Here is a 56,246-nt window from a genome sequence, read left to right as displayed (position 1 = left end):
CTGGAGCTCGGCGACGAGTCCTTTGTGGACGAACCGACCGGTACCCGGAGGGCGGCACTGGAAAAGCTGACGGGCCTGAACATCACCCCCGCCACCACCGACCCGGAAACCGCGCGGCACTGGTTCACCCTGTTCGAGGGCGCCGGACTGGACGGCGTGATCGGCAAACCGCTGGCCGAGCCGTACACGCCGGGCAAACGGATCATGGCCAAGTACAAGCACGCCCGCACCGCCGACTGCGTCGTGGCCGGTTTGCGCTGGCACAAGGACTCCACGCCCGGCGAGGCCGTCGGCTCGCTCCTGCTCGGGCTGTACGACGACGCTGGCGTGCTGCACCACGTCGGCGTGGTCGGCTCCTTCCCGGTCGCGCGGCGCCGCGAGCTCGCCGGGGAACTGGCCGAGTTGATCACGGACGGGGAGGGGCATCCATGGCTGGGCGACGCCGTCGTCGAGGGCCAGCGGCTCCCCGGCGGGATCACGCGCTGGCGCAGCACCGAGCACGAATGGGTGCCGTTGAAGCTGGAGCGGGTGGTCGAAGTCGCCTACGAGCACACCGAAGGCGGCCATCCCGGCCGGTTCCGGCACACCGCGCAGTTCGTGCGCTGGCGCCCGGATCGCGAACCCTCCTCCTGCGGATACGCCCAGCTGGACGAACCCGCCCGCTACGACCTCGACGCGGTGTTCAAAGGTGAGGTACGGACTGCCTGACCCGCTTACCCGCCGCTCACTCCGGCCATGCGAAGGTCAAGGCCGAACGCGTATCGAAGTGAGGGGAACCGTCTTGCGCCGCCGGCCTACTCTGTTGCTGCTCGCCGCGCTGGTGCCCGCGCTGCTCGCCGGCTGCACGGCCGGGCCGTCGCAGCGGCCCGCGGTCGTGGAGAACGACGAGCCCGCGGCGTCCACGCAGGCGAGCGCGAACCAGGCCGTGCCGCTGCCGGAGCTGACCGAACCGAAGTCCTCGTCGGTGCAGTGGAGCGACTGCGACCAGCAGACCCGCGCCCGGCTCGATCCGCCCGAAGTTCCCGGCACGCTGAAGTTCAGCTGCGCCGACGTCCTCTCCGTGCTCGACGCGCCGGATCTGCCCGGCCGCGCCCAGACGCACATCGCGCTGCTGAAGGCGGGCGACGGCCCGATCCCGCTGGTGGTGCTCAACGACGTGGACGGCGAGCCCGGCACGCTGTACGCCGCGCACCTCGCCGCCACCCTGCCCGCTTCCGTGCTGCAGCGGTTCTCCCTGATCGGGATGGACCGGCGCGGCACCGGCGATTCCGACGCGGTGGCCTGCGTGCCCAGCGACGTCCGCGGCCAGTTGTTCAGCCAGGATCCGGCCACCACCGACGTCGACACCGTGCTCGACGCCGGGCGCAAGGCCGGGCAGCAGTGCGCCATCGAGCTGGGCTCCACCCAGCAGGCCATCGACGCCTGGCGCACGGCGGGCGATCTCGACGAGGTGCGGGACCAGCTCGGTGTGCCGAAGCTGAACGCGATCGCGCGCGGCGAAGCCTCCACGGTCCTGACCGCTTACACCAACCGGTTCTCCAGCCGGGTCGGCCGCTTCGTGCTGGACGGCATCCCGGACCCGTCGCCGGACCCGGCCACGGTGCTCGGCGATCTCGCGTCCGCCCAGCAGACGGCGCTCGACGCGTTCGGCAAGGCCACCGGGATCGACGCGACGGCCGAGGTCACCGCGCTGCTCAGCCAGGTGCGCGCGGCGCCGCCGCAGCTGTCCGACGACGTGCCGTTCGGGCCCGGCGTCGCGCTGAACGCCGTGCTCACCGGGCTCGCGACCAAGGCTCGCTGGCCGGAGCTGGCGCAGGCGATCCAGGCCGCCCGCGGCGGGAACCCGACACAGCTGGCGAAGTTCGTCGCCCCGATGCTGAACGGCTCGCCGCTGGCGCCGTCCCGGCTCGACGGGGCGCTGGCCACACTGTGCAACGACACGAGCACGCGGATGCCGGCGGACCAGATCGGCACGCTGACCGACAAGCTGCGCGGGCAGTCCCCGTTGTTCGGCGGCCTGGCCACGCAGCGGCTTTCGTGGTGCGCGCCCTGGCCGGGCCCGATGGACGCGATGCCGTCGCTGGCCGCGTCCGGGCTGCCGCCGATACTGGTGGCGAGCACGGCGGTGGACCCGGTGACGCCGGGAACGGGCACGAGCCGCGCCGTCGGGCAGATGTCCAGCGCCGTCGAGGTGTCGTGGCAGGGAGCGGGGCACGGGGCGATGAGCTCCCCCTGCGTCGGCGAGGCCGTCCGGGCGTTCCTCGTGGACGGGAAGGTGCCCACCAACGGCACCCTCTGCCCGGCTTAGCAGGCCCGGTACTCTTGGCGTTCACCATCAGTCGCTGAAGTCAAGTCCCACCTGGGGGTAATCGTGCCGTCACCCGCCATCGAGGCTCCGGCTGCCGAGCCGACGCCCGCGGCGCCGGCGAGACGCACCCTCGACACGGCCGTGTTCTGGACGGTGCTGGTGATCGGCGCGTTCGCCGGCGCCTGGTACGTCAAGGAAGTGCTCGCGAACATGGGCACCCTGATGCACCTGAAGGACCTCGGCGTCTACCAGATCGCGGGCCAGCGCGTCCTCGACGGCCACTCGGTCTACGACACCCCGCTGCTCGGCAACACGCGCGGCGTGTGGGAGTTCGTGTACGCGCCCTTCGCGGCGCTGCTGTTCGTGCCGCTGGCGAAGCTGCACGGCGACGTGTTCACCGTCGTCGGCTCGTTCGGGGACTTCGTGATCCTCGCGGTGGGCGTGTGGGCCGCGCTGGCGATGTTGAACTACCGGCGCGACGTGAAGCTGGTGATCTTCAGCCTGCCGGTCGCCGCGCTGCTGCTGTGGGTCGAGCCGGTCCGCGAGACGATGGCGTTCGGCCAGATCAACATCCTGCTGATGACGCTGGTGCTGGTCGACATGGCGCTGCCGGACTCCTTCCGCGGCAAGGGGATCCTCACCGGGATCGCGGCCGGGATCAAGCTGACGCCCGCGTTCTTCGTGCTGTACTTCCTGTTCAGCAAGCGCTACCGGGCCGCGCTCGTTTCGGCGCTGTCGTTCGTGGCCACGGTCGTCATCGGGTTCCTCGTGATGCCGCACGATTCGAAGACGTTCTGGTCCGGTGCCTTCGCCGACCCGACCCGTGTCGGCGTGCCGGAGAACCCGCAGAACGAGTCGCTGCGCGGGATGTTCGCCCGCAGCATCGGCCTCACCGGTGGCTATCAGCTGCTGTGGCTGGTGCTGGTCGCCGTGCTCGCGGTGGCGTGCCTGCTGCTCGCGCGGCGGCTGTCGTTCGGCAACCAGGAGCTGCTCGCCGTGACGTTGTGCGGGCTGGCCACCACCGCGGTCTCCCCGTACTCCTGGGTGCACCACTGGGTGTGGCTGGGGGCGCTGATGATCTACCTGCTGGACGCGTCGTTGCGCCGCTGGGCCTGGGGTTGGTGGATCGCGCTGGTGCTCGCGGGCGTGGTCGCGTCGGGCGGCGTGCTGATGCTGCTGGGCTCGGACCAGAGCACGGTGATCACCATCCCGTCGTGGGGGCACCTCGGCGTCGTCTACCACAACGCCTACATCTGGCTGACCGTCATCGCGTTCGCCGTGGTGGCGCTGCGGCTCAAGAAGCTGACGGCGGACCGAACCACCGAGTGAGGACGTCGGTCACCGGCCCTTCTCCGGCCCACACGACGTAACCGTCGGGGCGCACCAGCATCGGCTCGTCGCCGGGCGCTGTGTCGACGCGGTCTTGCCAGCCCTCGGCGTTCGCGCCCGTCAGCACCGGGCGCCCGTTGCGAAGCAGCGAGCGCAGCGGCGCGGGCACGAAGGCGCCGACGCGGGGGTTGTCCGGGCCGAAGTCGTAGCGCAGGTTGACGCCGGTGATCATCTCGCCGAGGTGGCGGTTCACCTGCTCCAGGTCCATCAGCTCGGCGAACACGTCGTGCAGCGCGTCGGCCCCGAAGGCGAGCGCTGTCTGTGCCCGGGTGTTGTGCAGGACGCGCGCGGCGACGGGCCTGCGCTCGGTGCCGTAGGTGTCCAGCAGGCCGGGCGGCGCCCAGCCCGCGACGGCCGCGGCGAGTTTCCAGCCGAGGTTCATCGCGTCCTGCAGGCCGAGGTTGAGCCCCTGCCCGCCCGAGGGCGCGTGCACGTGCGCGGCGTCGCCCGCCAGCAGCACGCGGCCGAGGCGGTAGGGCTCGGCGAGCCGGGTGACGTCGGTGAAGCGGGAGATCCACTTCGGCTCCGCACGGAACCGGATCTCCTGCCCGGCGACCCGGCTGACGGCGGCCTCGACCTCCGCCACAGTGACCGGATCCTGGTGCGGCGCAACGCCTTTCTCGGTGACGAGGATGCGGAACGGCGTGACGAGCATGGTGCCGCCCGGGGTGCGCCGGTGCCCCTTGGCCGGCTGGCCCAGCAACTCCGGCACGGCGATGTCGGCGAGCCAGGACGTGGTGGTCGGTTCGTGGCCGGGGAAGGAAAACCCGGCGAGCTTGCGCACCACGCTTCGTCCGCCATCGCAGCCGACGAGGTATTCGGCGCGCAACGAGCTGTCGCCGGTGTGCACGGTGACGCCGTCGTCGTCCTGCTCGACGCCGAGAACTTCCTTACCCCGCTGGATTTTCGCGCCGAGGTGCGCGGCGTGCCCGGCGAGCGCGTCTTCCAGCGCGGACTGCGGGATGCCGAGCAGGCCGGGGTGGTTCGTGTCGAGCAGGTCGTGGCGGAGTTTCTGGATTCCGGCGAAATGCCCTGGCACCGGCAGATTGCCGCTTTCCCTCAGTTTCGCGAGCAACTCCGGTCGATCGGCGAACCCGTCTTCGAACCATTGGCGGCCGCGTTCGGTGAGCAGGTCGACGAGGCCTCTCAGCTCCATACTTTCGGTGCTGCGCGCGTGCAGTCCGGCGGCCTTCGAAAACCCCGTCGGCCGCGGCAGTTTCTCCAGCACCACCACGTCGACGTCGTGCAGCGCCAGCTCCGCGGCGAGCAGCAGGCCGACCGGGCCGGCGCCCGCGATGATCACGTCCATGACGTCTCCTTAACTAGTTAAGCCGCAGTCGCCAGCATGTCCTTAACTTGTTAAGGTGTCAAGGTGGGTGTCGATCGGGAACTGGCAGTGTCGGTGGCTTTGCGCCTGTTGGACGAGCATGGGCTGGAGAAGCTGACGTTGCGTCGGATCGCGGCGGAGCTGAATGTCCAGGCCCCCGCGTTGTACTGGCATTTCGCGAACAAACGCGCCCTGCTGGACTATCTGACGGATGCCATGCTCGCCGGCGAACTGGCCCGCCTCGGCGAGCCGCGGGGCGTGTGGTGGGAGTGGCTCGAATCCGCGGCGCACGCGCTGCGGCGGGCGCTGTTGGCACATCAGGACGGCGCCCGGGTCGCTTCGGGCGCGGACCTCAACCGCGCCGCGTCGCTGGGTCTGCTGCTGAACTCGTGCATCGAGGTCCTGCACGGCGCGGGTTTCGACTACCCGTCAGCGGGGCGCGGGGCGTCGGCGTTGCTGTGGTTCGTGATCGGGCGCACGGTCGAGGAGCAAAGCCCGCCGTCGGACGAGGATGTGCGGGAACTCGTTGAGGCGCAACGACTTCCGGCCTTGGTCCAAGCGATCCGCGAGGGATACGGCAAGGCGGGCTCAGCCGAGGAGACGTTCGCCTACAGCCTCGGCATCATGCTCACCGGTCTGCGCACCTTGCAGGACGGCTAACCGCCGGTGGGAATCGAGCAGCTCGGCGCGGTCGAAAGTGCTTGTGGTGACCAGGATTTCGTCCGCACCCGTGCGCGCGACGAGTCCGTCGAGTTCACGAGCCACCTCCTCCTCCGTGCCGCGAATCTGGCCGCGCAGCGCGTCGGTGAACACGCGCCGTTCGCGGGCCGTCATGTCGCGGGGGATCTCGTCCGCCGGGATGAGCGGAGGGAACTCACCGTGGGTGCGGGAATACGCCGCCGCCCACGCTTCCGGCAGCAGCAGGCGCTCGGCCTGTTCGGCGGTTTCGGCCACCGCGATGGTGGCGGAGACGACGACGTACGGGTAAGGCGACCAGGTCGACGGCCGGAAGTTCTCGCGGTAGCGCTCGATCGCCGCCATCATGCGCTCCTCGCCGCGGACGTTGGCGATCACGAGCGGCAGCCCCAGCTCGGCGGCGAGGCCCGCGCCGGCGCCCGTGGCCAGGATGAACGGCGGGATCCGCAGCCCCTCGGCCGGGAACGCATGCACGCCGGGGTGGTCCTGCTGCGTGCCGTCGAGGTAGCCGAGCAGCAGCCGGACCTGCTCGCCGAAGCGGTCCGCGTCGTCCTTGTCGTGGCCGAGCGCGCGCCGGATGCCGCCGGTGAACCCGACCGACCGGCCCAGCCCCATGTCGATCCGCCCCGGGTACAGCGACGCCAGCACCCCGAACTGCTCCGCGACGACCAGCGGCCGGTGGTTGGGCAGCATCACGCCGCCGGTGCCGACGCGGATCTTGTCCGTCGACGCCGCCACCGCCGCGGCTAGCACGGTGGGCGCCGAGCCGGCGACACCGGGCACGCTGTGGTGCTCGGACACCCAAAACCGGTGGTAGCCGAGCTTTTCCGCCTGCACGGCGAACTCGACCGTGTCCCGCAGCGCCGCGGCGTGGTCCGCCCCGCGCCTGGTCCGCGACCTGTCGAGCACCGAAAGCCTCATACCGTGGTCAACATCGCTGCCGCGGCGCTCGATTCCCTCTAGGGTCGTGACATGCGTTTCGCGATCTCGATCCCGCAGTTCGTGGCCGACGGTGAGTTCGACCCGGCGGCCTTCCGCGCGTACGTCCAGCGCGCCGAAGCACTCGGCTTCCACAGCGGCTGGACGCAGGAGCAGATCCTCGGCACGATGCCGCACCTGAGCCCGCTCGTGACCATGACGTACGCCGCCGCGTGCACCGACACGCTGCGGCTCGGCTGCTCGGTTTTCGTGACCCCGCTGCACAATCCCGTGCACCTCGCCAAGCACCTGAGCTCGCTCGACCAGGTCACCCGCGGCAGGCTGGAGGTCGGCATCGGCACCGGCGGGAAGCGCCGCCCGTTCGCCGCGTTCGGCGTCAGCGCGGAGGGTCTCGTGTCCCGGTTCACCGAGGGCCTGCAGGTGATGCGGGAGCTGTGGACGCAGCCGAGCGTCACGTTCGACGGCCGCTTCTGGCAGCTGGAAGACGCCGGGATGGAGCCGAAACCGTTCCAGAAACCCGGCCCGCCGGTGTGGTTCGGCGGCAGCCACCCCAACGCGCTCGCCCGCGCCGTCCGCCTCGGCGACGGGTTCTTCGGCGCCGGTTCGAGCACCACCGCGAAGTTCGCCGAACAGGTGCAGATCGTGCGGAAGGCGAACCCGGACTTCCCGATCGCCAAACGGGTCTACATCGACGTCGACGACAATGGCGACGCCGCGCGCCGGCACGTGGCTGAGGGTCTGTTCAGCATCTACGGCACCAACGCCCTGCAGGACGTCGCCGTGGCGGGCACGCCGGAGGAATGCGTGCGCGGCGTGCAGGAAGTGGCCGACGCCGGTGCGGAGATGATCCTCTTCACCCCGGTGCGGGACCAGGCCGGGCAGATGGAGCGCCTCGCCGCGGAGGTCATGCCCCGGGTGTCCTGAATGCCCGGCTGGCCCGCAGCCGGGCCACGCGTCACTGTGGCGTGGTCTCCGACAAGGGCGAGGTTCCCGCGTCGGCGCTGACGGTTTCCAGCGACCGGCGGGTGGTCCGTTCACCCCAGCCGAGGAACGCGACCGCGCTGATCGCGAGCGCGGCGGCGACATACACGAACACGGCGGTGTAGCCGAAGCTCGTGAAGATGACCGGCAACAGGTTGCTGCCGCCGAAAGTCGCCAGCCTGCCGAGCCCGTTGCCGAGTCCACCGCCCAGCCCGCGCAGCTCGGTCGGGAAGATCTCCGGCCCGTAGGTGAACGCCAGCACGGTGGAGGTCTGCAGCAGCATCGCGATGAGGAACCCGGACACGAGGATCACCGGTGCCTGGTCGGCGAAACCGTAGACCAGCGCCAGCGCGGTGATGAGCAGGTAGCAGACGCCGAGGCTGTACTTGCGTTCCCAGCGGTCGGTGAACAGCCAGGCGATGAAGGCGCCGGGCAGCGCGCCCAGCTGCACGATGCTGGTGTAGGTCAGGCTTTGCACCACATCGAAGCCGCGCTCGACGAGCAGCGTGGGCACGAAGCTGTTGTACCCGTAGAAGCCGACCACGGCGAAGATGCTGGCGATGAAGAACACGATGGTGCGGCGCCGGTACTGCTCGCTGAACAGTTCGCGGAGACCGCCCTTCGCGGGCGCCGCCTCGGTGAGGACGACCGGCTCGGGCAGGTCCCGGCCGAGCTTGGCCACGGCCTGTCCTTCGAGGCGGGCGACGAGCGCCTCGGCGCGGTCCCCGGTCCCGTTCGCCACCTGCCAGCGGACGGATTCGGGCAGGAACCGCACCATCAGCACGGCGATCACCAGGCCCAGCCCGCCGATCAGGAACACCCAGCGCCAGCCGTTGGTGCCACTGGGCACGACGGCGCGGGCGAACCACGAGATCAACGGGATCCCGGCCAGCCCCATCCCGAAGATCAGCGCCAGGTACCGGCCGCGCAGCTCGCGCGGGTACATCTCGGAGACGTAGGTCAGCGCGACGGCGGTCATCGCGGTCAGCCCGACGCCGGTGAGCACGCGGAAAACGCCCAGCAGAGCCAGGTTCGCGGTGAACGCCGACAGCACGGAGCACACCGAGAACCACACCGAAGACCAGATGAGCGGCTTCTTCCGGCCGTAGCGGTCGGAAAGCCAGCCGCCGATCCACGAGCCGAAGAACATGCCGACGAACCCGAGCCCGGTCACGAGCCCGACGCTCGCGACGCTGAGATGCCACTGCTTGCGCAGTTCGGGGGCGACGAGCGCGAACGTGTTGAGATCGGCCAGTTCGAACAGGAACACGCCGGCGAGCAGGAACGCCCAGCCGAGATGGGAACGGGTGGCGACCGGGATGCGGCCGAATCTGGCCAGCAGCCGCGGGCCGGTACCGGGAGCAGTCATGGATGCCTCACACGTCGTTGTGCCGGACAGGGTTCACAGGCCGAGCGCGTCGGCCTGGTCGAGCGTCACGCGGAGGATCCGGACGGAGGCGATGTCGACCATGGTGCCGTCGACGGCGACCGCGCCGAGCCCCTTGGCCTGCGCCTCGTCGAAGGCTTCGACGAGCTTGCGGGCCTGGGCGATCTCCTCCGGCCTGGGGGCGAATTCCTCGTTGCCGAGCGCGATCTGGCTGGGGTGGATGGCCCATTTCCCGCTGAACCCGAGCGTGTGCGCGAGTTTCGCCTGCCGCTGGTAGCCCTCGGGGTCGGAGAAGGCGGCGAAGGGGCCGTCGATGGCGTCGATCCTGGCCGCCCGCGCGGCGATGGCGATCTTGTTGCGGGCGTAGTGCCACAGGTCGCCGGGATAGCTGCCGTCGCCGTCGCCGAGGTCCTTGACCCGCACGCCCTGCGAGGCGGAGTAGTCGCCGGGGCCGAAGATCAGCGCTTCGAGGCGGGGTGAGGCCCGCGCGATCCGCTCGACGTCGATCATCGCCTCGACCTCTTCGATCAGCACCTCGATCCCGATCCGCTTGCCCAGCCCCAGATCCGTTTCCAGCTGGGTCAGCAGTTTGTCCACCCACCACACGTCGCGAGCGGACTTGATCTTGGGGACGATGATCACGTCGAGCGCCTCGCGGGCACCGGAGACGACGTCGATGATGTCGCGGTAGGCGTAGTGGGTTTCCAGGTCGTTGATCCGTACCGCGCGCGTGGCCGGTTTCCAGTCGTGGGTGCGCAACGCGTGCACGACCTTTTCCCGGGCGGCGACTTTTTCCGCCGGGGCAACGGAATCCTCGAGATCGCAGAAGACGAGATCGGCGTCGCTGGCGGCGGCCTTGGCGAGCATCTTGTCGCTGCTGCCAGGGGTGGACAGTTCGCTGCGTCGCAGTCGCATGGAGTTCCTTCCGGGGGGTTATCGCCGGACGCCGAGCACGTCGGCGTCGTGTTCGCCGAGCAGTGGCGCGCGGCGGAAATCCGGTGCAGGGGCACCGGAGAACTTGATGGGCTGCCCGGCCACGGTCACCGTGCGGGCGCTGCCCGGCTGTTCGAGTTCGACCAGCATCCGGCGGACCCGCGCGTGCGGGTCGGCGTAGATGGTTTCGGCGGTGTTGACCGGCCCGCAGGGCACGTCACCGGCGATCGCTTCGACCACTTCGGACATCGTGCGGCGGGTGGTCCAGTCCTCGATCACCGCGCGGACCTCGTCGCGGACCCGGACCCTGGCGTTGTTGGTGGCGAAGCGTTCCTCGGTGCCGAGCTCGGGTTTTCCCAGTGCCGCGCACAGTTTCTGCCATTGGTGGTCGCGCGGGGCGGCAATGGTGACCCAGCCGTCGGCGGTGCGGTAGAGCCCGAACGGGCACAGCAGCGGATGGTCGTTGCCCTCGCCCACGGCGACCTTGCCGGTGTAGGAGTACTGGTAGATCATCCGCTCGCACAACGAGACGATCGCGTCGTACATCGCCACGTCGACGAACCGGCCGCGCCCGGTGCGCTGCCGTTCGGTGACGGCGGCGAGGATGCCCACCGACAGCAGGGTGGCGGGGAAGATGTCGCCGACCCCGGGGCCGATCTTGGTGGGCGTGCCGGGTGGCCCGGTGATCCCCATGATCCCGCCCATCGCCTGCGCGACCACGTCGAACGCGGGCCTTGCGGCGTAAGGACTTTCCCCGGTCCGGGGGTCGCCGAAACCGCGCAGCGCGCCGTAGACCAGACGCGGGTTGTCCGCGCTGAGGGTTTCGTAGGACAGGCCCATCCGGTCCATCACCCCGGCCCGGAAGTTCTCCACGAGCACGTCCGCGGTGCGCGCCAGCTCGCGGACGGCGGCGATTCCTTCCGGGGACCGGAAATCGGCTACGACGCTGCGCTTGTTGCGGTTGACGCTCTGGAAGTAGCCGCCGTACGGGTGCTCCGCGGCATCCTCGGGGAAGGGGCCGTTGACCCGGGACGGATCACCGGCGGGCGGTTCGACCTTGATCACGTCCGCGCCGAGGTCCGCGAGCAGCATCGTGCAGTAGGGGCCCGCCAGCGCGCGGGTCAGGTCGACGACGACCAGCCCGGCCAGTGGCCCGGTCATCGCGCACCGGCCAGGCGCCGCATCAGCACCCGGCGTTCGCCCTCGAAGACGACCACGTCGTCCTGGTTCACACCCCAGTGCTTGAACGTGACCACACCATCCTCTTTGGACAGTACTTCGGTGTAGGCGTAGAGGGTGTCGCCGTGGGTGACCGGTGCCTTGAGCCGGATCTTGTCCAGGCCCAGCTCGGCGAGGGCGTGCTCCGCGGTGTCCTGTGTGGTCAGTCCGATGACCATCGAAATGGTGACGCCGCCGAACACGAGCACGTGCGGGAAGGCACTGCCCTGGCGGGCGTGGGCGTTGAAATGGGCCTGCGCGGTGTTCATCACCATGTTCGCGATCCCGACGCCGTCCATTTCGGTGACGGTCTTGCCGCGGGCGTGGCGGTAGACGTCGCCCACGGTGAATTCCTCGTAGTGCATGGGGTTTTCCCTTTCAGAGCACGCTGGGCGCGTCGGCGGTGCGGACGAAGTTGGTCCGGATGAAGTCGATGACGACCTCGCCGCCGGCCAGCCCTTCGGTGTGCCAGCTGACGATTCCCATCCCGGGGCGGCTGCTCGACGTGCGCGTGTCGCGCACGCGGCTGCGGGCGCTGAGGGTCTCGCCGACCAGGACGGGCCGGTGGAATGTCAGCTCCTCGACGCCGAGGAAGGGGCCGCCGTTCTCGCTCAGATCCTCTACGCTGAGCCCGAAAACGGTCAGGAACACCAGGTTCGGATGCGCCACGAGCCGGTCGTGCCCCTGTGCCCTGGCGGTCTCGACGTTGAAGTAGACGGGGTTGTAGCTCAACGTCAGCGTCGAGAACCGGACGCTGTCGGACTCGGTCACGGTCCGACCCCAGTGGTGGTCGAACGTCTGGCCGGGTGCGAAGTCCTCGAACGACCGGCCTTTGGGCAGCAGCCGGGCTCGTTCCCTGATCGCGGCGAAACTCTCGGGCACGGGGTGGTTCCTTTCGTTCACGGGCGGAAAAGCCGGCACAGCGGCCGCACGTCGGGCAGTTCTTCGGCGGCGGCGAGCGTGTCGGCGAGGCGGGTGGCCTTGGCGACGCCGAGGACCGGGTCGGCGAGACCGTGGAACTTGGCCAGCAGCCCCGGTTGTTGTTCGGCCGGGTCCTCGTGCCAGGCCGGGGCGTCCATGTCGCGGAACGCCTCGAACTCACGGCCGTCACGGAGTTCGATGTGGACTGTCGCGACAGGACCGTCGAGGCTCGGGTCCGGAACCACGGTGACCTTGTCGCGCAAGGCCACCGTGCCGGCCGCGGTGACGGTGCCGTCGGTGAACAGGTCCGGAGTCGCCCGGTGATGCAGGAGCACCAGCGCCGCGGTGACCCGCAGGCTGAACTTTCCCTCCAGGCCGGTCGCCGGTTCGGGGATCGCGCAGACGTTCAGATGCCCCGGCGGCACGGACACGGTGATGCGCTCGACCGCTCGGGCCGCGAAATCGTGTTCGGTGGACAGCGCGATGATCGCGTTGATGGCCGCGTGGGTCAGGAAACAGGCGGCGTGGACCTTGAACCGCACGTCACGCAGCCGCCACGGGGAACCGAGCCCGGCAGTCAACACCTCGTGGTCGAAGGCACCGGATTCCGCGACGGCGAAGCCCTGTGCGTCGCCGAGGATGTCATCGGCGCTGGTGAAACCCCGAGCGGCGAGTTCCGCGGCCACCACGCCGTTGGCCGCGGCCCGGCCCGCGTGCAGCGGTTTGCTCATGGTGCCGAACACGGCCTTCAACCCCGCGGCCTGCGTCCCGGCGATGGCCAGCGCCGCGTTGGTCCGCTCGGCGTCCAGGCCGAGCAGGTTCGCGGCCGCCGCGGCGGCGCCGAACGACCCGAGCGTCGCGGTGGTGTGGAAACCACGCGCGTAGTGCGCGGGACCGACCACCTCGGCCAGCCGCGCCTGGGTTTCGACTCCGGCGGCGAAGGCCGTCAGCAAGGCGGCCCCGGAAGCGCCGATCCGCTCGGCGACAGCCAGCGCGGCGGGCGCCACCGCGACCGAAGGGTGGCCGACGGTGCTGATCACGTCGTCGAAGTCGAGCGCGTGCCCGGCGGTGCCGTTGGCCAGCGCAGCGGCCGAAGCGGGCAGCGACATCCCGGTGCCGACGACCGTGCACGGGCCGGAAGTCGTTTCGCTGACCAGGAAATCCCGCGCCAGCACGGCGGCGGGCTCACCGGCTCCGGCGAGTGTCGTGCCCAGGACGTCGAGCAGGCACTGCTTCGCCAGCGTGCGCACCGGCGCTGGCAGATCCTCGGCGCGCAACGCGCTGAGCGTCGCGGCGAAGGACGCGGTGGGCGAGAGCTCCAGGGTGGACTCGGTCATGACTCGGCACCCTCCGTTGGGTGGGGACTCCGGGCGTATGCCACTATGTGGCATGGCATCCCGAATTGATGCGGCCAGCATGAGCTCGGGGCCACGCGTCTGTCAATGGCCGGTCGGCCGATACTGGGAATCCGGCGGAAGGAGCGAGCGGATGCAGAGCGTGCTGCGCAGCCTGCGAGTGCTGGAGGCGGTGTCCGAGCACCAGCCCATCGGGGTCGCGGCGCTGTCGCGGATGCTCGACCTGCCCACGTCCACGGTGCAGCGGATCCTCGTCACCCTCGCCGAAGCCGGCTGGACCCGGCCGACCGAGGAGGACCACAACCGCTGGACGCTGACCGGGCAGGCGCTGATCGTCGGCCGCCGCGCGATGGGCGAGATCGGCATCCGCGAAGCCGCGGCCGAGCCGATGACCGCGCTGCGCGACGCGACGCAGGAGACGATCCACCTGTCGGTGCTCGACGGCAGGGAGCGCATCGTGCTGATCGACCGCGTCGACTGCGACCAGCCCGTGCGCACCTACAACCGGCTCGGCAGCGCCGGCCCGCTGCACATCACGGCGATCGGCCGCAGCCTGCTGGCCGCGATGCGTGACCAGGACGTCGAGCGCGTGATCGCCCGCGGCCTGGAGAAGATCACCGAGAACACGATCACCGACCCGGACCGCCTGCGCGCCAGCATCCGCGAGATCCGGGAGGTCGGCTACGCGGTGAACATCGGCGAGAACCGGGCCAACGTCTGCGCGATCGGCGCCGCGGTGCTCGGCCCCGGCCGCAGGCCGGTCGCCGGGATCGCGATCTCCATGCCCGACATCCGGTTCGACCACCGGCAGGTCCCGCACTGGGGCGCGCTGGTGACGAAGGCGGCGGCCGAGGCGAGCGCCAACCTCCGCGACTGACCGGGCTTGACGGCACCGTGCACCCGGGGCGATAGTCGGCGGACCGATGTGGGACGCCATCCCGCAATACGGCATAAACGAAGGAGTTGCCGATGCCGTCGCCCGAGGTCCTGTCCGCGCCCGTCCCCGTGCTGACCCCGCCGTACGACACCGGCGCCAGGGCCGAACTCCAGGCCGAGGCGCGCCGGTTCACCGACGAGGAGGTCGTCCCGGTCGCGGACGAGCTCGACAAGCACAAGGCGGAGATTCCCCGCTCGCTGCTGGAGAAAATGGGAAAGCAGGGCTATTTCGGGATCATGGTGCCCGCGGAGTGCGGCGGCATGGGGCTCGGCGTCTTCGAATACTGCATGATCGCGGAGGAGCTGGCGCGCGGCTGGATGAGCGTCGCGAGCATCATCGCCCGCGCCCAGGGCATGGGCACCGGTTTCGACGATGACGAGAAACGGGTGCGGCTGCTGGAAAAGAGCGCCCGCGGCGAGTGGATCGGCGCGGCCGCGCTGTCCGAGCCGGACGCCGGTTCGGACCTGGCAGGCGTGAGCACCCGCGCGGTCCCCGACGGGGACGACTACGTGATCACCGGCCGGAAACGCTGGTGTGGCAACGCGAAAGCAGCCGACTTCATCCAGCTGCTGTGCCGGGTCCGCGATCCCGAACCCGGCGAGCGCCGGTCGGCGGGCATGGCCACCTTCGTCATCGAGAAGGAGCGCGGCGGTTTCCCCGAAGGTCTTTCCGGCACCCCGATCGACAAGATCGGCTACCACGGGTTCCTGACGTGGAACCTCGAGTTCAGCGGGCTGCGGGTGCCCGCGGCCAACCGCGTGCACGACCTCGGCAGGCCCCGCGCGGGCGGAAAAGGCAAGGAGGCCAACGCTTTCCGCGCGATCGAGCAGGGCCTCAACGTCGCGCGCGTGCACACCGCGGCCCGCGCCGTCGGCCTCGCCCGCGCCGCTGTCGAGGAGTGCGTCCAGTACCTGCAGGAGCGCCACCAGTTCGACCGCCCCATCGGCGATTTCCAGGCGCTGCGGTTCATGCTGGCCGAGATGATCGCCCGCGTCGAGCAGGCGAGGGCGTTCTACCGGCAGGTCGCCTACCTCGTCGACCTGGGGCAGCCGTGTGAGCGGGAAGCCGCGATGGTCAAGCTCCTCGCCACCGAGATGGCCGTGGAGGTGACCGGCCAGGCGATGCAACTGCACGGCGGCAACGGCTACACCACCGAACGCCGCGTCGAGCGCTACTGGCGTGACGCCCGCCTGACCACCGTTTTCGAGGGCACCAGCCAGATCCAGCAGAAGATCATCGCGGACCGCGTGCTGCCAAGGAGCCCGCTGGGCTGAGCGCACCCGGTTCGCCCTGTTCTGGTGTTCCGTGCACTCGTTTTTCCGTTCTGCAGTAAATTTCTGCCGTGCTCACCCTGCGGCGGTTCGGCGGTCCGGTCCTGCTCCCCCTCCTTGGTGTGCTGCTCTTCGCCGGGTCACTCGTGCCGTCGTTGCACGGTCACGGCACCCAGGTCGGCGGCATGCCCGCGCGCCCGTACGACGCGTTGGCCATCGTGGCGATCGCGCTGCAATGCGCGCCGCTGCTCGTGTGCCGGCGTTGGCCGGTCGCCTGTTTCGCCCTGGTGGCGCTGGGTTTCGCCCTCGACCAGCTGCGCGGCTACCACTCGTTCGCCGGCACGGCGCTGCCCATCGCGCTGCTGAACGTGAGCCTGCTCCTGGAACGGCGACGGCGCGTCACCGCGGGGTTGTGTTCCCTCGCGCTCGTGTCGTTGGTGATCGCGTTCTCTCTGCTCGGCCCGGGCGAGCCGATGGTCGAGTTCGTGATGTTCTACCTCGCGCTGGTCCTCGTCTGGGGTATCGGCGTCGGGCTGCGCGCCACCCGGCTTGCGGAGGCCGAACGCCGTCGCCGCGTCGCCGAGGAAACCCGGACAGCCGAACGCACCCGCATCGCCCGTGAACTCCACGACGTCGTCACCCACCACGTGACGGCCATGGTCATGCAGGCCGAGGCGGCCCGCTATCTGACCGCCGCGCCGGAGCGGCTGGAGCAGAACCTCACCGCGGTCGCCGACACCGGCCGCCGCGCCATCACCGATCTGCGGCACCTGCTGGACGTGCTCAGCCCGGACCACGGGATGCCGGCCGCCGACGGGTTCTCGACGCTTGTCGAGCAGACGCGCAGGGCCGGGCAACCGGTGGAGTACACGGAAAAGGGCACTCCCGCGGATCCGGCGGGCAACGCGGGCCCGGTCGCTTACCGGGTGGTGCAGGAGGCGCTGACCAACGCGCTCAAATACGCCCACGGCAGCCGCACGTCGGTGCAGGTGCACCACGGCGAAAAGGAGATCACCGTGGAGATCGACACCGAAGACTCCGGTTCCGTCGTCATGGCGTCTGGCGGGAGCGGGCGGGGCCTCGACGGTCTTCACGAGCGGGTCGAAGTGCTGGGCGGTGACTTCAGCGCGGGCAAACGGGAGGACGGCGGTTTCTCCGTGCGGGCGCGGATTCCGGCCGGGAGCGCGTCATGACGACCGTCCTGGTCTGCGACGATCAGGCGCTGATCCGCGCCGGGCTCGTGACCATCATCGACGCGCAGCCCGATCTCGAGGTGACGGGCGAATGCGGCGACGGGCGGACGGCTGTGGAGCTCGCGCGGAGCCTGCGGCCGGACGTCGTCGTGATGGACGTGCGGATGCCGGTGCTCGACGGGATCGAGGCCACCCGGCTGCTCGCGGGTGCCGACGTGCCCGAGCCCGTCACGGTGCTGGTGGTGACCACGTTCAACCTCGACGAGTACGTCTACCGCGCGCTGCGCGCCGGTGCGAGCGGATTCCTGTTGAAGGACGCGCCTTCCGCGCAGCTGCTGCACGGGATCCGGGCCGTGGCGACAGGCGGGGCCCTGCTCGACCCCGACGTCACGCGGGAGCTGGTCGGCAAGTTCGCCACCCGCATCCGGCCCGCCGAAACCACTCCCGAGGTCCCCCTGACCTCGCGCGAGCTGGAGGTGCTCCGGCTGATCGCGAACGGGCTGTCCAACCGCGAGATCGCCGAGGAACTGGTGCTCAGCACGGAGACCGTGAAGACGTTCGTGTCCCGGATGCTCACCAAACTCCGGCTGCGGGACCGGGTGCAAGCGGTGATCTACGCCTATCGCCACGGCCTGGTCAGCTGACAGCTTCTTCGGCGACGCGCTCGATCGCCTGGACCGCGATGTCCGGCTGGTCGAGGTAGATGTAATGCTCGCTGTTCTGGGCGACGCTCAACCGGCTGCGGCTCGACAGCGCCAGCCACTTGTGCTGCCCCGCGGTCCAGGCCTGCTCCAGGCCCTCGCCGTACTGCGGGACGGCCGCGAGGTACTGCTTGCCGTGCTCGATGACCTCGACCGGAATGGTCCCGGCGGACGCGACGTCCCCGTCGGTGATCACGAGCTTCTCGGGGCTCTCCCCGCGGAAAATCGCGAGCGTCTGGTCGCGGAGCTCGGCCGCGTCGCCCGTCGCGGAGGCCGGGATTTCCCGTTGGAGATCGGCGGTTTGCGTCGGCGAGGTGGCGTCCATCAGGACCAGGCCCTTGACCCTGTCCTGATGCTCCGGCGCGTACCTCGCGGCGATCAGCCCGCCGAGGGAATGCCCGGCGAGTACGACGGGAGCGTTCCCGGCGAGCTGGTCGAGGACGCCGGTGAGGATTTTTCCGGTGCTGTCCATGGTCTGGGGCCCGTCGGGCTGATCGCTGGCGCCCGCGCCGAGGCGGTCGTAGGAGCAGACGCGGTTCTTCCCGCTCAGGGTCTGCTGGATGCCGGCGAACTTGTCGAGCGCGTCGCCGCCGCCGTGCAGCAGGACGACCACGGGTTGGCCCGCCGCCGGCGTCCCCGAACAGGACACGTTCACGGCGCGCCCGTCGACGGTGATCTTCTTGGTTCCGATGAACGCGCTCTCGGCGGTGGCCGCGGATGTGGTGGCCGCGGTGGCGCTCGTGGACGGCGCCGGGTCCGCCTCGGAGGCCTCGTCGCAGCCGGCCAAGGCCACCCCCACCACGGTGCAGCACAGCGCGATCGCCACGGATGCCTTGCGGGACATGATGAACTCCTGGTCTGTGAAGTGAAAACCCCTTACGGCCGCGAGAAACACTAGGGACCCGGGAGTGCCGGAGTCGTCACCATGGAGCGGACACTTGGAGTAGCTCCCGTGGGGGACAAAGGGGGCGCCCGGCCCGTCGAGCAGGAGCCCGCCGGGCACCGAGGCCGGGCCCGGGGGATCATGGGGGGATGCGCGAGGTTGCGATCAGTACCACCCCCATCCGGCTCGGCCAGTTCCTGAAGCTCGCCGGCGTGGTCGACGTCGGCTCCGATGTGCGGTCGCTCCTGGAGAGCGGAGACGTCCGGGTCAATGGAGAAGCCGAGGACCGTCGCGGGCGGCAGTTGGAGCGCGGCGACGTCGTCACCGTCGGCGATACGGAGCTGCGCGTGGCGTGAGGCCGACCTGGACGAGGTGGACTTCGTCGGCTCCTCGGGGCTCTCGGTGGCCACCCTCGGGTATGTCCACAAGGGACTTATCGCGGCGGGTGTTCGCGATTTCACCTTCTTCCCAGTTCGGTTTTCCGGCCCGGTCCGGTTGGGCACCGCCATAGCGGGTAAGCGGAAACTGCCGACTGTGAAAGGAGAACTCGATGACCAAGGCACGCGACATCATGACCAAGGACCCGCAGTGCGTGCGGTCCAGCGAAGCGGTGCTCGACGCCGCGCGCCGGATGGCCGACCTGAAGGTGGGTGCGCTGCCCATCTGCGGCGAGGACAACCGGCTCAAGGGAATGCTCACCGACCGCGACATCGTGGTGCAAGTCCTGGCCGCGGGCAAGGACCCGCGCGCCATCCAGGCCGGTGACCTGGCGCAGGGCGAGGCCGTGACCATCGGCGCCGACGACGACGCCGAGGAGATCCTGCACACGATGAGCAGGCACAAGGTGCGGCGGCTGCCGGTGATCGACGGCCACGACCTCGTCGGCATCGTCGCGCAGGCCGACGTCGCGCGCGCACTCAAGGACCCGAAGGTCGGGGACCTCGTGGAAGCGCTTTCCACCGACTGACGGTTCCTGGCCGGAAAAGCACCCGGTCCACTGTGGACTCAACCACCGTCGAGCCGGTGCAGCAGACGCCGGGCGGGCAGGGCGATCGCGCCCAGCCCGAGCGGCGAACTCGCCGCGCAGGGCGCCGTGCTGACGGCGTACGACCCCGAAGTACCCGAGGGCCCGGAGTGGCTGCCCACCGCCGGAAACCCTTACCAGGCAACCGATCGCGCCGATGCCGTGGTGATCCTCACCGAATGGCCACAGTTCCGCGAACTGGACTGGCCCCGCATCGCCGCCCTCACGCGCCGGCCCGTCGTGGTCGACACCAGGAACCTCCTCGACGACGCCCTGCTGGCCGGCACCGGAGTGCGCCGTGCCGGCGTGGGCGAACCAGCCACGACCGGGAGGTGACCCGCTTGGTTTCCCCCGAGTCGAGGGCCAGCGGGCACGGATTCGGCTACGGACCGGAACTCGTCGCGGAGCTGGTGCCCGGAAGCCAGCCGGGCCCCGCCGCCAGGAACTGGACTCGCTGGCGCACAAGGGAAATATGGGCCGTCCCGTCGAATTTCGACCGTTCGACGGAGTTCGACCATTGGCGTGGGTGCTTGCGGTAACGCAGGGTGGGCGCGTCGACGAGAACGCCCTCGGACACGGCGGAGACCGCCATGAGCAGGCCGGTGTCCTCCATGCCCAGTAGCGCCGTCCAGCCGCCCAACTCGACCACGAGTGCACGGCGCCACATGACGCCCGCCGGGTGCAGGGGAAGCCGGTACCGGCCGGGATCGTCGAGCCACGCCTCGGACAGGCTCCCGCGTGGCAGCACGCCGGGCACCAGCGGCAGCGGATGGTCACGCAGAGTCCCGTCGGGAAGCAGATCACGCGCGTGCCCCGCCGCGAATCCCGCTCGCGGATGCGCCCGCATCGCCGACGCCAGCAGCCGCAGCGCGTCCGGTTCGAGGACATCGTCGGCGTCGAGGTTCTGCAGCAGCGGCGCGGACGACCGCGCCAGCGCGATGTTGCGGGTGACCCCGGGGCCGGCGATGGCCCGGTTGCTCCGCACCACGACCCTGTCGTCGTCCAGGGCACCCGTCATCGCCAGTGCGGCGCGCACCGCGGAGTCGTTGACGCCATCGATCTGCACCAGCCAGCGCCACCGCCGGCAGGTCTGAGCCCGCAACGACGAGTACGCCGCGGGCAGGAACGTCGCATGGGCCGCATGCACCGCGGTCACGACGTCCACCCTCACCTGTTCGTATCTACCACTTACGGTCGTCCGGATGTGATAAGTAGTGGATCAATCACAACCAGTGGAGGGTGCATGGACGAAAAAGCCCTGCTCGAGGGCCTGCGGCAGGCGGCAACCACCGGTTCGCGCGAGCTGGACCGGATCGCCGAGGCCGCCGCGGTGGAGCTGATCGCCGGTGGGGCCGAACCGCCCTTCCGGGTGCGATCCGTCGATTTCGCCACCGATCCCTTCCTCATCTGCGCCGACCGCTACTGGCGGCTGCGGTTCCTCGAACTGCCCACTGTGGACACTGCCGCCCGGTGCGCGCACTGGGTGGCGCACGCGGTCGACGCCGAGCACCGCCGTGACATCGTGGAGAAATGGGCGCTGGGATACGCGTTCATCACGCGCGACACCGTGGAATCGGCCAGGGAACTCACCGAGGCCAGCGGCGTGATCCTGGAAGAGCATCACGGCTCGGCCGCCATCGCCTACTTCGCCACCCTGTACCACGCCGGCAAACTTCGCGCGAACTTCGACTTCGACGATTTACGGCTGTTCCTCGACTCTTCGCTGCTGGCCATGGCCTGCGACGAGCACCGGGCCCAACCGGTTTTCGTCGCGCTGGAGGCATTCGCCGCCTTCGGGAGCCGGACCATCACCAGTGAGCACGCGGTCACCCTGCTGGAGCGGGCCTGGAACTCCCCCGAACGAAGCCCGCACACGATCGACGTGTGCCTCAACGCGCTCTCCGCCGCCGCACCGTTCGACGAGCAAGGGCACCTACTGCGCGCCCGGGCGCAGGAAGCCGTCACCGTCGTCCCGGACAACCACATCTTCCACTTCCGCCTGGCCACCGGGCAGCGCATGTGCCGGGACTACGACAACGCGCTGGACACCATCGACGTCGCCCTACGGCTGCTACCCGCGATCGGAAACCGTGGCAGCCACAAACTGCTTCAGGAGCAGTATCTGCACGAACGCGACATCATCCAGCAGGGCCGCCAGCTCGCCGAATGGTCGGCCGAACAACAGCGACGCTGGGCCGAACAGGACGCCAGCAACGCCGAACTGCGCCGCACCATGCAGAACTCCACCGTCCGCGCGATCGAACTGGTCACCGTGTTCACCGCCGCGATCGCCTTCGCGGTCGGCTCGCTGCAGGTCACCCTCGCCGGCACCCTCTCGGTCAGCGACCGGATCTGGATGATTGCCACCTTCGGCATCGGACTGCTCGTCTTCGCACTCCTCATCATCACCGGAACCTGGTGGATCACCCGGCACCGGCGCAACCCCTGAAGACGTCCGCCGACGGGCGGGGAATTCGCAGCCTGGACTCGATCTCCGCCGCGGCATCGTTGCCGTAGACCTTCGCGACTCGGTTCGCCGCGACCGCTACGGCTCGGTGAGTACGCGATAGCCGGCGTCGACGGGGATTCGGGTGGCGGACAGGGCTGCCAGGTCGGTGTCGACGACCGCGGCGACGACGGCTGCCACGTCATCGGGCTCCAGGATCCGGCCCAGCACCGACCGGGCAGCGCGTGCCGCGACCTGCTCGCCGGTCAATGTGGCCGCCGTGGCATCGGTGCGGACAGCGGCCGGCGCGATGACGTTGACCCCGATGCCGTGCCGGCCGGCCTCGGCGGCGACGTGCCGCGCGAACGCGTCGAGCGCGGCCTTGGCGCTCGCATGGGCGATCGCCCCGGGCCGGGTGCTTTCGGAGCTCTGACTCGACACGTACACGATGCGGCCGGCGTGCTGCCCCCGCATCACCGGCAGCACCCGCTGGGTGAGATGAAACGCGGCAGCCAACTCGCCCTCGATCTTGTCCCGGAAGTCGGGCCAGGGCATCGTCTCTACGGACCCGAACGGCGGCGGCACGTTCGCGTTGCACACCAGGGCATCGATCCGCCCGTGACGTGCCACCACATCGCCGACCAAGGCCGCCACGTCGTCGGCTTCCCGGACATCCGCGCGCGCGAGGTCGGCCGTCCCGCCGAACGCCTCGATGTCGGCGACGACCTGGCGTGCCGAGCGCTGGTCCGAGTGGTAGTTGACCACGACGTGGTACCGGCGGCGGGCCAGCGCGCGTGCGACGGAAGCGCCGATCCCACGCCCGGCCCCGCTGATCAGCGCTGTACGCGTCATCTTCATCCCTTCTGCCACGAACAAATCCGATGCTAGGCAGCAAGCTAACCAGCAGAAAGCCCCTACCTTTGGGTAAGCTCCTTACCCATGGGACGGAAACCAGGTGGCGCCACCGGGCGCCGGGCGGCGGGTGATGTGTTCCACAGCGACTGCCCGGCGCGGATGGTGCTCGACCATGTGACGAGCCGTTGGGGTGTGCTGATCCTGACCGCGCTCCGCGACAACGATCTGCGCTTCCATCAGCTCAGGACCTGCATCGAAGGCATCAGCGAAAAAATGCTGTCCCAGACGCTGCGTCTGCTGCTGCGCGACGGGCTTGTCCGCCGTACCGTCGTGCCGGCCAGCCCACCACAGGTCAGCTACGGCCTGACGTCACTGGGGACGGCCATCGCCGAACCGCTTGACGCCCTCATCGTCCGGATCGGCACCCACGCCCGGCACATCATGGCCGCCCAAACGGCCTACGACTCGATCTGATCGACGGCAGGCTCCGGTGTCCAGCGAGATCTCGGCGCCCACCGTTGCCCGAGGCGCCCGGCCCGCCACACCACGGCCGCCACGAGCCAGGTCACCGCGAACAGCCCGGCCAGCAGGTACCCGACGGTGCTCAGGTCCAGCTCCGCGACCCACGCGAGCGGGCCGTGCCGCACGTCGAGGCGTTCGGCCAGGAGCCCGGTCAGTTCGACGCCGCCGATGACCAGTGCCACGGCCACCGACAGGGCGGTGACGGTCAGGTTGTAGAACACCTTCCGCACGGGGGTGAGCAATGCCCAGCCGTACGCGTAGTTCATGAACGCCCCGTCGAGGCTGTCCATCAGGCTCATCCCGGCGGCGAACAGCACCGGCAGCGTCAGGATCGCGTACCAGGGCAGGGCGGACGCCGAAGCGCCGCCGGCCAGCACCAGCAGGGAGACCTCGGTCGCGGTGTCGAACCCGAGCCCGAACAGCAGGCCCAGCGGGTACATGTGCCACGGCTCTCGCACCGACCGCGCGACCCGGCCGAGGACGCGGTTGAGGAATCCCCGTTCGTGCAGCCGCCGCTCCAGCTCCGCCTCGTCGAACTCGCCACCGCGCAGGCGGCGGAAAACACCGGCGATGTGGCGCAGGGACACCAGGTTCAGCACCCCGATGAGCAGGAGGAACCCGCCGGAGACGAGGGTGCCGATCAGCCCGGTGACGGCGTGCAAGGTGGAATCCTCGGCGGTGATCTCGCCGGTCAGCGCGCGGACCCCGAGGCCGAGCAGGAGGCACAGCCCGAACACGACGCTGGAATGCCCCAGTGAGAACCAGAACCCGGCCGTGATCGGCCGTTTTCCTTCGCCCATCAGCTTTCGGGTCGTGTTGTCGATGGCGGCGATGTGGTCGGCGTCGAAACCGTGCCGCATACCGAGGGTGTACGCGGTGACGCCAAGGCCCACTCCGAAAGCACCCGTTGTGCCCAGCCCGTAGTGCCCGGGAACCACCCCCGCGAACAGCGTTCCCCAGCCGGTCAGGTGCAGCAGCGCGACGGCAACCGCCATCCCGGTGATGCCGCGCCGGTCGCGCGTCTCGAATGCCATCCGCCGCTCCTCCCGCACCAGGCCGGCCTCGTCGCCGACATCAGCACGGTCGCAGCCGCCACGGCCGCCGGGCACTGACCGGACGGAGAGTCGGGGGCCCTCTCATCGGGCCGGACCTGTCCGATCGGGTAGGTACCCGTGGCCGCCGGGAGGGTGTGTCCGCCGTCCTTCCGGAACTACTGTTATGGGGTCGAAGACGACGAGGAGCGCGGCATGCCACGACTGTCCGACCTGCCGAAGGTGCCCGGCACCGTGGTCGGCGGTGTTCTCCGGGACCGCCTGGCTGACGTACCGTGGCATCGGCCGCCGCAGCGCAGCGGGGGCGGTGAACCGCGGGAGGGTGCCGTGCCCGGCGAAGTCCTCGATGAACGTGAAGCGTTGTCCGGCCCCTGTGTCTCCGGCACGCCGGCCTTCTCGCCCGACCTGGCGAAGTTCCACGTCCCGGAGGTCGTGTTCGGCCCCGGTTCCCTCGCCGAACTCGGCCACGCGGCGTGCCGCGTCGGAGCGCGGCGGCCGTTCGTGGTCACCGACCCCGGGCTCATCGAAGCAGGCTGGGTCGCCGAGGCCGAACAGCATTTGCGCGGCGCCGGGCTGCGGCCGCTGGTGTTCTCCGGCGTCACGCCGAATCCCAAGGACCACGAGATCGAGGCCGCCTATCAGCAGTACGCGGCGGCGGGCGCGGACGTGATCATCGCGGTCGGCGGCGGGTCCTGCATCGACGCGGCGAAAGGCGTCGCGATCCTGTCCGGCAACGGCGGCACCATCCTCGGTTTCGCCGGCGTGGACAAGGTCGTGCAGCCGATCCCGCCGCTGGTGATGGCTCCGTCCACCTCGGGCACGGGTGCGGACGTCTCGCAGTTCGCCGTCGTCACCGACACCACCCAGCACACCAAGATCACGATCATCAGCCGGACCCTGGTCCCGGACATCTCGATCATCGACCCGCGGCTGCTCACCACGATGCCTGACGAGCTCAACGCCGCGACCGGGCTCGACGCCCTCACGCACGCGGTCGAATCGTTCGTCTCCCGCGCGCACAATCCGCTGACCGACCAGCACGCCCTGCACGCGGCCACGCTGATCACGCGGCACCTGCTGCACACACTGGTCCACCCGAAGGCCGCGGCACCCCGCATCGCGATGGCGCACGGCTCGCTCGAGGCCGGCATGGCCTTCACCAATGCCATCCTCGGTATCACGCATGCGATGAGCCATCAGGTCGGCGGCCTGCTCGACGCGCCGCACGGCGTGCTCAACGGAGTCCTGCTGCCGCACGCGATCCGCTTCAACGCCGTGACCGACCCGGAGCGCTTCGTGCCACTCGCCGCGGCGACGGGAATCGACGTGACGGGCAAGCCGGCCGACGAGGTCGCCGAGGAGCTGGCCTGCCGGGCGCGGGAACTGGCCGATTCCGTGGGTGTGCCGAAGAACCTGCGGGCGCTCGGGGTCTCCGAGGAGAACATCGAAACGCTGACCCGGACCACGTTGCAGGACGCGTGCCTGGCCACCAACCCGCGGGACGCGAGCGCGGCCGACATCGCCGCCCTGTTCCGGCAGGCCCTGTGATGGACCACGAACTCGATTCGTCCTATTTGGACGCGCTGACCGGGGTCCGGTCGGGTAAGCATTCGTTCTACCCCGAATACGTGCGCAGCGCCGAACGTCTGGAACGAGCGGTCGGCGCGCTGGACCGGATCTCGCGCGCGCTCGTGCGCACGGGTGAAGGGCCGCGAGCGCTCGTCGAAGCGGTCGTGCGCGCGGCCGCCGAACACGTCCAGGCGGAGTGGCTGCTGTTCGCGGTCGCCGACGGCGCGTTGCGCGCCGCCCGCCCCCGGTTCCTGTTGCTGGCAGGCGAAACCCTCATCGACGACGAGCGGCTCTTCCCCATCGAAGCGCGCGAACACTTACGGGTCCTGCGGTCACGCCCATGGGAGGCCGACGAGCCCACGCCCGGCGTCGTGCGGGTGTCCATGACGCTGGACAGCGAGCCGGTGGGCGGGATAGCGGCGCGCCCGGCGCCCGGGATGGACGCCGCCACCGACCTCGCCGTACTGCGGGTGCTGGCGAACCAGGCCGCGGTCGCGCTGCACAACTCCTTCCTCGTGCACGCCACGATGCAGCTGCGCGGACGCACCGAGCAGCTCTCCGAAGCGGCCGAGCAGCAGGCCCGCGATCTGGCCGCTCGCAACGCCGAACTGCAGGAGACCCAGCGCAGGCTCATCGAGGCGATGCAACGCCAGGCTCTCGACGACGAACGCCACCGCATCGCGCGCGAGCTGCACGACAGCGTCACCCAGGATGTGCTCTCGGCCGGCATGATGATCGAGATCTGCCGCTCGGAGCTGGCCGCGCCCGGCGCAGATCCCGACGTCGTCAGCGGCAAGCTCACCGAGGCGAAGGGGCTGACCCAGCACGCCGTGGAACGCTTGCGCGCGGCCATCTACGCCCTGCACCATGCGGACTCCGAGCCATCGGGCACGCTTCCCGTGCTGCTCGAACGACTGTCCACAGTGCACCTTCCGACCGAGCTGAAGGTGAGCGTGGACGTGGCGGGCGAGCCGGTCGCCCTGCCCGGCGAGGCCGAGCACTCACTGCTGCGCATCACCGGTGAGGCGCTGTTCAACACGGTCATGCACACCAACGCGGCGCGGGCGCTGATCCGGCTGGTGTACCGGGGCGACCACATCCGGCTGTCGATCTCCGACGACGGCGACGGCGATCCGGCGCAGCTGCGGAAGATGCTGCGGCTCTCGTCGGCCACCGACCTCGCCGGGGCGCACCGGGGTCTGGCGAACATGCGGACGCGGGTGGAGGAACTGGGCGGGACGCTGTCGATTCGCCGCGCGCGGCTCGGCGGGATCATGCTGGTGCTGGAAGTCCCGTTGCCACTGAAGGAAATGAGGGCGGCGGGATGATCACCCGGGCGCAGACACTGAAGATCGTGCTGGTCGACGACCACGCCATCGTACGGCAGGGGCTCCGGTCCATTTTGGAGCGAGAGAACGACATCACGGTCGTCGGCGAGGCCGCGACGGCCGCCGAAGCCCGCGTGGTGGTGGAGCGCACGCGGCCGGACATCGTGCTGCTGGACCTGAAGCTGTCCACCGGCTCCAACACCGAAGGACTCGACGTGTGCGCGGAGCTGACCGCGCGTTATCCGGACGTGGGTGTGCTGGTGCTGACGACGTTCCTCGACGACGCGCTGGTCGTGGAGGCGATCCACCGCGGCGCCCGCGGGTACGTGATCAAGGACGTGGACACGACGGGACTGGTGTCCTCGATCCGCGCGGTGGCCCGCAACGAAAGCGCGTTCGACTCCCGCTCGGCGTCGGCGATGGTGCGCTCGATCCGGACCGCGCCAGGGGAACCGGTGCTGACCAGCCGTGAGCAGGGTGTGCTGGAGTTGCTGGCGCGCGGCCTGAGCAACCGCGACATCGGCGCCCGGCTGTTCATCTCCGAGACCACGGTGAAGTTCCACGTCCGCAACATCATGCGCAAGATCGACGCGTCCAGCCGCGCGGAGGCGGTGTACGAGGCGAGCAAGATGGGCCTGATCTAGATTGAGCCGGGCCGCGCGCTGATCTGGGCGCCGGGCGGAGACGACGACATCCGCCCGGCGCCCAAGCTCAGCGCAGGATCGCCCGTCCCAGCGGCAATCCGCGTCCGCCTGTCGCGGAGGAGAGGGCGCTGACGAAGAGGTAGACGCCCACGGCGGTGAAGGCGAACACGACGTACCCGCCCGCGGTGGTGGCCGCCGTGGAGCCACCCACCGTGCCGTACAGCACCAGCGCGAGCGCCACGTCGACCAGCACGAACAGCAGCGTGAACGCGAGGGGCAGCCGTAGTGTGCCCAAGGTCAGCAGGACGACCGTGGTCAGCCACGCGATCAGGAACAGCCCCTGGGTCGCGGTCGCCGCGTCGGCGGAGATGCCGAACCAGTCGTGGATCAGCCCCAGGACGAGAACCGCATAGCTGAGCCAGAATCCGGCGAACACAGCGAAGACCGCGGCGACAGCGTTCTGCCCGAGCGAAGCCGCCCACGCGGCCGCCACGAGCTGGCCGACGCCCGTCGCGGGCAGGATGATGGCGATCGAGGCGCCGACCGCACTTGCCGGGACGTACCCGGTGAGCACGAGGCCGAGCGCGATCGCACCGACGATGAACGTGGGCACGCCGATCAGGCTGGGATCGCCGGCGGGCGCTGTCTCCGGGGCGGTTCGGGTTTCCTGGACGGTGGCAGTCGACATGGTGGCTCCTCGTTGAGCGTCGGACGGGCTGTCGGTCAGTGTGGGCGGTCGAGGATCAGCCAGCCGCCGTGGAAGGTCGAAACCCTGGCACGCCAGCCGGTTCTCTCGCCCAGCTCGACGAGAGCGGGGAGGTCGAACCGGCGGACGTGCCCGTAGTCGGCGTCCGGAACCTCCTCGAACGGGACGGCGGCGATCACCTTCGAGCGCGCCAGCCGCAGGGCTTCGGCCAGTACCGCGTCTCCCTTCGTCGGATCGAGGTGTTCGAGCAGGTGGACGACCGTGACCGTGTCGGCGCACCTGTCCGGGAGCGGCACCCGCGCCGCGTCGCACACGAGCGTTTCCAGCGGCGCGGCGCGGGCGGCGGCAACGGTCTCCAGCAGCCGCATGGTCCCGGCCACGATGTCCGAGGCGATCACCTTGGTGCGCGGGCGTTCGGCGAGCAGCAGCGGGAGAAAACCGAAGCAGGACCCCAGATCCAGCACTCTCCCGGCGGGCACCAGCCTGAGCAGCCGCGCGTACACCGGGGCGATCCGCGCGATCAGCGGCGGGGCGCCGCGCGGGTCGCGCAGGTGCGCGAGCGTGTTGGTGTAGAAGGTGTTCCAGGCCAGTTCCGGGTCGGGCAGCGTGCTGCGCACGAGCCCGGTGAACACGCGCTCGAAGATGTCCTGACCGCACAACCAGCCGGGCGCGAACAGCTCGTCGATCAGCACCCCGGTCAGGCCGTTGTCGAGCTGCTCCGGGCACAGGTGGTGGCTGACCTCGATCCGCCGTCCGGCGCGGCGCAGCCGGAAGTGCTCGGTGCGCACGACGGCCGGCCGTCCGTCATCGGCGGAGCGCACGACGCGGACGAGGTCGTCGAGGTACTGGCCGACCGGAAACGGCCCCAGCGGATCGATGGTCGAGGTCATCTCGCCACCAGGTCGAGCGCCATTCTGTCCAAACCGGACAGATCCCGCACTACGCGCACCCGGCCGCAGTATTCGCTGTACGCGGGCAGATCGCAGCCACCGAGGCCCCAGGAGTAGCGCGGCTCCGGGGTGAGCCAGATGACCTCTCGCGCGCGCCGGGAGATCTCCGCGAACGCGGTCAGGTTCGGGTCGTTGCCGTTGCCCCGGCCGTCCCCCAGCACCAGCACGGTGGTGCGGCGGGTGATCGCCGACGAGTGCTCGGCGAGCAGCTCGCCGAACGCGGTGCCGTAGTCGGAGTTCGCGTCCACGTCGACCACGTCGCCGCCGAAGATGAGCCCCAGCGCCCGCTCCACCGGGTATTCGGCGAACAGCTCGGTGGTCTCGGCGATCCCGTCGACGAAGGCGAACGAGCGCACCTGCGCGAAGATGTTCTGCAGGCCGTGCACCAGATGCAGGGTGAACCGCGCCGTCGCCCGCACCGACAGACTCACGTCGGCGAGCACGACAAGGCGTGGCCGGTCCTCGGCGCGGCGGACCGTCACCGGGCTGAACGGGATGCCGTCGAAGCGCATGTTCCGCCGCATCGTCCGGCCGGGGTCGACCCTGCCCGCGCTGGCGATGCGCCGGCGATGGGTCAGCGCGCCGCGCAGCGTGGAAGCCAGGCGCCGCAACGACTCCTCCAGCTCCGCGCGCTCCCCTTCACCGGCCTGGTCGACCTTCGCCGCGCGTCGTTCACGCGACTCGACGACCTTGTTCTCCAGTTCCAGCAACGCTTCCAGATGCCGCTTCAGCGCCTGCGGCAGGTTCTCCAGCACTCCCGCGAGGCGGCGGCGCAGCCGGGCGGCGTCGTCCTCGTCGCCGGCGTCGTCCGCCTGGTCGAGCCAGCCGAGTAGCGCGTCCTGCTCGGCGATGCTCAGCGCGGCGTCGACCTTCGTCCCGGTTTCCCGGGACAGGCGCCCGGGCACGCCCGCGCCGTGCAGCCGGTCGGTGTCCAGCTGCACGCGGTAGCCCGCGTCGCCGGTGACGGTGTTGTCGGTGGAGAAGACGATCTCGTCGGTCATCGAGGCGAGGTCGATCTTGTTCGCCTCCTGGTGCAGGTTGTACTGCTGCGCCAGGTCTTCGGCGTCGAAGTAGTCACGGATGTCCGAAGGCTTGCCGTGTTCGTGCCCCTGCTGCGGCGTCTCGCTGGGCTCTTCGGACAAGGTGAAGCTCTCCAGCTCGCCCGTGTCGGAGAGATCGTCGTGACTGTGGCCGTGGCCGTGCCCGTGGTCGTCCTCCCCGACGCGGACCAGCGCGAAGAACGCGTCGAAGATCTCGTCGAACGCCGCGTCGTCGCGATGGTCCTTGACCAGCGCGAGGCGCAGCGCCTCCTTGAGCGTGGCGCGGTCGGTGAGTATCCCCGGCTCGGCCGCGCAACGCAGCGCGTCGAGCGTCTCGGGCACCGAAATCCGGACGTCCCGCAGCCGCAACAGCCGGACGAACCGGTGCAGGCTGGCTTCCATCGCCGCCTCCTACCGGGCCCGGCCGAAGGACCTGCTCCCCCGGTCGGCGCTGACCTTGGGCGGCTCGTGGGAGTGGCCGTGCCCGTGACCGTGGCCGTGGTCCGGTTCGGGAATCTCGGCGTTCGGATCCACCAGGCGTGGCAGGGCTTCCAGCGCGCGGCGGACGTCCTTGTCGTACTTGACGACCACCGAAACCGTGTCCGACAGGACAGGGGCGGTCAGCTCGTCGACCCCCAGCACGGCGAGCGTCCGCGCCCAGTCGATGGTCTCGGAGATGCTCGGGGACTTGCGCAGCTCCAGCTCGCGCAGCCCACGCACGATCTCGACGAGCTGGCTCGCCAGCGCCTCGGGCAGTCCGGTGTCCTTGCTGCGCACGATGTCCAGCTCGCGTTCGGCCGACGGGTAGTCCAAGAACAGGTGCAGGCACCGGCGTTTGAGCGCGGCCGCGAGGTCACGGGTGTTGTTGGAGGTGAGGATGACGTACGGGCGTCGCCTTGCGGTGAAGGTGCCGATCTCCGGGACCGAAATCTGGTACTCCCCCAGCATTTCCAGCAGCACGGCTTCGAGTGCCTCGTCGGCGCGGTCGATCTCGTCGATCAGCAGCACCACCGGTTCCTCCGACCGGACGGCTTCCAGCAACGGACGGCCGGCGAGGAAGCGCTCGGAGAAGAAAACGCTTTCCTGCTCGCCGATCCGGTTCACGGCGTCGTGCAGATCGGGGGCGTCGGCGACGAGCTGGCCGATCTTCTCGCGCAGGATCTGGGTGTACAGCAGCTGTTTCCCGTAGTCCCACTCGTACAGCGCGCTGGCTTCGTCCTGGCCTTCATAGCACTGCAGGCGCAGCAGGCGCCGCCCAGTGGCCGCGGCCAGCGACTTCGCGAGCTCTGTTTTGCCGACGCCGGCGGGGCCTTCCAGCAACACCGGCTTTTCCAGCCTGGTGAGCAGGTACACCATCGTCGCCAGCCGCTGGTCGGTGAGATATCCCTGCACCGCCAGCGCTTTCCCGGCCTGTTCCACCGATTCGAACGCGGTCACCCGCAACCCTCCTTCGTCACGAAGGGGGCGGGCGCTCGCGGCCCGCCCCCTGCCCGGTTCAGCTGATCAAGTCGTCCAGGTCGCCGTTGAGACAGTGGTCGACGACGGGGCGGACGGTTTCGAAGGTGCATTCCTTGGCGTTGCCCGGGGTGCAGGCGTCGCCGAGGACGTGGTTGGTGATGCGGTCGACGTCCTCGTCGTCGCCCTTGATGACGCTCGCCTGCTCGTAGTACTTCGTCGGCCCCTGGCCGAGCCGGTTCTTCGAGTAGCTGTCCTGGGTGACGTCGGTGAACTTCTCCGGGATGCCCACGTCGCGCAGCAGCCGGATGGCGGCGTTCAGCGCGGCGTCGGCGGCCTGGACCCGCGTCATGCCATGGGTGTCGATGCCCATCACCTCCGCGATGTCGGCGAAGCGCTGGTAGGCCACCGGCATGTTGAACGCCCACACCCTTGGCAGCGCGATCGCGTTGTTCAGCCCGTGGTGGGTGTCGTAGAAAGCGCTTACCGCGTGCGAGATCGAGTGGATGATGCCGAGGCCGCCGGAGTTGAACGCCTGCGCGGCGATGTACTGCGCGTACATCATGCCCTCGCGGCCGGACAGCTCGGTCGGGTTCCAGGTCGCCTGGCGCAGGTTCTCCGCGGTGAGCTTGATCGCGCGCAACGCGTTGCCGAGCGAGGGCTCGAAGTTCAGCCGCGAGACGTAGGGCTCGGAGGCGTGCGCGAGGACGTCGAACCCGCACTGCGCGGTGTAGTCGATCGGGCAGGAGTAGTACAGCACCGGGTCGTCGACGGCGAGCGTGGTGACGGAAGCGTCGTCGAAGGCCACGTACTTGTGGGGGTTGTCCGGATCAGTGGTGGTGTCGGTGATGACGTAGGCCCATGACGTCTCCGAGCCGGTGCCCGCCGTGGTGGAAACCGCTATGTGCGGCGGGTTCTTCGGGTTTTCGGACTTGTTGAAGCCCTCGAAGTCGTTGACGTTGCGGCCGTCGTGCGCGACCGAGATCCGCGCACCCTTGCAGGCGTCGTGGGAGGAACCGCCGCCGATGGAGACGAAGCTGTCACACTTGTTCTCCTGGTACAGCCGGACGGCGTCCATGACGTTGTAGTCCTTGGGGTTGGACTCCACCTTGTCGTAGAGCACCACCTCGAGGCCGTGGTACTTCAGGGATTCGGTGATGGTGTGCACGATGTCGGAACCGCGCAGGCCGCTGGTCATCACCAGGACCTTCTTGAAGCCCAGTTTGAGGGCCTCCGGCCCGATCATCTCGTGCGAGCCCGGGCCGAGCAGCGCGCGCGGGAACGGGTGGAACTCCTTGATGGGGAACGGCTTCAGCAGCTCGTCGACCTGCATTTCGATCCTTGTCCTTCCTGCGCGAGAGCGACTGTGGTGACGCGCACACCGACGCTAACCGGGGTATGGCCGGGCGGAAACGCTTGCGCGGCAATACTCCTCGGGCGGCAGCGCAGGTTCGCACGTTCGGCCGGGCCGGTACCTGCCCGATCGGAGGGGGTGTCGGCGGAAGGGGTTCCGGGCAAGGAAAAGGGCCGGGCACCGTGCGGTGCCCGGCCCTCCGGCCGGTGGGGTTTTCCGTTGCGTGGCCTCGCCGGTCGGCCGGACCTGCCCTGGCGAAACCCGGTGCGGCGTCAGAAGAACCCGAGCTTCTTCGCCGAGTAGCTGACGAGGAGGTTCTTGGTCTGCTGGTAGTGGTCGAGCATCATCTTGTGGTTCTCGCGCCCGATGCCGGACTGCTTGTACCCGCCGAAGGCCGCGTGCGCGGGGTAGGCGTGGTAGCAGTTCGTCCACACGCGACCGGCCTTGATGCCGCGGCCGAGCCGGTAGGCCTCGTTGCCGTCGCGGGTCCACACGCCCGCGCCGAGGCCGTAGAGCGTGTCATTGGCGATCTTGAGCGCCTCGTCGGGCGAGTCGAACGTCGTCACCGACACCACGGGGCCGAAGATCTCCTCCTGGAAGATCCGCATGTCGTTGGTGCCACGGAAGATCGTCGGCTCGACGTAGTACCCGCCGGGGTATTCGGGCACCGTGCGCGGAGCGCCGCCGGTGAGGATCTCGGCACCTTCCCGCCGGCCGATGTCGATGTAGGACAGGATCTTCTCGAACTGGTCGTTGCTGGCCTGCGCGCCGATCATCGTGGCGGGGTCGAGCGGGCTGCCGCCGGCGATGGCCTTCGTGCGCGCGAGGGCGCGCTCCATGAACTCGTCGTAGATCGCCGAGTGGATCAGCGCCCGCGACGGGCACGTGCACACCTCGCCCTGGTTGAGCGCGAACATCACGAACCCCTCGACGGCCTTGTCCAGGTAGTCGTCGTCGGCGTCGGTGACGTCCGGCAGGAAGATGTTCGGGCTCTTGCCACCCAGTTCGAGGGTGACCGGGATGATGTTCTCGCTGGCGTACTGCATGATCAGCCGCCCGGTCGTGGTCTCCCCGGTGAACGCCACCTTCGCCACGCGCGGACTGGACGCGAGTGGTTTGCCCGCCTCCACCCCGAATCCGTTGACCACGTTGAGCACGCCGGGCGGCAGCAGGTCCGCGATCAGCTCGACGACCTTGAGGATGGACGCCGGGGTCTGCTCGGCGGGCTTGAGCACCACGCAGTTGCCCGCGGCCAGCGCGGGGGCGAGCTTCCAGGTGGCCATCAGGATCGGGAAGTTCCACGGGATGATCTGCCCGACCACGCCCAGCGGCTCGTGGAAGTGGTACGCCACCGTGTCGGCATCGATCTCCGCGATGCTGCCTTCCTGGCCGCGGACGGCACCGGCGAAGTAGCGGAAGTGGTCTACCGCGAGCGGGATGTCGGCGGCGAGCGTCTCGCGCACGGGCTTGCCGTTCTCCCAGGTCTCGGCGACCGCCAGCTCCTCGAGGTGCTCCTCCATCCGGTCGGCGATCCTGTTCAGGACGTGGGCACGCTCGGCCGCCGACGTCGCGCCCCATCGCGCGGCGGCCGCGTGGGCGGCGTCCAGCGCGCGGTCGACGTCCGGCGCGGACGATCGCGCGACCTCGCAGAACACCTGGCCGTCCACCGGCGACGGGTTCTGGAAGTAGCGGCCCTCGGCCGGGGCGACCCAGTCGCCGCCGATGAAGTTGTCGTACCGGGCGGCGTAGCTGACGACGCTGCCGTCGGCACCGGGATGGGCGTAGGCCATGGAAGCACTCCGTTTCACTCGATCACGTCGGTGTGACGGGTGCCAACTTGCCCGGACGAGGTTGGGGCGATGTTGGGATCAGTCGCGCGACGCCTCGAGCAGGCGCGCGGCCACGAGGCCCCGGCGCCCGTCACCGGGGGCCAGCAAACCGCGCGCGTATTCGTGCACCTGAAGGTCGAACGGGTGCCGCTCGCCGTAGCGCAGCGCGAGATCCGCCTGCCGCGAGCCGAGGACGGCCTCGCGGACGGCGACCTCCAGATGGTCCCGCCAGCGGATGATGCCCGGCGCCTCCGAAGCCGGGAGCAACGGCGCGGTGTAGCGGCGGACGGCGGTCTCGGTGTCGCCGTTTTTCAGTGCTGCCAACACCTCCACGGCGTCGCACTCGATCGGCACGGTGAGCGCGTAGCGCCGGTTCGCGACCGCACCCCGCAGCGTGCGACGCAGATGGGAGGCCTCGGCACGCAGCGTCGTGGTGGTCACGGGCTGCTCCCCGTACAACGCGTCGCGCAGCCCCTCCGGCGAGAACCCGGCAGGCTCCAACGCGAGCAGGGTCAGCACTTCGCACTGACGCGGGGAGAGCCGCAACGGGACACCGTCGAACGTCGCGAGGCCGGAACCCAGGCAGGACAACCGGATTCCGCGCGAGGCCGGCGGCCTCGTCCGCAGCCGGGACTCGATCGCGGCGACCAGTGTGCGGACGGTGGCCATCGCCAGCGGGTGCGTGCGGTCCCAGGTGGTCGACAGGTCGAGGACCCCCAGTTGCCTGCCGGCCGGATCGCGGATCGGCGCGCAGTAGCAGACCCAGCCGTGCAAGGCCGCGACCAGGTGTTCGGCCGAAAAGACACGGTGCGCCCGTCCGGTGCGCAGCGCGAGGGAAAGCGCGTTCGTGCCCATGTCGGGTTCGTTCCAGCGCCCGCCGGGGGCGAAGTTCACGCGCTCCGCCTTGCGTCGCATGACGCGGCCACCGCAGGTCCACAGGATCGTGCCGGATTCGTCGGTCACCGCCGCGACGAACCCGGCGTCGTCGGCGATGTCGCGGAGTTCGTCGGCCAGTTCCGTGACCGGGCCCCGCAGGGGCGATTCGCGCCAGCGCGCGCCGACCTCACCGGCCACCGGAGCACTGTCCCGTCCAGGGTCCACAGTGGACAACGATCGGGCCCATGAGTCGGCCACTTCGACGCGCAGCTCCGGGGTTTCCGGGCGCGCGTTGGCCGGCACCCAGCGACCCCATTCCCGCTCCAGCACCGCGCGGCGCCGCTGGAGCCCCTCACGAACTGCCATTGCGCGACCTCGTCGTCCTCGTCCCGGCGCGATGGTCCCCAGCATGACCGGCCGGCGGCGTCGGCACACCTGTCCGTTCGGAGGGTTTCCGCCCACCCGGTGAGCGAGTTTTCTCCACCGCTCCCCGAAAGTGCCCTCCGGCGCGCGTCCTACCAATAGCGCACGGAACAGATCCAGCACGGTGCCGACGTCTCGTCGTGGTCGCACAAGGCGTTGCGCGCGGCTTCCGAACGCCGGAAGTCCGTGAGGCGTCGCCGCAGCCACTCGCGCAGGGTCAGCCTGCCGGAGCCGGGCGCCGGGCCCGGGGCACTTTCCTCGCGCCCGTACTGAAACCACATGTCAATCGTCCACCCTGGAATCGGCGTGCCCTGGTGCACGATATCCGCGGGCCGGTAAAACGGGTACAGCCATCGGGACGAGATCTCCGGCCATCTCAGCAAAACCCCGCGCGGACCTTCTCCCGCACCGGCGCACGGCCGAACCGGGCGGGCTGGCAGGTGGTTTCCAGCACCGACATCCACAGATCGCCATCCGGGTCGACCTGGTTGCGGCGACTGGTCATCAACGACAACGGGACGTGCACGAAGCGCCGCCGCCAGCGCGCGACCGCCGCTTCGGTACGGCCTGCCATGGCGGCGTGCACCGCGGCATGGGCCAGCCGGAGGCAGTACACGCTGTCATAGGCGTTGGCGGCGATGCTGCGGACCGCGTAGCTCGGGTCGATGTAGCGCATCGTGGGCGTGAGGCCCTCCGCGGTGAGATGAGCGGTGATTCTTTCCTTCACCAGCTCGCCGATGTTGCCGAGCTTCACGTTGCCCGAAGCGTCGGTGCCGCGGCCGTTGTGCCGCGGCACGCCGAGGTGTTCCTGGCCCGCACCCTCGGCGAGGACGATGACCACCCGGCCCTTCGTCCGCACCTGCTGCTCGACATGGGCCAGCAGGCCGTCCGCTCCCTCGAGCACGAAAGGGACTTCGGGGATCAGGACGATGTCCGCGGCGTTGGCGGCCAGCGCGGCATAGCTGGCGATGAACCCGGAGTGCCGCCCCATCAGCTTCACGATCCCGACCCCGTTCGGGCTGGCCGCGGCTTCGACGGCGACCGCGGAGATGAAGTCGGTGGCCCGCGCGAACGCGCTCTGGAACCCGAACGACTGGTCGGTGAAGGGCAGGTCGTTGTCGATCGTCTTCGGCACGCCGATGACGGCGATGTCGAGACCGCGCGCCCTGATCGCGTTGCCGAGGAACGTCGCGGCACGCATACCCCCGTCACCCCCGATGACGAACATGACGTCGACACCGCGGGCGACGAGGGTGTCGACCATTTCGTCGGCGTCCTGGCCGCCGCGTGAGCTGCCCAGGATGGTGCCGCCGGCGTGGTGGATGTCGCGAACGTCCTCGGGCGTGAGTTCGACGGTGTCCTCGCGGTGTTCGGCCGTCAGCCCCTGCAGGCCGTTGCGGAAGCCCAGGATCCGCTTGACCTTGTAGTGCACGGAAAGTTCCTGCACCAGGCCGCGGATGACGTTGTTGAGACCGGGGCACAACCCGCCGCAGGTGACGACACCGGCGGTGACGGTCGCCGGGTCGAAATAGATTTTCCGGCGGGGCCCCGCCGCTTCGAAGCTCGGGACGAGTCCGGCCGGAAGATCGTGCCCGGCCAGCATCGAAACGGTGTCCTCGAGCAGGACACGATCTCCTTCCGCGACGTAGTGCGGAGAAGTCTGCTTGGTGGAAAGCGACTCGGAGAACGGCGAATCGTAACGGCATTCGCCGAGGTGGCGAACGCGGAGGTCGTCCAGGTGCAGCGTCACCGAGTCTCCTTGGTCGTGCCGGCCGGCGAAGTCAATTCGAAGGTGGTGTGCGTGATGTGGCGGACCTGCCCCCGGGAGATCAGGAGCGATTCGGCGATGGTCGCGCCCTCGCTTTTCCTTGGCCTGCCGAGCAAAGGCCCGCCGTTGACCCCTGTCGCGACGAAGAAGGCTTCGCCGGCCACGAGTTCCGTGCAGTCGTAGACGCGGTCGAGTGACATGCCGGCCGCACGGATGGCGTCGGCTTCCTCGTCGCGTTGCGGTGCGAGGCGGCCCAGCATGCCGCCGCCCAGCGCCCGCACCGCCGCGGCGGTCATCACCCCTTCCGGAGTGCCGCCGACGCCGAGCAGCAGGTCGATGTCGAGCGTCGGCAGCAACACCGCCAGGCTCCCCCCGACGTCGCCGCCCGCCGGCGTCTGGACGGACGCGCCCGCCTCCAGCACGCGGGCGATCAGCTCCTTGTGCCGCGGTTTGTCCATGATCATGACGCGCAGGTCGCCGACCTTCTTGCCGAGTGCCTCCGCGACCTTGGCCAGGGTGCGCTCGGGCGCGTCGTCGAGATCGATGACGCCCTTCGCCCGCGGCGGCACCACGATCTTGTCCATGTAGAACCCGGGCCCCGGCGACCACAGGGTGCCGGACTCGCCGAACGCGATCGTGGCCAGCGAACCGGGCAGATCCCTGGCACAGAAGGAAGTTCCTTCGAGGGGATCCACGGCGATGTCGAAATCGGGGCCGCGCCCGGTGCCGACCTTCTCGCCGTTGAACAGCATCGGGGCGTCGTCCTTCTCGCCCTCCCCGATGACGACGGTGCCCCGCCCCGGCGCCCCGGCCAGTGCCGCGCGCATGGCCGCGGTCGCCGCCGCGTCGGCGGCTTTCTGGTCGTTGCGGCCCACCCAGGCATAGCTGGCCACCGCGGCGCTGCGCGTGGCGGCCAGCGCCACCGCTTCCAGGGTACTGATGTCGGTGGCCTGCATTTCGGACTCCTCAGGGCTGGAAATGGCTCGGAGACTGTTTTGAAGTGGTTTGCGTGGCGGTGCGGGTAGGGGAACCGCCGCGATCACTCCAGATTCGCGTGCAGGCGCCACAACTCGCGGGCCTGCGTCCCGCCGGTCTTCCACAACGTGTGGAACAGCGCGTCGGTGATCAGCAGCACCGACTGTTCGAACAGGCTGCCGGCGTACTGGACGGAGGCGGTCCCGTCGAAGTCCTGCTTGTCCGCGGCCGGGACGACGAGCACCTCGGTCGCGATCTCGGCGAGTGGCGAGTCGGCCGCCGTGGTCAGCGCGATCACGTCCGCGCCATGGTCACGAGCCGACTGCGCGGCGCGCACCACCCGGCCGGTGGTCCCCGAGCCCGAAGCCGCGACGAGGACGTCGTGCTCACCGATGGCCGGAGCGGTCACCTCGCCGACGACGTGGGTGGGGAGGCCGAGGTGCATGAAGCGCATCGCGGCCATCTGCAGCGCCAGCCCGCTGCGCCCGGTGCCGATCGTGAACACCTTCGGCGCCTTGAGCAGCAACGCGCCGGCCCGCGTCCAGGCCGGGTAGTGCACCCCGGCGCTCACCCGGTCCACCTCGCCGACGACGGCACGCGTCGCGTCCGAGAAATGACGGGGATCGAGTTTCTCCGAAATCGACTGCGTCACCGGAATTCTCCTCCATTTCGGGTGGTCGAAAAAATGATTGCCCGCCCGGGTAAGGGCCGACAAGGCGCCGCGGCATAGGGAAGCGCTATCCCCGGATCACGAGGGCGAATGCCGGCGCACGGACCGCACGCTTCGCCGGGCCGCTTCGACCACGGCCTCCGTGGTGATGCCGAACTGGCTGAACAACGTCCTGAAGTCCGCCGAAGCACCGAAATGCTCCAGGGACACGATCTCGCCCGCGTCACCGGCGAACCGGTGCCAAGGCTGCGCCACACCGGCTTCGACGACCACCCGCGCGCGCACCGACGGGGGCAGCACCTGGTCGCGGTAGGACCGGGCCTGCCGGTCGAACCAGTCCACGCACGGCATCGAAACCACCCGGGCCGGGATCCCTTCGGATTCGAGGATTTCCCGGGCGGCCACGGCCAACTGCACCTCGGAACCGGTACCGACGAGCACCACTTCTGGGCTGCCCGAGGACGCCTCGGCGAGGACGTAACCCCCGCGAGAAACTCCCTCCGCGGAGGTGCCCGCGAGGACCGGCACGTCCTGGCGGGTCAGCGCCAGCCCTGCCGGGCCCGTGGTGTCCTCCAGCACGGCTTTCCAGGCGTGCGCGGTCTCGTTCGCGTCCGCCGGGCGCACCACCGACATCCCGGGGATGGCGCGCAACGACGCCAGCTGCTCCACGGGCTGGTGGGTCGGCCCGTCCTCGCCGAGCCCGATCGAGTCGTGCGTCCACACGTAGATGGCGGGCAGGCGCATCAGCGCGGCCAGGCGCACCGCGGGACGCATGTAGTCGCTGAAGATCAGGAACGTGCCGCCGTACGGGCGGGTTCCGCCGTGCAGCAGGATGCCGTTGAGGATGGAGCCCATCGCGTGCTCACGGATGCCGAAATGCAGCGTGCGCCCGTAGGGCTGGGCTTTCCAGGCGCCGGTGGAGATCTCGGCCGGGCCGAAGGAGTCCGCGCCCTTGATCGTGGTGTTGTTGCTCTCGGCCAGGTCCGCCGATCCGCCCCACAGCTCCGGCAGCACCTCGCCGAGCTTGGCCAGCACCGCGGCCGACGCCTTACGCGTGGCGACGCCCTTTTCGTCCGGCTCCCAGGAAGGCAGGTCGCCGGCCCAGCCGGGCGGGAGCCCGCGGGTGCTGATGCGGTCCAGGAGCGCCTTGCGCTCGGGATTGGCCTGTGCCCAGGCGTCGAACTCGAGCTGCCATTTCTCGTGATCGGCCCGGCCGCGCCCGGCCACCTCGCGGGTATGGCGCAGAACCTCGTCGTCGACGTGGAAACTCCGCTCCGGATCGAACCCGACGGCGCGTTTGACCCCGGCGAGCTCCTCGGCGCCCAGCGCGGCGCCGTGTGCCTTGCCGGAGTTCATCTTGGTGGGCGCCGGGAAGCCGATCACGGTGCGGAGCACGATCAGCGTCGGGCGGCCGGTCTCGGCCTTCGCCTGCTCGACCGCGGCCAGGAACCCGGCCACGTCCTCACCGCCGTGGACCGTGAGGACCTGCCAGCCGTACGCCTCGTAGCGCTTGGCGGTGTCCTCGGACAGCGCGATGCGGGTGTCGTCCTCGATGGAGATCTCGTTGCTGTCGTAGATCACCGTCAGGTTGCCGAGCCGCTGGGTTCCGGCCAGCGACGACGCCTCGGCGGTGACGCCCTCCTCGATGTCGCCGTCCGACGCGATCACGTAGACCTGGTGGTCGAACACGCTCCGGCCCGGCTCGGCGTCCGGGTCGAACAGCCCGCGCTCGCGGCGAGCGGCCATCGCCATCCCGACCGCGTTGGCCAGGCCCTGGCCGAGCGGGCCCGTCGTGGTCTCGACACCGACGGTGTGCCCGTACTCGGGGTGGCCCGGGGTCGGCGAATCCCACTGGCGCAAGGACTTCAGGTCTTCAAGCTCCAGTCCGTATCCGGAGAGGAACAGCTGGATGTACAACGTGAGGCTCGAATGCCCGGCGGAGAGCACGAACCGGTCCCGCCCGAGCCACCGCGCGTCGCCGGGATCGTGGCGCATGACCCGTTGGAACAGCGCGTAGGCGATGGGCGCGAGGCTCATGGCCGTGCCGGGGTGACCGCTCCCGCAGTGCTCGACCGCGTCCGCGGCCAGCACGCGGGCGGTGTCGACCGCTCGAGTGTCCACATCGGACCAGTCTTCGGGTGTTCGCCGCGTGGTCAGGCGAGCGACCTCGTCAGCGGATTGGTTGGGTGCCATGGACCGCACTCCTTCGCCGTGTGATCGGGGTCAGCGGGTGGCGCGTTTTTTGAGTTCGGCCGCGGCGGCGCCGGGGTCGGGCGCGTTGTAGATCGCGCCGCCGGCGACGGCGACCTTCGCGCCGGCTTCCCGCACCGATCCGATCGTGTCGACCTTCACGCCACCGGCAATGGAGAACGGCACCCCCGCCAGACGCCCGTCTTCCAGCAACTGATCGATCGAGTAACCCGGACGCGCTTGCTCGTCCAGGCCGGCGTGGATTTCCACGAACGACACGCCCAGCTTCGCGACCTCCCGAATCCGGGCGACCCTGCCGTCGACGACGCTGATCATGTCGGCCACGACCTGCTTGCCGTACTTGCGGCCCGCCGCGACGGCACCCCGGATCGTGTCGTCGTCGACCGCGCCCATCACGGTGACCAGGTCGGCGCCCGCCTCGAACGCCAAACCGGCTTCCAGCTCACCAGCATCCGCGGTTTTGAGGTCGGCGAACACGAGCTTGTCCGGGTGCGCGGCCTTGATCGCGCTCACCGCACCGATACCCGCCGACTTCACCAGCGGAGTCCCCAACTCCAGAATGTCCACATGCTCGGACACCTGATCCGCCAGCGTCAAAGCCGACGGAAGATCCAGCACATCCAACGCAACCTGCAACTGCACGGCAAACTCCTAGCCACTACGAGAATTCGGATCGGTCCCACCACCTTCACCCGGAAACCCGAATCCCGACAACACCCCCGCACATCCGGAAACGCAATCCCCTAATGCGCACTCCGAATATCCCGGCACCGGCACCGGCCGTCCTATTCTCGGAACCGTGTCGAACCAGCCGTTGATAGCTCCGTCCATCCTCTCCGCCGACTTCGCCCGCCTCGCCGAGGAAGTGACCGCCGTACAAGGAAAACGCGGCGCGGACTGGCTGCACGTGGACGTCATGGACGCGCATTTCGTGCCGAACCTGACCCTGGGCCTGCCCGTCGTGCGGTCGCTGCTGGCCGCCACCGGCATTCCGGTGGACTGCCACCTGATGATCGAAAACCCGGATCGCTGGGCGATCGGGTACGCGGAAGCGGGTTCCTACAACGTCACCGTGCACGTCGAGGCCGCCGAGGACCCGGTCATGCTCGCGAAGAACCTGCGAGCCGCGGGCGCCAAGGCGGGGCTCGCGATCAAACCGGGCACACCGCTGGAGCCCTACCTCGACGTGCTCAAGCACTACGACACCCTGCTGGTGATGTCCGTGGAACCCGGTTTCGGCGGCCAGAAGTTCATCGCCGACGTCCTCGGCAAGGTGCGCAGGGCACGGACGCTGGTCGACGCCGGCCACCTGAACCTGGTGGTGGAGATCGACGGCGGGATCAACGCCGACACGATCGAGCAGGCGGCCGAGGCCGGCGTCGACTGCTTCGTCGCCGGCTCGGCCGTCTACGCGGCCGCGGATCCGGCGCAGGCCGTGGAAGGCCTGCGCCGTCAGGTGGAAGCGCTGGCCGCGCGCTGATCACACCCCGAGCATGCGCCGCAGATCCGTGGCGTGCCGCCGGGACACGGGCACGAACTCGTGCGCCCGGGAGTCCATGATCAGGAACAGTTCCCCCTTGATGCCCCGCTCGATTTCCGCCACCCGGCGGAGGTTGACCAGGAACCGCCGGTGCACCCGGCGGAACCCGTGTGACGTCAGCGATCGCTCGACGTTCTCCAGACCGCGGGTCGCGGCCTGGATCCGGCCCCGTTCGGTGATCAGCCAGACGATGTTCCGGTCGGCCTCGGCGTAGCGGATTTCCGAAGGCGCCAGCAGCACCAGCCGGTCGTTGCGCATCCCGATGACGCACCGGGGCAGCGGGCCGATCGTCTCGTCGGCGTTGCCCTCGTAGGCTTCGCCCTCCTGCACGCCGAACATGCACAGCATGCCCACCACGTGGTTGGAGTCGACGACGGACCGCATGGTCAGTGGCGTGGGCTCTTCGCCGGGACAGACCGGCAGATGCGCGTAGCCGCTCCACCCGGTCGTCCCCTTCGCGCGGTCCATGGCCCACCGCACCACATCGCGCAGCCCCGTGACGTCCGGGGTCCAGCGCTCCGCCGGTTCGGTCGCGCCCGCGACGATGGGTGTTTCCCCGGCCAGCCCGAGCATCGCGACGGCCGCTTCGTTCGCGGCGATCACGTTGCCGCCGCGGTCCATCGCCATGAAGGAACCGCCCGCCTGCGCGGATTTCTTGGTGAATTCGGCGATCACCTTGTCGGCTTCGTAGATGGCGCGCCGGTAGATCTCCTGTTCCACGCACGCGACCGCCTTCGTCAGCCACGGCGGCACGAGTTTCGACAGCGACGCGTTCCAGCGCGAAATGTTGATCGACGCCACCGGCGCGCCGGTCACCACGTCGCGGATGGAAATACCCGCGCACGCCCACTGGTGGAACGCTTCGCACCAATGTTCCGGCCCGGTCACGGTCACCGGGCCGGACACCTCCAGCGACGTGCCCATCCCGTTCGTGCCCGTGCACTCCTCCGACCACGAGGACCACGGCGCGAGGTTGTGCAGTTCGGCGCGGCGCTGCGCGCTGGGGTCGCCCCAGGAGCCGAGGACGCGCCCGTCCCCGTCCGTCACGGTGACGACCGCACCGTCGCTTTCGACCGCCTGACCCGCCAGCGCGCCGAGACCGCCAAGCGCGGTGAAGATGACCCCGTTGTCGATCCCCTGGGCCTCGTCACCGCCTGCCCCCGGCGCGACATCGAGCGTGCGGTCGACCTCGTAGCGATCCCGGCACCGGTACCACGAAGCCAGGATCTCGGGCCGCACGCCGGTCTCGATGTCTTCGCCCGCGGCGAAGTTCTCCCACGCGCGGGCCACTTCCTTCGCCGATGACGTTGCCACCAAAGAGCCGTCGGGCACGCGGTCACGTCCGCTGGGCCTGCTCGGTGCGACCACCAGTGGCGGCACTCTCCCAGTCATCGCGACCTCCTTGTCGCCGGTGCGGCGGAATTCCCCCGACCGCCGGGCACTCACAGAAGTGACAAAGTAACTCGGTGCAGCAAGAGTTTTCAAGACAGGTGCATGTCGTTTCGCGAGATCGCCGTAGAACTACCCGATCGGACAGGTAGCACCGAAAAACCTTGCCACCGAGCCAAACGACGGGCAAGCGTCCGTCCGGACCGACCGCTGGTGGGCGGATGGCCGCCGTCCGGCATCGCGGCGCGACCGTTCGTAAGGGGTTCACGCACGGTCATCCCAAGCCGCTTGCCCCCGGTTCGTTCCCGAACCTAGCTTGACGCCCAAGGCCAAATCGCCGCGCCCGGCCCGATAGACCAAAGGCGGTCTCCCATGGCACAGGTACGCCGGCTCGACCCGAGTTCGCGCAACCGTGACGACACGACGGTGTTCAGGGCGTGGGAACGGTTCGCCCGCGGCGAGGACGACCTCAGCGGCGTGCGGCCGGAGATAGCGATTTCCTGGCACCGGTGCCGGGACCAATACCGGGTCGACCCCGGCCTCACCGAAGCCCCGGCGGCCGTCGCGGAGGTCGGCCACGCCCTGGAGCACGACGTCGTCTTCGCCGAGCTCGGGTTCCGCGCCGCTGCGCTGGCCCACGAGGTCGGCACGCTCGGCGGCATCGTGACCATCGCCGACGGCTCCGGGCGGGTCCTGGCCGAATGGGGCGACCAGGCCACCCGCACCCTCGCCGCCGAGGCCAACCTGGCGCCGTGGTTCTGCTGGTCGGAAGGCGCCACCGGGACGAACGGCATGGGGACCGCGCTGACGACCTACACCCCCGTGGTCATCCGCGGTGCCGAACACTGGTGCCAGGCCTTCCACGACTGGACCTGCGCGGGTGTCGCGGTCCGGGACGTGGTGACCAGGAAGCCGGTGGCGGTGCTCAACATTTCCTGCTGGCGCAGCGATCTTCCCGCCAGCGCGGGGAACTGGCTCGGCCACGCCGCCACGCTGACCCAGCGCATCCTGCGCCAGCGCGCCAAGAACGACGGCGCCGAACTGGTCGCCGCGCTCAACCACGTCCGGTCGGGCTCGAGCGCGGCGCTCGCCGCCGTCGATCGCGCCGGCCGGGTCGTGCTGGCCGACGACACCGCGGGCGCGCTACTCGGCATCCCGGGCTCCACGCCGGCACCCGATCCCGCGGTGCGGTGGAAACCGGAACTGCCGGAATTCATCCAGGCCGCCAAATACGCGGCGGAACAGGCGTCGCGCAACCACGACTGGGCCGGTTCGACGCAGATCTTCACCCGGCTCACCCACGAACCGACGGCGATCAGCTTCCGGCCGGTGTTCCTGTCCGGTCATCTGGTCGGCAACGTCGTCTCGTTCGGGGTGTCCGAAGGAGATCTACTTCCCAGGGCGAACGACGACGTCTCGCTGCGCGCGCAACCACACCGGATGGTCGCGACGCGCGAGAACCGCATGGTTCTGTTGCGGCTCCCCGAAGTCTCCTTCGCGCAGTCGGACGGCAACGACGTGTGGCTGTCGACCGACCAAGGGCTGCTGCGCTCCGCGCTGCCCGGCCTGGACCGGCTCGAAGCCGACCTGAGCGACGCCGGATTCCTCCGGGTGCACCGCCAGTACGTCGTGAACCTCAGCCGCATCCGCGAGGTCGAGCGCCGGTACAAGGGCGAGCTGGTGCTGGTCATGGACGACCAGGACCAGACCATGGTGCCGGTTTCCCGGCGGAACGCCCCCACCGTGCGCCGGGCACTGGCGATCTGACGCTCGTTTTTCAGCCCCGGTACCGGTGCACGTCGCAGACGCAGTACATGAGGCGGCATTCGAAACACGCGGGCTTGCCGACGCACGTGATGCAGGGCCCGCAGTCCACCGGCTCGGTGTGCCGCCGGACGTCGTCCGGCCCGTATCGCTCCCCGCAGTACAGGCACGGCAGGCCCGCGCTTTCCTTGTCCTGGCCCGGAATCGAGGACTCGTTCATCGGATCACCTTCGCGAACGGCGGCAGACCGGTGACCGGGTCGTCGGCGGGAACGACCCGGTCACCGGTCCGGAAAACGGGAAACCGTCAGGACATCACAGCGAGAACACGATCAGCGAAGCACCGTGTCCCTGACCGGACATGCCGGGGACGATGCCCTCGAGCCAGCCGCCCCAGCCCACCGGCACCGCGACGTACTGCTTGCCGTCGACGGTGAAGGTGCTCGGGCTGCTGTGGTGCCCGCTGCCGCACTGGAAGCTCCAGAGCTTCTCGCCCGTTTGCGAGTGGAGCGCCAGGAATTCGCCCGCGGGTGTGCCGGCGAATACCACATCCCCCGCCGTGCTCAGCGTCGAAGCGGCCATCGGCAGATTGTCGAGCCGGTGCCGCCACTTCTCCTCGCCGTGCGAGTCGAACGCGCTGACCGACCCGGCCATGTTGTCGATGTCGACCTCGACGGCGGCACCCCAGTAGGGCATGCCCTCCTTGAACTCGCGGCGACGCCGGGTGGCGGTGGCGCCCACGTCGGCGACCGGGACGTAGAACAGGTCGTGGTCCGGGTTGTACGACGCGTGCGTCCATTCCTTCGCCCCGGCGGGGCCGGGGAAGAAGTGGCAGGGCTCGCCCTCCTTGTCCGGGTACTTCCGCGGGGTCACCTTGCCGTCGCGGGTGATGACGCCCCAGTCGATCCGGTCGACGAACGGCGTGACGTGCTGCAGCTCGCCGTTGGTGCGGTCGAGCACGAACATGTAGCCGTTCTTGTCGAAGTGGGCCAGCAGTTTCTTGCCGTCCCGCTCGAACAGCGTCATCTCCATGGTGGAGTCGTAGTCCCACAGGTCGTGCGGGGTGAACTGGTAGTGCCACTTGATCTCGCCGGTGTCGACGTCCACCGCGACCACGCTGTCGGTGTAGAGGTTGTCCCCTTCACGGACCTCGCCGTCGAAGTCGGGCGCCGGGTTACCCGTGCCCGCGTAGTAGAGGTTCAGCTCCGGGTCGAACGTGCCGGTGACCCAGTGGTTCGCGCCGCCGCGCTGCCAGGCCTCGCCGTCGGCAGGCCAGGTCTCCGAGCCGGGCTCGCCGGGCTTCGGCACGGTGTAGGTGCGCCAGCGCTGCTCGCCGGTTTCCAGGTCCCAGCAGTCGATGTGCCCGCGGACGCCGTACTCGCCGCCGGCGGAACCGGTGATGAGCGTGTCCTTCACGACCAGCGGGGCGATCGAGGCGCTTTCGCCCGCCCGCACGTCGCCGATGGTCTTCTGCCAGACCTTCCGGCCGTTGGTGGCGTCGAGCGCGACCAGCTGGGCGTTCTGGGTGACCATGTAGACCTTGCCGTTCGCCACCGCGCAGCCGCGGTTGACGTTGGCACAGCACAACGTGACGTCGATCGGGATGGCGTGCTTGTAGCGCCACAGCTGCTCGCCGGTCTTCGCGTCGAGCGCCCAGAGCCAGCCGTCCCAGCCGGTGACGAACATGACCCCGTCGACGACCAGCGGGCAGGCCTCGAACGCGTAGGTCGACGTGGAGGCGATCAGCCCGCTCGCGCTCGCCTGGAAGATCCAGGCGACCTTGAGGTCCTTGACGTTCCCGGCGTTGATCTGGTCGAGCAGGCTGTGCCGCTTGCCGTCGTAGTCGCCGTAGTAGGTGAGCCAGTTGTCCGATTCGCTCCGCGCACGGAGGATGCGCTCGTAGTCCACGCCGCGCGTCACGTCCGGCGCGCTGTGCGGCAGGTTGGACAGCTGACTGTGGTCGAACGCCTTGCCGGCGTCGACGTATTCGATCGTCATGGTGGTTCCTGCCTTTCTACGGCCGCGGCTGGGCGGGTCGGTCGAGCTTGGCTTCCGGCGGCACCTCACCGGTCACGACGATGGCGGCGGTCAGCCCGCGGCCCTCGTCGTTGCCGGCGGGCGAGCCGTACCAGTAGCAGCCGGGGCCGTCCAGTTCGAGCCGCGCGGTGCCCTTCGAGTGGTTCAGCAGGCCGATGAACTGCTTGTCGCCGTTGCTGGGCAGCAGGCAAGCGTGGGTGTTCTTGTCGTCGTTGATGATCGTCAGCTCGAGAATCCCGGCGTGCGGCAGGATCAGCACCCCCGGCTCCCACGTCATCGCGTCCTCCGGGATCCGGATGGTCGCCTCCATCGTGCCGTCGGCACGCTCGGTCGCCTTCCCGATCGAGCCGGACCCGAGCACGGCACCGATGGTGGCCCTGTTCTGTCCGCCGAGCTCGGCCAGGAGATCTTCTCGTTCCTGGGCAATCGTCATCGGACTTCACCTCCTCGTCAGCAGAAATCAGCATTTCGACCGCTTCACGAAACTCGTGGTTACAGGTGCTGATTGAGAACCGGTATGCACCGTCGAGCCTGTAACGAGTCCGAACTCTACCCCCGGGAAAACCGTTCCGACATCCCTTGCCGGAGACCGGCACTACGCCGCCGTTCGCCCGGAAACAGGTACCGTTCGTGCAGATCCGAGGCGTACTTTTGGTGTCCACACTGGATTTTCGGTCCCATCGCTACGGCTGATGAGCCACCGGGGAAATCTCATGAGCGCAGCAGAAAAACGCCTCACGCGACTTTTCCGCGAAGGCGTTCCAACCGGATTTTTCAGCGTAGGTCGAACCGGTCGAGTTCCATGACCTTCACCCAGGCCGCCACGAAATCACGGACGAACTTTCCGCCCGCGTCCGCACTGGCGTAGACCTCGGATAGCGCTCTCAATTCGGAATGCGAGCCGAAAAGGAGATCGACCCGGCTCGCGGTCCACCTCACCTCGCCGGTGTCCCTGGCGCGGCCCTCGTAACTCGCCGTCCAGGCGTGGCCGTGCCGTCTCGGCGCCCACTCCGTCCCCATGTCCAGCAGGTTGACGAAGAAGTCGTTCGTCAGCGTCCCCGGCGCCGACGTCAGCACACCCAGCGGAGAACTCCGGTGATTCGCGCCCAGCACCCGCAACCCGCCGAGCAGCACCGTCATTTCGGGCGCGCTCAACGTGAGCAGGTTCGCCCGGTCGATCAGCAGGTGCTCCGGGGGCATCGGGAGACCGTCGCCAAGGTAGTTCCGGAAACCGTCCGCCGTGGGCCGCAACGCGCCGAACGACTCGACGTCGGTCCATTCCCGGGTCGCGTCGGTGCGCCCGGGCCGGAACGGGACTTCGACCTCGTGGCCGCCCGCGGCGGCGGCCTGCTCCACGGCGGCGCAACCGCCCAGCACGATCAGATCGGCCATCGAGATCCGCTTGCCGTCGTGCCGGGAGGCGGTGAACTTCTCCTGGATCCCTTGCAGCACGGGCAAAACGACGTCCAGTCGCGCGGGATCGTTGACAGGCCAGTGGCGTTGCGGCTCGAGCCGGATCCGCGCCCCGTTCGCCCCGCCGCGCTTGTCGCTGTCACGGTAGGTCGAAGCCGACGCCCACGCCGTGGAGACGAGCTGCGCGACCGTCAAACCGGATCCGAGCACCTCGCGCTTGAGGGCGGCGACGTCGTCGGCGTCCACCAGTTCGTGGTCCACCTCCGGCACCGGGTCCTGCCAGATCAGCGGTTCGGCCGGGACGAGCGGCCCCAGGTAGCGCCGGACCGGGCCCATGTCGAGGTGGGTCAGCTTGAACCAGGCGCGCGCGAAGGCGTCCTCGAACTCGTCCGGATGCTCCAGGAACCGCCGCGAGATCGACTCGTAGACCGGGTCCTCCTGCAACGAGAGGTCGGTGGTGAGCATGACCGGATGGTGTTTCGTGTCCGGGTCGAAGGGGTCCGGCACGGTGCCCTCGCCCTGGCCGTCGCTCGGGATCCACTGCCACAGCCCGGCCGGGCTGAGCTCGACATCCCATTTGTAGGCGAACAACGTCTCGAAGAACGTGTGGTCCCACTCGGCGGGCGTGCGCGTCCACATGCCTTCCAGCCCGCTGGTGACCGTGTCCGCCGCGACGCCGCGGCCGTGCCCGCCCGCCCAGCCGAGGCCCTGCGCGGTGAGCGGCGCGGCCTCGGGTTCGGGGCCACAGACGAGATTCGGGTCAGCCGGGCCGTGCGTCTTGCCGAACGTGTGCCCGCCCGCGATGAGCGCCACCGTCTCCTCGTCGCCCAGCCCCATCCGTTTGAAGGTCTCCCGGATGTCGCGGGCGGCGAGCACCGGATCGGGATTCGTCGCGGGGCCCTGCGGATCGACGTAGATCAAGCCCATCTCGGTGGCTGCCAGCGGCTCGTCGAGCTCGCGCAGACCGCTGTAGCGCTCTTCGGCGAGCCACTTGCGTTCCGGGCCCCAGTACGTCTCGTCGGGCTCCCACACTTCGACGCGGCCGCCGCCGAACCCGAAGGTCTTGAAGCCCATGGACTCCAGTGCGCGGTTGCCCGCGAAGACCATCAGGTCCGCCCACGAGATCCGGCGCCCGTACTTCTGTTTCACCGGCCACAGCAACCGCCGCGCCTTGTCCAGATTGCGGTTGTCCGGCCAGCTGTTCACCGGGGCGAAGCGCTGCATTCCGGCAGCCGCGCCGCCCCGGCCGTCACTGACGCGGTAGGTTCCCGCGGCGTGCCAGGCCATCCGGAGCACGAGCGGGCCGTAGTGCCCGAATTCGGCGGGCCACCAGTCCTGCGAGGTCATCAGCACCTCGTCGACGTCACGCGCCAGTTCGTCGAGATCCAGCGAGGCGAACTGTTCGGCGTAGTCGAAGTCCTCGCCAAGCGGGTTGCCCGCGTCCCGGGGCCGGCGCAACGCCTTCAGCTCGACCCGGTCCGGCCACCAGTCGTTCGCCCGGGCGCCGGTGTTCCGCCGCCGGGCAGGCGGCGCCTCCCCCAGTACCTTGTCGTAGGTGCGGTAGACGTGGGTGTCGGGATTCTCGGGCATGTCAGCCGAAGACCAGTGGCAGCAGGATCGCGGCACTCAGCAGGGAGATCCCGCTGAACAGGTCGGACCGGATCCGGACGGCCTTGGCGGCCAGCCGTCCGACGTACAACCCCGCGAACGACATCACCACGGTCATGGCACCGAAGGTCAGCATCGGGACGAGGACGGAGAACCCCGCGATGCCCAGGCCGGCGCCGGCGATGAAATTGTCCACGCTCAGCGAAAGCGGCATCCCGAACAGCGTCACCCAGGGATGGTCCATGTCCTCCGGCTCCGGGTTCCGGATCGCGCTGATGATGAAGTACGCGCCGTACAACCCCAGCGCGGCCGCGCCGATGTACTCCGCGGTGTCACCGAGGAACTCGCCGAGGTAGTGCCCGAGAAACCCGCCCAGCAGCGGCCCCACCGCGTCCCACAGGCCGAACACCAGCGACACCTGCACGGCGCGGCGCCACCCGAACGGGATGGTGCCGATGGCGATCGAGGACCGGAAATTGTCGAGACTGAGCCCGAAGGCGAGTGCTATCAGCGGAAGAAAGGCCAGAGTCATGAGCGCACCTCGCGAAGGGTTCACCGGGAGCGGCGCTGCCGCGGCGGAATCGTTGACGGACAAGGCATCGGCTTGCCGGGTGGTGACGCGGGGCCCCGGCCCGGTCAGGATTTCCGGGATCCGGGGCCCCACGCCGGCGTAGTCCCGTCGCGAATTCTTCCGATCCGCCGTGACTACGGAAAAAGCCGGGCGAAACGGGCGCTGCGGCCCGGCTTCAGCCCCGGTAGAAGTAACCGGTGGCCTCGGCACACACCTCGATGACCGTGTATTCCGGAGTTTCCCACTTCATGTCTTGTTCCTCCTGTCGGCTGGGTCCGGCGCCTTCGCCGGAACCGGACATTCATGTTCCGCGGAAGTCCGAGGACGACACCACGAAATTTCGCGGTCATGAAGAAGCATCTTGGAGTTAACCGAGCCGCCGCAACCGATCTTGAACCAGTGGTCCGCAACCGGTGCCGAACGGCGCCCGGCAGCCCACGAGCGGGAGGGCGGGTGCACCGGTCCGTCCGGCCACGCGGCGCACCAGGACGGGCATAGGAAAAAACAACGGGGGAACAAAGCGGTTCTCATGACGATCAACGGATAATCCGGGAATGGGAACCTAGACTTCGGGTGTGCGAATCTACCTTGGCTCCGATCACGCCGGACTCGAACTCAAGAACCATTTCCTCGGCAGGCTCACCGAACTCGGCCACGACGTGACAGATGTCGGCCCCGGCGGTTATGACCCCGACGACGACTACCCGCCGTTCTGCGTCGAAACGGCGCGGCGCGTCGTCGCCGACGAGGGCAGCCTCGGCCTCGTCATCGGCGGTTCCGGGAACGGGGAACAGATCGCCGCGAACAAGGTGCCCGGCGCCCGCGCAGCGCTGACGTGGAACGTCGACACCGCGCGGCTGGCCCGGCGGCACAACAACGCGCTGCTGGCCGGTATCGGCGCCCGGATGCACACGGTCGAGGAGGCCGAGCGGATCGTGGACGCGTTCCTCGCCACGGAATTCGACGGCGGCCGCCACCAACGCCGGATCGACCAGCTGACGGACTACGAACGCACCGGCCAACCGCCGGCCCTGCCCGGAGAACGACCGGTTTGAGAACACCGCGGTGGCCGTCGAATCGGCGGTCACCGCGTCAATCCGGCGGGAAGAGTCGCCGTTCGGACGCGATCGTCCGTGCCGTGCGCGGGTTCGAACAGAGCACAATGGACTGTGTCGTCGTACGACCCGAGTGATGCCGGACCCCGTGCAGCGACTCGCTACCCGTCACCCCGGTGGCACAGAACAGAATGTTCTCGCCGCGCACCAGATCGCCGGTGTGCAGGACCTTGTCGACGTCGTCGGTGCGCAGCCGCATCTGCAGCGCCCCGCCGATGCAGGACAGCGCGGCCGCGGCGACCACGCCCCCGGCCGCTCCCCCGCTGCCCAGCAGCACGTCCACCGGGCCGTCGTCCCGCGCCGCCGCGATCGCACCCGCGATGTCTCCGCCTTCCAGCAGATGGATCCGCGCGCCCGCGTCACGGAGTTCCCGCACGAGCGCCGCATGCCGCGGCCGGTTCGGCACGGCGACCACCAAATCCGGCACCCGGACCCCCTTCGCCGCGGCGATCGCCCACAGGTTGTCCGCGACCGGACGCGTGATGTCGACGACGTCGGCGCAGTCGGACCCGACGGCCAGCTTGTCCATGACAGCACCCGGAGACGGCTCGTAGAAGGCGCCACGCTCGGCGACCGCGATGGCCGACAGGGAGTTCGGCACATCCCTCGCCGCCGACAAAGCCCCGTCCCCCACAGTGATGCAGACGTCGCACACCGGCCCTTCGCCAAACCCGGCTTCCATGCCGGCGTCGCCGATCACCACCACACCGCGCATGCGCACCGACGCGAGGTGCTCGCGCATCGCGGCGGTGCCGGCGATCCGGCCGTTGTCCCGCTCACCGCGGCCGACCCAGCGCCCCGCCGCGATCGCGGCCGCTTCGGTCACCCGCACGAGTTCGAGCGCGAGCGTATCGCCGGGTGCGACGGAAATCCCGGTGGTGGTCCATTCCTGAGTACTCATCACTCTCGATCCGCTCGCGGGGTAAGGGTGGAAAGCCACGGGCGGCCGGGCCGGGACCCACTCGGACAGATCCGGCCGCCCGCGGCGGCTCTAACGCACGGCAGCGTTCGCGAGGGCCCGCTCGGAGAGCGCTTTCTGCGCGGCGGCCCAGTTGGTGTCGTCGCCTCGCCAGGTCTCCAGCGCGGGCCCGACCAGCGCCCGGCCGAACGAGTAGGTGAGCTCCCACGGCAGCCGTCCGAGCTTCTGCATCGCCCCGAGGTGCTGCGTCGCGAGCTCCGGACTTTGCCCGCCGGAAAGGAAAGCGATACCCGGCACGGACGTCGGCACGGTCTCCCGCAGCACCTCCACGGTGGCCAGTGCGACGGCCCCCACCGTGGGCCGCTCCCCGCTGCCGGTCCCGGGAACCACCATGTTGGGCTTGAGGACGATGCCGTCGAGCCGCACGCGCATCAGGTCGAGCTCCTCGAACAGCGTTTCCAGCACGGCGGTCGTCACCTCACGGCAGCGCTCCAGCGAATGGTCGCCGTCCATCAGCACCTCGGGTTCGACGATCGGCACCAGCCCGCCCTCCTGGCAGAGGCCGGCGTAGCGGGCCAGCGCGTGCACGTTCGCACGCACCGCGCGCTCCGACGGCGCGTCACCGCCGATCGTGATCACCGCCCGCCATTTCGCGAACGTCGCGCCGAGCCGCACGTAGTCCGCGACCCGTTCGCGCAGCCCGTCGAGCCCCTCGGTGATCTTCTCCTCGGGCGCGCCGGCCAGCGGCTTCGCCCCGGTGTCGACCTTGATCCCGGCGAGGATCCCGATGTCGTCGAGGTACTGCGGGAAAGTGCGGCCATCGCCCAGTTTCTGGTGGAACGTCTCGTCTGCGAGGATGATGCCGCTGACCGACTCGGCGAGCTGCGGGGTGGTGACGAGCAGCTCCCGGTACACCCGGCGGGTCTCCGCGGTCGGCTCGACGCCCACTTTTTCCAGCCTGGCGGACATCGTCCCGATGCTCTCGTCGGCGGCGAGGATCCCGCGCCTGCCGGACACCATGGTTCGCGCGATCTTGTTCAGAGCTGACACTGTCGTCGTTCCTCCTGCTTTCGGTACCGGATGGGACGGTCAGGCGATCGATTCGTGGACGTCGATCGACAGACCCGGTTTGCTCGGCCGGGTCCGCTTGCGCGGGCCGGCCTCTCTCGGCTTTTGTCCCGGCACGAGGACGGGCACCGGTGAGCCCTTCGACGCGGCGATCTCCACGAGTTCTCCCGCGTACTCCGGGAGACCGCGGCGTTCGCTCCACGCCGCGTAGATCGGTTTCGCGGGCATTTCCTGGTCCACGGGCACCAGATGCAGCCGTCCTTCCGCGAGTTCGGACCGCACGGTGGAAACGTTGAGCACCGTGACCCGCCTGCTGTTCGCGACCGCCTGCTTGATCGCGCCGGTGGAAGGGAATTCGACGTAGCTCTCCGGGGCGCCCGCGGTTCCCAGCAGCTCGTCCGTGAACTCCCGGAGCCCGGAACCGCGCTCGCGCACCACCAGCGGCGCGGCCGCGAGTTCCCGCACCGTCAAGGGAGTGGCGCGCACGGCCCACGGATGCTTCGAGCCGACCACCACCGCCAGCTCGTCGTCACAGATGTACCGCGTCACCAGTTCATCGCGAGGCTGCTGCCGTCCCGGGGGCCCGGCCTGGCACCAGCCGTCGATGAACGCGAGATCGACGTGGCTCGTCCGGATCAGCCGGCGCAGTGTGTCGACGCTGCCGGTCCGCACTTCGACCCTGGCTTC

The 56,246-nt window shown here is 69.5% G+C and carries 54 protein-coding genes (2 of these 54 only partly in view); 20 read left to right on the top strand and 34 right to left on the bottom strand.

Annotation, left to right across the window (positions count from 1 at the left end; genetic code table 11):
- The 3 genes from FPZ12_RS03885 to FPZ12_RS03875 form a co-directional block, all read left to right on the top strand.
- On the top strand, positions 1-708 hold the 3' portion of the coding sequence (locus tag FPZ12_RS03885; protein ID WP_144745579.1) for an ATP-dependent DNA ligase. It extends 363 nt beyond the left edge of the window; the window shows 708 of its 1,071 coding nt (coding positions 364-1,071); its start codon lies beyond the left edge, outside the window; it ends in the stop codon at positions 706-708.
- 73 nt (positions 709-781) lie between these two features.
- Complete coding sequence (locus FPZ12_RS03880; protein WP_243769657.1) at positions 782-2,308, top strand: alpha/beta hydrolase; 1,527 nt, start codon at positions 782-784, stop codon at positions 2,306-2,308.
- 63 nt (positions 2,309-2,371) lie between these two features.
- On the top strand, positions 2,372-3,637 hold the full coding sequence (locus FPZ12_RS03875; protein WP_243769656.1) for a glycosyltransferase 87 family protein: 1,266 nt from the start codon (positions 2,372-2,374) through the stop codon (positions 3,635-3,637).
- Here FPZ12_RS03875 and FPZ12_RS03870 read toward each other — a convergent pair.
- Positions 3,603-5,006, bottom strand: coding sequence for an FAD-dependent oxidoreductase (locus tag FPZ12_RS03870; RefSeq protein ID WP_144745578.1), 1,404 nt, complete (start codon positions 5,004-5,006; stop codon positions 3,603-3,605). The genes FPZ12_RS03875 and FPZ12_RS03870 overlap by 35 nt on opposite strands.
- A gap of 63 nt (positions 5,007-5,069) precedes the next feature.
- Between FPZ12_RS03870 and FPZ12_RS03865 the strand changes: the two genes are divergently transcribed.
- On the top strand, positions 5,070-5,684 hold the full coding sequence (locus FPZ12_RS03865; RefSeq protein ID WP_144745577.1) for a TetR/AcrR family transcriptional regulator C-terminal domain-containing protein: 615 nt from the start codon (positions 5,070-5,072) through the stop codon (positions 5,682-5,684).
- Here the strand turns inward: FPZ12_RS03865 and FPZ12_RS03860 are convergent.
- The gene (locus FPZ12_RS03860) at positions 5,613-6,641 is read right to left on the bottom strand and encodes an LLM class flavin-dependent oxidoreductase (protein WP_144745576.1); all 1,029 of its coding nucleotides are present in this window, start codon (positions 6,639-6,641) and stop codon (positions 5,613-5,615) included. The two genes, FPZ12_RS03865 and FPZ12_RS03860, sit on opposite strands and share 72 nt — an antisense overlap.
- Before the next feature lie 51 nt (positions 6,642-6,692).
- Between FPZ12_RS03860 and FPZ12_RS03855 the strand changes: the two genes are divergently transcribed.
- Positions 6,693-7,583, top strand: a complete 891-nt coding sequence (locus FPZ12_RS03855) for an LLM class flavin-dependent oxidoreductase (protein WP_144745575.1) — start codon at positions 6,693-6,695, stop codon at positions 7,581-7,583.
- A gap of 31 nt (positions 7,584-7,614) precedes the next feature.
- Here FPZ12_RS03855 and FPZ12_RS03850 read toward each other — a convergent pair whose 3' ends face one another.
- The 6 genes from FPZ12_RS03850 to FPZ12_RS03825 are packed head-to-tail and all read right to left on the bottom strand — an operon-like array spanning position 7,615 to position 13,436.
- Positions 7,615-9,009 carry an MFS transporter gene (locus FPZ12_RS03850; RefSeq protein ID WP_144745574.1) on the bottom strand — a complete coding sequence of 465 codons (1,395 nt, stop codon included), beginning with the start codon at positions 9,007-9,009 and terminating at the stop codon, positions 7,615-7,617.
- 33 nt (positions 9,010-9,042) lie between these two features.
- Positions 9,043-9,942, bottom strand: a complete 900-nt coding sequence (locus FPZ12_RS03845) for an HpcH/HpaI aldolase/citrate lyase family protein (RefSeq protein ID WP_144745573.1) — start codon at positions 9,940-9,942, stop codon at positions 9,043-9,045.
- Positions 9,943-9,960: 18 nt separating this feature from the next.
- On the bottom strand, positions 9,961-11,121 hold the full coding sequence (locus tag FPZ12_RS03840; protein ID WP_144745572.1) for a CaiB/BaiF CoA transferase family protein: 1,161 nt from the start codon (positions 11,119-11,121) through the stop codon (positions 9,961-9,963).
- Positions 11,118-11,543 carry a MaoC family dehydratase gene (locus FPZ12_RS03835; RefSeq protein WP_144745571.1) on the bottom strand — a complete coding sequence of 142 codons (426 nt, stop codon included), beginning with the start codon at positions 11,541-11,543 and terminating at the stop codon, positions 11,118-11,120. The genes FPZ12_RS03840 and FPZ12_RS03835 overlap by 4 nt, the downstream gene beginning before the upstream one ends.
- Positions 11,544-11,556: 13 nt before the next feature.
- Positions 11,557-12,060, bottom strand: coding sequence for a MaoC family dehydratase (locus FPZ12_RS03830; RefSeq protein WP_144745570.1), 504 nt, complete (start codon positions 12,058-12,060; stop codon positions 11,557-11,559).
- Between the two features lie 17 nt (positions 12,061-12,077).
- Positions 12,078-13,436 (bottom strand): MmgE/PrpD family protein, encoded by a 1,359-nt coding sequence (locus FPZ12_RS03825; RefSeq protein WP_166462561.1) that lies wholly within the window; start codon positions 13,434-13,436, stop codon positions 12,078-12,080.
- A 151-nt stretch (positions 13,437-13,587) separates the two neighbouring features.
- Here FPZ12_RS03825 and FPZ12_RS03820 point away from each other — a divergent pair, with 151 nt between their 5' ends.
- The 4 genes from FPZ12_RS03820 (at position 13,588) to FPZ12_RS03805 (ending at position 17,499) form a co-directional block, all read left to right on the top strand.
- Positions 13,588-14,331 (top strand): IclR family transcriptional regulator, encoded by a 744-nt coding sequence (locus tag FPZ12_RS03820; protein ID WP_144745568.1) that lies wholly within the window; start codon positions 13,588-13,590, stop codon positions 14,329-14,331.
- Positions 14,332-14,423: 92 nt separating this feature from the next.
- Positions 14,424-15,665, top strand: a complete 1,242-nt coding sequence (locus FPZ12_RS03815; RefSeq protein ID WP_144745567.1) for an acyl-CoA dehydrogenase family protein — start codon at positions 14,424-14,426, stop codon at positions 15,663-15,665.
- A gap of 68 nt (positions 15,666-15,733) precedes the next feature.
- Positions 15,734-16,855 carry a sensor histidine kinase gene (locus FPZ12_RS03810; RefSeq protein ID WP_243769655.1) on the top strand — a complete coding sequence of 374 codons (1,122 nt, stop codon included), beginning with the start codon at positions 15,734-15,736 and terminating at the stop codon, positions 16,853-16,855.
- Positions 16,852-17,499: a response regulator gene (locus tag FPZ12_RS03805; protein ID WP_144745566.1), complete on the top strand. Its 648-nt coding sequence runs from the start codon at positions 16,852-16,854 to the stop codon at positions 17,497-17,499. The genes FPZ12_RS03810 and FPZ12_RS03805 overlap by 4 nt, the downstream gene beginning before the upstream one ends.
- Here the strand turns inward: FPZ12_RS03805 and FPZ12_RS03800 are convergent.
- A complete protein-coding gene (locus FPZ12_RS03800) occupies positions 17,492-18,400 on the bottom strand; it encodes an alpha/beta fold hydrolase (protein WP_144745565.1) in 909 nt (302 codons plus the stop codon). The genes FPZ12_RS03805 and FPZ12_RS03800 overlap by 8 nt on opposite strands.
- Positions 18,401-18,588: 188 nt before the next feature.
- On the opposite strand from FPZ12_RS03800, the gene FPZ12_RS03795 reads away from it, so the two are divergent.
- The 3 genes from FPZ12_RS03795 (at position 18,589) to FPZ12_RS03785 (ending at position 19,799) form a co-directional block, all read left to right on the top strand.
- Positions 18,589-18,795, top strand: a complete 207-nt coding sequence (locus tag FPZ12_RS03795; protein WP_144745564.1) for an RNA-binding S4 domain-containing protein — start codon at positions 18,589-18,591, stop codon at positions 18,793-18,795.
- Between the two features lie 194 nt (positions 18,796-18,989).
- Positions 18,990-19,406, top strand: coding sequence for a CBS domain-containing protein (locus FPZ12_RS03790; RefSeq protein ID WP_144745563.1), 417 nt, complete (start codon positions 18,990-18,992; stop codon positions 19,404-19,406).
- 6 nt (positions 19,407-19,412) lie between these two features.
- Entirely contained in the window at positions 19,413-19,799 is a 387-nt protein-coding gene (locus FPZ12_RS03785; protein ID WP_144745562.1) for a UDP binding domain-containing protein, read from the top strand.
- Between the two features lie 46 nt (positions 19,800-19,845).
- Here FPZ12_RS03785 and FPZ12_RS03780 read toward each other — a convergent pair whose 3' ends face one another.
- Positions 19,846-20,619 carry a glycosyltransferase gene (locus FPZ12_RS03780; protein WP_208025724.1) on the bottom strand — a complete coding sequence of 258 codons (774 nt, stop codon included), beginning with the start codon at positions 20,617-20,619 and terminating at the stop codon, positions 19,846-19,848.
- An 87-nt stretch (positions 20,620-20,706) separates the two neighbouring features.
- Between FPZ12_RS03780 and FPZ12_RS03775 the strand changes: the two genes are divergently transcribed.
- Positions 20,707-21,912: a hypothetical protein gene (locus FPZ12_RS03775; protein WP_144745560.1), complete on the top strand. Its 1,206-nt coding sequence runs from the start codon at positions 20,707-20,709 to the stop codon at positions 21,910-21,912.
- 96 nt (positions 21,913-22,008) lie between these two features.
- On the opposite strand, the gene FPZ12_RS03770 is transcribed toward FPZ12_RS03775, so the two are convergent.
- A complete protein-coding gene (locus FPZ12_RS03770; protein ID WP_144745559.1) occupies positions 22,009-22,761 on the bottom strand; it encodes an SDR family oxidoreductase in 753 nt (250 codons plus the stop codon).
- Positions 22,762-22,848: 87 nt separating this feature from the next.
- Here FPZ12_RS03770 and FPZ12_RS03765 point away from each other — a divergent pair, with 87 nt between their 5' ends.
- Positions 22,849-23,238 carry a winged helix-turn-helix transcriptional regulator gene (locus FPZ12_RS03765; RefSeq protein WP_144745558.1) on the top strand — a complete coding sequence of 130 codons (390 nt, stop codon included), beginning with the start codon at positions 22,849-22,851 and terminating at the stop codon, positions 23,236-23,238.
- Here FPZ12_RS03765 and nicT read toward each other — a convergent pair.
- The gene (gene nicT / locus FPZ12_RS03760) at positions 23,223-24,320 is read right to left on the bottom strand and encodes a Nickel transporter NicT (RefSeq protein WP_166462559.1); all 1,098 of its coding nucleotides are present in this window, start codon (positions 24,318-24,320) and stop codon (positions 23,223-23,225) included. The two genes, FPZ12_RS03765 and nicT, sit on opposite strands and share 16 nt — an antisense overlap.
- 213 nt (positions 24,321-24,533) lie before the next feature.
- Here nicT and FPZ12_RS03755 point away from each other — a divergent pair, with 213 nt between their 5' ends.
- The 3 genes from FPZ12_RS03755 to FPZ12_RS03745 are packed head-to-tail and all read left to right on the top strand — an operon-like array spanning position 24,534 to position 27,879.
- Positions 24,534-25,886, top strand: a complete 1,353-nt coding sequence (locus FPZ12_RS03755) for an iron-containing alcohol dehydrogenase (protein ID WP_144745557.1) — start codon at positions 24,534-24,536, stop codon at positions 25,884-25,886.
- Complete coding sequence (locus tag FPZ12_RS03750; RefSeq protein WP_144745556.1) at positions 25,886-27,235, top strand: MadS family sensor histidine kinase; 1,350 nt, start codon at positions 25,886-25,888, stop codon at positions 27,233-27,235. Before FPZ12_RS03755 ends, FPZ12_RS03750 begins: the two co-directional genes overlap by 1 nt.
- On the top strand, positions 27,232-27,879 hold the full coding sequence (locus FPZ12_RS03745; RefSeq protein ID WP_144745555.1) for a MadR family response regulator transcription factor: 648 nt from the start codon (positions 27,232-27,234) through the stop codon (positions 27,877-27,879). Before FPZ12_RS03750 ends, FPZ12_RS03745 begins: the two co-directional genes overlap by 4 nt.
- Positions 27,880-27,946: 67 nt before the next feature.
- Here FPZ12_RS03745 and FPZ12_RS03740 read toward each other — a convergent pair whose 3' ends face one another.
- From FPZ12_RS03740 to hxlA, 13 genes are all read right to left on the bottom strand, one after another.
- Positions 27,947-28,567: a GPR1/FUN34/YaaH family transporter gene (locus FPZ12_RS03740; RefSeq protein WP_144745554.1), complete on the bottom strand. Its 621-nt coding sequence runs from the start codon at positions 28,565-28,567 to the stop codon at positions 27,947-27,949.
- 35 nt (positions 28,568-28,602) lie between these two features.
- A complete protein-coding gene (gene mftM / locus FPZ12_RS03735; RefSeq protein ID WP_144745553.1) occupies positions 28,603-29,475 on the bottom strand; it encodes a mycofactocin oligosaccharide methyltransferase MftM in 873 nt (290 codons plus the stop codon).
- Complete coding sequence (locus FPZ12_RS03730; RefSeq protein WP_144745552.1) at positions 29,472-30,977, bottom strand: VWA domain-containing protein; 1,506 nt, start codon at positions 30,975-30,977, stop codon at positions 29,472-29,474. The genes mftM and FPZ12_RS03730 overlap by 4 nt, the downstream gene beginning before the upstream one ends.
- Before the next feature lie 9 nt (positions 30,978-30,986).
- A complete protein-coding gene (locus FPZ12_RS03725; RefSeq protein WP_144745551.1) occupies positions 30,987-32,012 on the bottom strand; it encodes an AAA family ATPase in 1,026 nt (341 codons plus the stop codon).
- A gap of 58 nt (positions 32,013-32,070) precedes the next feature.
- Complete coding sequence (gene mdo, locus FPZ12_RS03720; protein WP_144745550.1) at positions 32,071-33,363, bottom strand: NDMA-dependent methanol dehydrogenase; 1,293 nt, start codon at positions 33,361-33,363, stop codon at positions 32,071-32,073.
- Positions 33,364-33,656: 293 nt separating this feature from the next.
- Complete coding sequence (gene exaC / locus FPZ12_RS03715; RefSeq protein ID WP_144745549.1) at positions 33,657-35,174, bottom strand: acetaldehyde dehydrogenase ExaC; 1,518 nt, start codon at positions 35,172-35,174, stop codon at positions 33,657-33,659.
- Between the two features lie 78 nt (positions 35,175-35,252).
- Complete coding sequence (locus FPZ12_RS03710) at positions 35,253-36,455, bottom strand: helix-turn-helix domain-containing protein (protein WP_243769654.1); 1,203 nt, start codon at positions 36,453-36,455, stop codon at positions 35,253-35,255.
- Between the two features lie 149 nt (positions 36,456-36,604).
- Entirely contained in the window at positions 36,605-36,793 is a 189-nt protein-coding gene (locus tag FPZ12_RS03705; RefSeq protein ID WP_144745548.1) for a hypothetical protein, read from the bottom strand.
- 95 nt (positions 36,794-36,888) lie between these two features.
- Entirely contained in the window at positions 36,889-38,262 is a 1,374-nt protein-coding gene (locus FPZ12_RS03700) for an ATP-dependent 6-phosphofructokinase (RefSeq protein ID WP_144745547.1), read from the bottom strand.
- Positions 38,259-39,236 carry a class II fructose-bisphosphatase gene (gene glpX, locus FPZ12_RS03695; protein ID WP_144745546.1) on the bottom strand — a complete coding sequence of 326 codons (978 nt, stop codon included), beginning with the start codon at positions 39,234-39,236 and terminating at the stop codon, positions 38,259-38,261. The genes FPZ12_RS03700 and glpX overlap by 4 nt, the downstream gene beginning before the upstream one ends.
- A gap of 83 nt (positions 39,237-39,319) precedes the next feature.
- On the bottom strand, positions 39,320-39,907 hold the full coding sequence (gene hxlB / locus FPZ12_RS03690) for a 6-phospho-3-hexuloisomerase (protein WP_144745545.1): 588 nt from the start codon (positions 39,905-39,907) through the stop codon (positions 39,320-39,322).
- Between the two features lie 96 nt (positions 39,908-40,003).
- Positions 40,004-42,118, bottom strand: a complete 2,115-nt coding sequence (gene tkt / locus FPZ12_RS03685) for a transketolase (RefSeq protein ID WP_208025723.1) — start codon at positions 42,116-42,118, stop codon at positions 40,004-40,006.
- Positions 42,119-42,148: 30 nt separating this feature from the next.
- Complete coding sequence (gene hxlA, locus FPZ12_RS03680; RefSeq protein WP_144745544.1) at positions 42,149-42,778, bottom strand: 3-hexulose-6-phosphate synthase; 630 nt, start codon at positions 42,776-42,778, stop codon at positions 42,149-42,151.
- Between the two features lie 172 nt (positions 42,779-42,950).
- Between hxlA and rpe the strand changes: the two genes are divergently transcribed.
- Positions 42,951-43,616 (top strand): ribulose-phosphate 3-epimerase, encoded by a 666-nt coding sequence (gene rpe / locus FPZ12_RS03675; protein ID WP_144745624.1) that lies wholly within the window; start codon positions 42,951-42,953, stop codon positions 43,614-43,616.
- Here rpe and FPZ12_RS03670 read toward each other — a convergent pair whose 3' ends face one another.
- Positions 43,617-45,068: a DNA-binding protein gene (locus FPZ12_RS03670; RefSeq protein ID WP_144745543.1), complete on the bottom strand. Its 1,452-nt coding sequence runs from the start codon at positions 45,066-45,068 to the stop codon at positions 43,617-43,619.
- 369 nt (positions 45,069-45,437) lie between these two features.
- On the opposite strand from FPZ12_RS03670, the gene FPZ12_RS03665 reads away from it, so the two are divergent.
- On the top strand, positions 45,438-46,832 hold the full coding sequence (locus FPZ12_RS03665) for a DNA-binding protein (protein ID WP_144745542.1): 1,395 nt from the start codon (positions 45,438-45,440) through the stop codon (positions 46,830-46,832).
- 10 nt (positions 46,833-46,842) lie between these two features.
- Here the strand turns inward: FPZ12_RS03665 and FPZ12_RS03660 are convergent, their stop codons facing one another.
- The 5 genes from FPZ12_RS03660 to FPZ12_RS03640 all read right to left on the bottom strand — a co-directional run bounded on the left by FPZ12_RS03660 (position 46,843) and on the right by FPZ12_RS03640 (position 52,418).
- On the bottom strand, positions 46,843-47,049 hold the full coding sequence (locus FPZ12_RS03660) for a recombination activating protein 1 (protein WP_144745541.1): 207 nt from the start codon (positions 47,047-47,049) through the stop codon (positions 46,843-46,845).
- 94 nt (positions 47,050-47,143) lie between these two features.
- Positions 47,144-48,826, bottom strand: coding sequence for a PQQ-dependent dehydrogenase, methanol/ethanol family (locus tag FPZ12_RS03655; RefSeq protein WP_144745540.1), 1,683 nt, complete (start codon positions 48,824-48,826; stop codon positions 47,144-47,146).
- Positions 48,827-48,842: 16 nt separating this feature from the next.
- Positions 48,843-49,298, bottom strand: a complete 456-nt coding sequence (locus FPZ12_RS03650) for an MSMEG_3727 family PQQ-associated protein (protein WP_144745539.1) — start codon at positions 49,296-49,298, stop codon at positions 48,843-48,845.
- Between the two features lie 341 nt (positions 49,299-49,639).
- On the bottom strand, positions 49,640-51,868 hold the full coding sequence (gene katG / locus FPZ12_RS03645; RefSeq protein WP_144745538.1) for a catalase/peroxidase HPI: 2,229 nt from the start codon (positions 51,866-51,868) through the stop codon (positions 49,640-49,642).
- A 1-nt stretch (position 51,869) separates the two neighbouring features.
- On the bottom strand, positions 51,870-52,418 hold the full coding sequence (locus FPZ12_RS03640; RefSeq protein ID WP_144745537.1) for a manganese efflux pump MntP: 549 nt from the start codon (positions 52,416-52,418) through the stop codon (positions 51,870-51,872).
- Positions 52,419-53,032: 614 nt separating this feature from the next.
- On the opposite strand from FPZ12_RS03640, the gene FPZ12_RS03635 reads away from it, so the two are divergent.
- Entirely contained in the window at positions 53,033-53,512 is a 480-nt protein-coding gene (locus tag FPZ12_RS03635) for a ribose-5-phosphate isomerase (RefSeq protein WP_144745536.1), read from the top strand.
- 37 nt (positions 53,513-53,549) lie between these two features.
- Here the strand turns inward: FPZ12_RS03635 and FPZ12_RS03630 are convergent, their stop codons facing one another.
- The 3 genes from FPZ12_RS03630 to FPZ12_RS03620 form a co-directional block, all read right to left on the bottom strand.
- Positions 53,550-54,473 (bottom strand): fructose-bisphosphatase class II, encoded by a 924-nt coding sequence (locus tag FPZ12_RS03630; RefSeq protein WP_144745535.1) that lies wholly within the window; start codon positions 54,471-54,473, stop codon positions 53,550-53,552.
- A 90-nt stretch (positions 54,474-54,563) separates the two neighbouring features.
- Positions 54,564-55,541, bottom strand: a complete 978-nt coding sequence (locus FPZ12_RS03625) for a class I fructose-bisphosphate aldolase (protein ID WP_144745534.1) — start codon at positions 55,539-55,541, stop codon at positions 54,564-54,566.
- A gap of 39 nt (positions 55,542-55,580) precedes the next feature.
- On the bottom strand, positions 55,581-56,246 hold the 3' portion of the coding sequence (locus FPZ12_RS03620; protein ID WP_144745533.1) for a LysR family transcriptional regulator. The gene runs 375 nt beyond the window's last position; 666 of the gene's 1,041 nt are visible here — the last part of the coding sequence; its start codon lies off the right edge, out of view; the stop codon is at positions 55,581-55,583.

It is taken from the genome of Amycolatopsis acidicola (genome assembly GCF_007713735.2).
Classification (GTDB): domain Bacteria; phylum Actinomycetota; class Actinomycetes; order Mycobacteriales; family Pseudonocardiaceae; genus Amycolatopsis_E; species Amycolatopsis_E acidicola.
Note: the sequence above shows the minus strand (reverse complement) of the source record. Positions and strands in the feature narration are given on the sequence as shown.

Bases quoted from the DNA above. Each gene is read 5' to 3' on its own strand.
- FPZ12_RS03870 (WP_144745578.1), bottom strand. From the start codon at position 5,006: ATGGACGTGATCATCGCGGGCGCCGGCCCGGTCGGCCTGCTGCTCGCC.
- FPZ12_RS03860 (WP_144745576.1), bottom strand. From the start codon at position 6,641: ATGAGGCTTTCGGTGCTCGACAGGTCGCGGACCAGGCGCGGGGCGGAC.
- FPZ12_RS03855 (WP_144745575.1), top strand. From the start codon at position 6,693: ATGCGTTTCGCGATCTCGATCCCGCAGTTCGTGGCCGACGGTGAGTTC.
- FPZ12_RS03850 (WP_144745574.1), bottom strand. From the start codon at position 9,009: ATGACTGCTCCCGGTACCGGCCCGCGGCTGCTGGCCAGATTCGGCCGC.
- FPZ12_RS03845 (WP_144745573.1), bottom strand. From the start codon at position 9,942: ATGCGACTGCGACGCAGCGAACTGTCCACCCCTGGCAGCAGCGACAAG.
- FPZ12_RS03840 (WP_144745572.1), bottom strand. From the start codon at position 11,121: ATGACCGGGCCACTGGCCGGGCTGGTCGTCGTCGACCTGACCCGCGCG.
- FPZ12_RS03835 (WP_144745571.1), bottom strand. From the start codon at position 11,543: ATGCACTACGAGGAATTCACCGTGGGCGACGTCTACCGCCACGCCCGC.
- FPZ12_RS03825 (WP_166462561.1), bottom strand. From the start codon at position 13,436: ATGACCGAGTCCACCCTGGAGCTCTCGCCCACCGCGTCCTTCGCCGCG.
- FPZ12_RS03820 (WP_144745568.1), top strand. From the start codon at position 13,588: ATGCAGAGCGTGCTGCGCAGCCTGCGAGTGCTGGAGGCGGTGTCCGAG.
- FPZ12_RS03815 (WP_144745567.1), top strand. From the start codon at position 14,424: ATGCCGTCGCCCGAGGTCCTGTCCGCGCCCGTCCCCGTGCTGACCCCG.
- FPZ12_RS03805 (WP_144745566.1), top strand. From the start codon at position 16,852: ATGACGACCGTCCTGGTCTGCGACGATCAGGCGCTGATCCGCGCCGGG.
- FPZ12_RS03800 (WP_144745565.1), bottom strand. From the start codon at position 18,400: ATGTCCCGCAAGGCATCCGTGGCGATCGCGCTGTGCTGCACCGTGGTG.
- FPZ12_RS03795 (WP_144745564.1), top strand. From the start codon at position 18,589: ATGCGCGAGGTTGCGATCAGTACCACCCCCATCCGGCTCGGCCAGTTC.
- FPZ12_RS03790 (WP_144745563.1), top strand. From the start codon at position 18,990: ATGACCAAGGCACGCGACATCATGACCAAGGACCCGCAGTGCGTGCGG.
- FPZ12_RS03775 (WP_144745560.1), top strand. From the start codon at position 20,707: ATGGACGAAAAAGCCCTGCTCGAGGGCCTGCGGCAGGCGGCAACCACC.
- FPZ12_RS03770 (WP_144745559.1), bottom strand. From the start codon at position 22,761: ATGACGCGTACAGCGCTGATCAGCGGGGCCGGGCGTGGGATCGGCGCT.
- FPZ12_RS03765 (WP_144745558.1), top strand. From the start codon at position 22,849: ATGGGACGGAAACCAGGTGGCGCCACCGGGCGCCGGGCGGCGGGTGAT.
- nicT (WP_166462559.1), bottom strand. From the start codon at position 24,320: ATGGCATTCGAGACGCGCGACCGGCGCGGCATCACCGGGATGGCGGTT.
- FPZ12_RS03755 (WP_144745557.1), top strand. From the start codon at position 24,534: ATGCCACGACTGTCCGACCTGCCGAAGGTGCCCGGCACCGTGGTCGGC.
- FPZ12_RS03750 (WP_144745556.1), top strand. From the start codon at position 25,886: ATGGACCACGAACTCGATTCGTCCTATTTGGACGCGCTGACCGGGGTC.
- FPZ12_RS03745 (WP_144745555.1), top strand. From the start codon at position 27,232: ATGATCACCCGGGCGCAGACACTGAAGATCGTGCTGGTCGACGACCAC.
- FPZ12_RS03740 (WP_144745554.1), bottom strand. From the start codon at position 28,567: ATGTCGACTGCCACCGTCCAGGAAACCCGAACCGCCCCGGAGACAGCG.
- mftM (WP_144745553.1), bottom strand. From the start codon at position 29,475: ATGACCTCGACCATCGATCCGCTGGGGCCGTTTCCGGTCGGCCAGTAC.
- FPZ12_RS03730 (WP_144745552.1), bottom strand. From the start codon at position 30,977: ATGGAAGCCAGCCTGCACCGGTTCGTCCGGCTGTTGCGGCTGCGGGAC.
- mdo (WP_144745550.1), bottom strand. From the start codon at position 33,363: ATGCAGGTCGACGAGCTGCTGAAGCCGTTCCCCATCAAGGAGTTCCAC.
- exaC (WP_144745549.1), bottom strand. From the start codon at position 35,174: ATGGCCTACGCCCATCCCGGTGCCGACGGCAGCGTCGTCAGCTACGCC.
- FPZ12_RS03710 (WP_243769654.1), bottom strand. From the start codon at position 36,455: ATGGCAGTTCGTGAGGGGCTCCAGCGGCGCCGCGCGGTGCTGGAGCGG.
- FPZ12_RS03705 (WP_144745548.1), bottom strand. From the start codon at position 36,793: ATGTGGTTTCAGTACGGGCGCGAGGAAAGTGCCCCGGGCCCGGCGCCC.
- glpX (WP_144745546.1), bottom strand. From the start codon at position 39,236: ATGCAGGCCACCGACATCAGTACCCTGGAAGCGGTGGCGCTGGCCGCC.
- tkt (WP_208025723.1), bottom strand. From the start codon at position 42,118: ATGGCACCCAACCAATCCGCTGACGAGGTCGCTCGCCTGACCACGCGG.
- FPZ12_RS03670 (WP_144745543.1), bottom strand. From the start codon at position 45,068: ATGACTGGGAGAGTGCCGCCACTGGTGGTCGCACCGAGCAGGCCCAGC.
- FPZ12_RS03665 (WP_144745542.1), top strand. From the start codon at position 45,438: ATGGCACAGGTACGCCGGCTCGACCCGAGTTCGCGCAACCGTGACGAC.
- FPZ12_RS03660 (WP_144745541.1), bottom strand. From the start codon at position 47,049: ATGAACGAGTCCTCGATTCCGGGCCAGGACAAGGAAAGCGCGGGCCTG.
- FPZ12_RS03655 (WP_144745540.1), bottom strand. From the start codon at position 48,826: ATGACGATCGAATACGTCGACGCCGGCAAGGCGTTCGACCACAGTCAG.
- FPZ12_RS03650 (WP_144745539.1), bottom strand. From the start codon at position 49,298: ATGACGATTGCCCAGGAACGAGAAGATCTCCTGGCCGAGCTCGGCGGA.
- katG (WP_144745538.1), bottom strand. From the start codon at position 51,868: ATGCCCGAGAATCCCGACACCCACGTCTACCGCACCTACGACAAGGTA.
- FPZ12_RS03640 (WP_144745537.1), bottom strand. From the start codon at position 52,418: ATGACTCTGGCCTTTCTTCCGCTGATAGCACTCGCCTTCGGGCTCAGT.
- FPZ12_RS03630 (WP_144745535.1), bottom strand. From the start codon at position 54,473: ATGAGTACTCAGGAATGGACCACCACCGGGATTTCCGTCGCACCCGGC.